The sequence below is a fragment of the Streptomyces sp. NPDC107498 genome (assembly GCF_055582805.1).
In genome coordinates this window covers 171,055-227,071 of record NZ_JBVJPE010000010.1, presented here as the reverse complement: position 1 = coordinate 227,071, position 56,017 = coordinate 171,055, and the positions used below count along the sequence as shown (strand labels likewise).

At 73.2% G+C, this 56,017-nt stretch carries 48 protein-coding genes, 2 pseudogenes and 1 riboswitch (1 of these 51 cut by a window edge); of the genes and pseudogenes, 22 read left to right on the top strand and 28 right to left on the bottom strand.

Going from position 1 to position 56,017, the window contains the following annotated elements; all coding sequences use genetic code 11:
• Positions 1 to 49: 49 nt before the first annotated feature.
• Both ACZ66Z_RS19850 and ACZ66Z_RS19845 read right to left on the bottom strand, forming a co-directional pair.
• On the bottom strand, positions 50 to 1,510 hold the full coding sequence (locus tag ACZ66Z_RS19850; protein WP_469935632.1) for an FAD-dependent oxidoreductase: 1,461 nt from the start codon (positions 1,508 to 1,510) through the stop codon (positions 50 to 52).
• Positions 1,507 to 3,069 carry an FGGY family carbohydrate kinase gene (locus ACZ66Z_RS19845; protein WP_469935630.1) on the bottom strand — a complete coding sequence of 521 codons (1,563 nt, stop codon included), beginning with the start codon at positions 3,067 to 3,069 and terminating at the stop codon, positions 1,507 to 1,509. The genes ACZ66Z_RS19850 and ACZ66Z_RS19845 overlap by 4 nt, the downstream gene beginning before the upstream one ends.
• 303 nt (positions 3,070 to 3,372) lie before the next feature.
• Between ACZ66Z_RS19845 and ACZ66Z_RS19840 the strand changes: the two genes are divergently transcribed.
• Together ACZ66Z_RS19840 and ACZ66Z_RS19835 are read left to right on the top strand one after the other, a co-directional pair.
• On the top strand, positions 3,373 to 4,347 hold the full coding sequence (locus tag ACZ66Z_RS19840; RefSeq protein WP_469935628.1) for a hypothetical protein: 975 nt from the start codon (positions 3,373 to 3,375) through the stop codon (positions 4,345 to 4,347).
• Between the two features lie 62 nt (positions 4,348 to 4,409).
• Complete coding sequence (locus ACZ66Z_RS19835) at positions 4,410 to 5,942, top strand: amino acid permease (RefSeq protein WP_469935626.1); 1,533 nt, start codon at positions 4,410 to 4,412, stop codon at positions 5,940 to 5,942.
• 93 nt (positions 5,943 to 6,035) lie between these two features.
• Here ACZ66Z_RS19835 and ACZ66Z_RS19830 read toward each other — a convergent pair whose 3' ends face one another.
• Positions 6,036 to 6,791 carry a GntR family transcriptional regulator gene (locus ACZ66Z_RS19830; RefSeq protein WP_469935624.1) on the bottom strand — a complete coding sequence of 252 codons (756 nt, stop codon included), beginning with the start codon at positions 6,789 to 6,791 and terminating at the stop codon, positions 6,036 to 6,038.
• Positions 6,792 to 6,974: 183 nt separating this feature from the next.
• Between ACZ66Z_RS19830 and ACZ66Z_RS19825 the strand changes: the two genes are divergently transcribed.
• The 3 genes from ACZ66Z_RS19825 (at position 6,975) to ACZ66Z_RS19815 (ending at position 11,706) form a co-directional block, all read left to right on the top strand.
• The gene (locus ACZ66Z_RS19825) at positions 6,975 to 8,315 is read left to right on the top strand and encodes a DUF2252 domain-containing protein (RefSeq protein WP_469935622.1); all 1,341 of its coding nucleotides are present in this window, start codon (positions 6,975 to 6,977) and stop codon (positions 8,313 to 8,315) included.
• A gap of 151 nt (positions 8,316 to 8,466) precedes the next feature.
• Entirely contained in the window at positions 8,467 to 10,092 is a 1,626-nt protein-coding gene (locus ACZ66Z_RS19820) for an alpha/beta fold hydrolase (RefSeq protein WP_469935620.1), read from the top strand.
• Positions 10,093 to 10,104: 12 nt separating this feature from the next.
• A complete protein-coding gene (locus ACZ66Z_RS19815) occupies positions 10,105 to 11,706 on the top strand; it encodes an alpha/beta fold hydrolase (protein WP_469935618.1) in 1,602 nt (533 codons plus the stop codon).
• Between the two features lie 67 nt (positions 11,707 to 11,773).
• On the opposite strand, the gene ACZ66Z_RS19810 is transcribed toward ACZ66Z_RS19815, so the two are convergent.
• From ACZ66Z_RS19810 to dhaK, 10 genes are all read right to left on the bottom strand, one after another.
• Complete coding sequence (locus ACZ66Z_RS19810; RefSeq protein ID WP_469935616.1) at positions 11,774 to 13,168, bottom strand: NAD(P)/FAD-dependent oxidoreductase; 1,395 nt, start codon at positions 13,166 to 13,168, stop codon at positions 11,774 to 11,776.
• A 111-nt stretch (positions 13,169 to 13,279) separates the two neighbouring features.
• Positions 13,280 to 13,819, bottom strand: coding sequence for a PadR family transcriptional regulator (locus ACZ66Z_RS19805; protein ID WP_469935614.1), 540 nt, complete (start codon positions 13,817 to 13,819; stop codon positions 13,280 to 13,282).
• Positions 13,820 to 13,865: 46 nt separating this feature from the next.
• Positions 13,866 to 15,881, bottom strand: a complete 2,016-nt coding sequence (locus ACZ66Z_RS19800) for an oxidoreductase (RefSeq protein WP_469935612.1) — start codon at positions 15,879 to 15,881, stop codon at positions 13,866 to 13,868.
• A gap of 129 nt (positions 15,882 to 16,010) precedes the next feature.
• Positions 16,011 to 16,883: an ATP-binding cassette domain-containing protein gene (locus tag ACZ66Z_RS19795; RefSeq protein WP_469935610.1), complete on the bottom strand. Its 873-nt coding sequence runs from the start codon at positions 16,881 to 16,883 to the stop codon at positions 16,011 to 16,013.
• Entirely contained in the window at positions 16,880 to 17,629 is a 750-nt protein-coding gene (cbiQ, locus tag ACZ66Z_RS19790; protein WP_469935608.1) for a cobalt ECF transporter T component CbiQ, read from the bottom strand. The genes ACZ66Z_RS19795 and cbiQ overlap by 4 nt, the downstream gene beginning before the upstream one ends.
• A gap of 5 nt (positions 17,630 to 17,634) precedes the next feature.
• Positions 17,635 to 18,366, bottom strand: a complete 732-nt coding sequence (locus tag ACZ66Z_RS19785) for an energy-coupling factor ABC transporter substrate-binding protein (protein WP_469935606.1) — start codon at positions 18,364 to 18,366, stop codon at positions 17,635 to 17,637.
• A complete protein-coding gene (locus ACZ66Z_RS19780; protein WP_469935604.1) occupies positions 18,363 to 19,061 on the bottom strand; it encodes an energy-coupling factor ABC transporter permease in 699 nt (232 codons plus the stop codon). The genes ACZ66Z_RS19785 and ACZ66Z_RS19780 overlap by 4 nt, the downstream gene beginning before the upstream one ends.
• A gap of 29 nt (positions 19,062 to 19,090) precedes the next feature.
• Positions 19,091 to 19,295, bottom strand: a riboswitch (cobalamin riboswitch).
• Positions 19,296 to 19,372: 77 nt separating this feature from the next.
• The gene (locus ACZ66Z_RS19775) at positions 19,373 to 19,789 is read right to left on the bottom strand and encodes a PTS-dependent dihydroxyacetone kinase phosphotransferase subunit DhaM (RefSeq protein WP_469935602.1); all 417 of its coding nucleotides are present in this window, start codon (positions 19,787 to 19,789) and stop codon (positions 19,373 to 19,375) included.
• Positions 19,786 to 20,406, bottom strand: a complete 621-nt coding sequence (dhaL, locus tag ACZ66Z_RS19770; RefSeq protein WP_469935600.1) for a dihydroxyacetone kinase subunit DhaL — start codon at positions 20,404 to 20,406, stop codon at positions 19,786 to 19,788. Before dhaL ends, ACZ66Z_RS19775 begins: the two co-directional genes overlap by 4 nt.
• A 26-nt stretch (positions 20,407 to 20,432) precedes the next feature.
• Complete coding sequence (dhaK, locus tag ACZ66Z_RS19765; protein WP_469935598.1) at positions 20,433 to 21,425, bottom strand: dihydroxyacetone kinase subunit DhaK; 993 nt, start codon at positions 21,423 to 21,425, stop codon at positions 20,433 to 20,435.
• A gap of 473 nt (positions 21,426 to 21,898) precedes the next feature.
• Between dhaK and ACZ66Z_RS19760 the strand changes: the two are divergent.
• The 3 genes and pseudogenes from ACZ66Z_RS19760 to ACZ66Z_RS19750 all read left to right on the top strand — a co-directional run.
• Positions 21,899 to 22,069 (top strand): annotated as a pseudogene (locus ACZ66Z_RS19760) (tyrosine-type recombinase/integrase); the annotation flags it as partial.
• Between the two features lie 292 nt (positions 22,070 to 22,361).
• On the top strand, positions 22,362 to 23,966 hold the full coding sequence (locus ACZ66Z_RS19755) for an MFS transporter (protein ID WP_469935596.1): 1,605 nt from the start codon (positions 22,362 to 22,364) through the stop codon (positions 23,964 to 23,966).
• Between the two features lie 86 nt (positions 23,967 to 24,052).
• Positions 24,053 to 24,652: an HdeD family acid-resistance protein gene (locus ACZ66Z_RS19750; protein ID WP_469935594.1), complete on the top strand. Its 600-nt coding sequence runs from the start codon at positions 24,053 to 24,055 to the stop codon at positions 24,650 to 24,652.
• A gap of 13 nt (positions 24,653 to 24,665) precedes the next feature.
• On the opposite strand, the gene ACZ66Z_RS19745 is transcribed toward ACZ66Z_RS19750, so the two are convergent.
• The 7 genes and pseudogenes from ACZ66Z_RS19745 to ACZ66Z_RS19715 all read right to left on the bottom strand — a co-directional run bounded on the left by ACZ66Z_RS19745 (position 24,666) and on the right by ACZ66Z_RS19715 (position 30,111).
• Complete coding sequence (locus tag ACZ66Z_RS19745; RefSeq protein WP_469935592.1) at positions 24,666 to 25,088, bottom strand: hypothetical protein; 423 nt, start codon at positions 25,086 to 25,088, stop codon at positions 24,666 to 24,668.
• A gap of 2 nt (positions 25,089 to 25,090) precedes the next feature.
• Positions 25,091 to 25,303: a hypothetical protein gene (locus ACZ66Z_RS19740; RefSeq protein ID WP_469935748.1), complete on the bottom strand. Its 213-nt coding sequence runs from the start codon at positions 25,301 to 25,303 to the stop codon at positions 25,091 to 25,093.
• Between the two features lie 156 nt (positions 25,304 to 25,459).
• Positions 25,460 to 25,585, bottom strand: a complete 126-nt coding sequence (locus ACZ66Z_RS19735) for a hypothetical protein (protein WP_469935746.1) — start codon at positions 25,583 to 25,585, stop codon at positions 25,460 to 25,462.
• Positions 25,586 to 25,894: 309 nt separating this feature from the next.
• Positions 25,895 to 28,115: pseudogene (locus tag ACZ66Z_RS19730) on the bottom strand (RHS repeat-associated core domain-containing protein); the annotation flags it as partial.
• A gap of 384 nt (positions 28,116 to 28,499) precedes the next feature.
• Positions 28,500 to 28,637: a hypothetical protein gene (locus ACZ66Z_RS19725; RefSeq protein WP_469935590.1), complete on the bottom strand. Its 138-nt coding sequence runs from the start codon at positions 28,635 to 28,637 to the stop codon at positions 28,500 to 28,502.
• A gap of 18 nt (positions 28,638 to 28,655) precedes the next feature.
• Positions 28,656 to 29,252: an NADPH-dependent F420 reductase gene (locus tag ACZ66Z_RS19720; protein ID WP_469935588.1), complete on the bottom strand. Its 597-nt coding sequence runs from the start codon at positions 29,250 to 29,252 to the stop codon at positions 28,656 to 28,658.
• A gap of 40 nt (positions 29,253 to 29,292) precedes the next feature.
• The gene (locus ACZ66Z_RS19715; RefSeq protein ID WP_469935586.1) at positions 29,293 to 30,111 is read right to left on the bottom strand and encodes an inositol monophosphatase family protein; all 819 of its coding nucleotides are present in this window, start codon (positions 30,109 to 30,111) and stop codon (positions 29,293 to 29,295) included.
• 137 nt (positions 30,112 to 30,248) lie between these two features.
• Between ACZ66Z_RS19715 and ACZ66Z_RS19710 the strand changes: the two genes are divergently transcribed.
• From ACZ66Z_RS19710 to ACZ66Z_RS19690, 5 genes are all read left to right on the top strand, one after another.
• Entirely contained in the window at positions 30,249 to 31,172 is a 924-nt protein-coding gene (locus ACZ66Z_RS19710; protein ID WP_469935584.1) for a LysR family transcriptional regulator, read from the top strand.
• A 209-nt stretch (positions 31,173 to 31,381) separates the two neighbouring features.
• Positions 31,382 to 32,281 carry a GNAT family N-acetyltransferase gene (locus tag ACZ66Z_RS19705; protein WP_469935582.1) on the top strand — a complete coding sequence of 300 codons (900 nt, stop codon included), beginning with the start codon at positions 31,382 to 31,384 and terminating at the stop codon, positions 32,279 to 32,281.
• A 209-nt stretch (positions 32,282 to 32,490) separates the two neighbouring features.
• Positions 32,491 to 33,642, top strand: coding sequence for a tetratricopeptide repeat protein (locus ACZ66Z_RS19700; protein ID WP_469935580.1), 1,152 nt, complete (start codon positions 32,491 to 32,493; stop codon positions 33,640 to 33,642).
• 71 nt (positions 33,643 to 33,713) lie between these two features.
• Complete coding sequence (locus ACZ66Z_RS19695) at positions 33,714 to 34,790, top strand: polyprenyl synthetase family protein (RefSeq protein WP_469935740.1); 1,077 nt, start codon at positions 33,714 to 33,716, stop codon at positions 34,788 to 34,790.
• Positions 34,791 to 35,168: 378 nt separating this feature from the next.
• Positions 35,169 to 35,765 carry a DUF2165 domain-containing protein gene (locus tag ACZ66Z_RS19690; RefSeq protein ID WP_469935578.1) on the top strand — a complete coding sequence of 199 codons (597 nt, stop codon included), beginning with the start codon at positions 35,169 to 35,171 and terminating at the stop codon, positions 35,763 to 35,765.
• 33 nt (positions 35,766 to 35,798) lie between these two features.
• Here the strand turns inward: ACZ66Z_RS19690 and ACZ66Z_RS19685 are convergent, their stop codons facing one another.
• Positions 35,799 to 36,449, bottom strand: coding sequence for a LysE family translocator (locus ACZ66Z_RS19685; protein WP_469935738.1), 651 nt, complete (start codon positions 36,447 to 36,449; stop codon positions 35,799 to 35,801).
• Positions 36,450 to 36,767: 318 nt separating this feature from the next.
• Between ACZ66Z_RS19685 and ACZ66Z_RS19680 the strand changes: the two genes are divergently transcribed.
• The gene (locus tag ACZ66Z_RS19680) at positions 36,768 to 38,204 is read left to right on the top strand and encodes an MFS transporter (protein WP_469935576.1); all 1,437 of its coding nucleotides are present in this window, start codon (positions 36,768 to 36,770) and stop codon (positions 38,202 to 38,204) included.
• A 19-nt stretch (positions 38,205 to 38,223) separates the two neighbouring features.
• Here ACZ66Z_RS19680 and ACZ66Z_RS19675 read toward each other — a convergent pair whose 3' ends face one another.
• Positions 38,224 to 40,071: a glycoside hydrolase family 15 protein gene (locus ACZ66Z_RS19675; RefSeq protein WP_469935574.1), complete on the bottom strand. Its 1,848-nt coding sequence runs from the start codon at positions 40,069 to 40,071 to the stop codon at positions 38,224 to 38,226.
• 325 nt (positions 40,072 to 40,396) lie between these two features.
• On the opposite strand from ACZ66Z_RS19675, the gene ACZ66Z_RS19670 reads away from it, so the two are divergent.
• The 5 genes from ACZ66Z_RS19670 to ACZ66Z_RS19650 all read left to right on the top strand — a co-directional run bounded on the left by ACZ66Z_RS19670 (position 40,397) and on the right by ACZ66Z_RS19650 (position 47,852).
• A complete protein-coding gene (locus tag ACZ66Z_RS19670) occupies positions 40,397 to 40,594 on the top strand; it encodes a CsbD family protein (protein ID WP_469935573.1) in 198 nt (65 codons plus the stop codon).
• A 373-nt stretch (positions 40,595 to 40,967) separates the two neighbouring features.
• Entirely contained in the window at positions 40,968 to 42,689 is a 1,722-nt protein-coding gene (gene ctaD / locus ACZ66Z_RS19665; protein ID WP_469935571.1) for an aa3-type cytochrome oxidase subunit I, read from the top strand.
• The gene (locus ACZ66Z_RS19660) at positions 42,686 to 43,072 is read left to right on the top strand and encodes a hypothetical protein (RefSeq protein ID WP_469935569.1); all 387 of its coding nucleotides are present in this window, start codon (positions 42,686 to 42,688) and stop codon (positions 43,070 to 43,072) included. The genes ctaD and ACZ66Z_RS19660 overlap by 4 nt, the downstream gene beginning before the upstream one ends.
• A 250-nt stretch (positions 43,073 to 43,322) precedes the next feature.
• Positions 43,323 to 45,422: a SpoIIE family protein phosphatase gene (locus ACZ66Z_RS19655; protein ID WP_469935567.1), complete on the top strand. Its 2,100-nt coding sequence runs from the start codon at positions 43,323 to 43,325 to the stop codon at positions 45,420 to 45,422.
• Between the two features lie 708 nt (positions 45,423 to 46,130).
• Positions 46,131 to 47,852 carry a PP2C family protein-serine/threonine phosphatase gene (locus ACZ66Z_RS19650; protein WP_469935565.1) on the top strand — a complete coding sequence of 574 codons (1,722 nt, stop codon included), beginning with the start codon at positions 46,131 to 46,133 and terminating at the stop codon, positions 47,850 to 47,852.
• A gap of 350 nt (positions 47,853 to 48,202) precedes the next feature.
• Here the strand turns inward: ACZ66Z_RS19650 and pspAB are convergent, their stop codons facing one another.
• From pspAB to ACZ66Z_RS19635, 3 genes are all read right to left on the bottom strand, one after another.
• Positions 48,203 to 48,907: a PspA-associated protein PspAB gene (gene pspAB / locus ACZ66Z_RS19645; protein ID WP_469935563.1), complete on the bottom strand. Its 705-nt coding sequence runs from the start codon at positions 48,905 to 48,907 to the stop codon at positions 48,203 to 48,205.
• Positions 48,908 to 48,912: 5 nt separating this feature from the next.
• Complete coding sequence (gene htpX, locus ACZ66Z_RS19640) at positions 48,913 to 49,830, bottom strand: zinc metalloprotease HtpX (protein WP_469935561.1); 918 nt, start codon at positions 49,828 to 49,830, stop codon at positions 48,913 to 48,915.
• Between the two features lie 211 nt (positions 49,831 to 50,041).
• Positions 50,042 to 50,887 (bottom strand): dienelactone hydrolase family protein, encoded by an 846-nt coding sequence (locus tag ACZ66Z_RS19635; protein ID WP_469935559.1) that lies wholly within the window; start codon positions 50,885 to 50,887, stop codon positions 50,042 to 50,044.
• 74 nt (positions 50,888 to 50,961) lie between these two features.
• On the opposite strand from ACZ66Z_RS19635, the gene ACZ66Z_RS19630 reads away from it, so the two are divergent.
• Together ACZ66Z_RS19630 and ACZ66Z_RS19625 are read left to right on the top strand one after the other, a co-directional pair.
• On the top strand, positions 50,962 to 51,942 hold the full coding sequence (locus tag ACZ66Z_RS19630; protein ID WP_469935557.1) for a GlxA family transcriptional regulator: 981 nt from the start codon (positions 50,962 to 50,964) through the stop codon (positions 51,940 to 51,942).
• A gap of 64 nt (positions 51,943 to 52,006) precedes the next feature.
• A complete protein-coding gene (locus tag ACZ66Z_RS19625) occupies positions 52,007 to 52,789 on the top strand; it encodes an SAM-dependent methyltransferase (RefSeq protein WP_469935555.1) in 783 nt (260 codons plus the stop codon).
• Between the two features lie 9 nt (positions 52,790 to 52,798).
• On the opposite strand, the gene ACZ66Z_RS19620 is transcribed toward ACZ66Z_RS19625, so the two are convergent.
• Positions 52,799 to 53,371, bottom strand: a complete 573-nt coding sequence (locus ACZ66Z_RS19620; protein WP_469935553.1) for an antibiotic biosynthesis monooxygenase — start codon at positions 53,369 to 53,371, stop codon at positions 52,799 to 52,801.
• A gap of 201 nt (positions 53,372 to 53,572) precedes the next feature.
• On the opposite strand from ACZ66Z_RS19620, the gene ACZ66Z_RS19615 reads away from it, so the two are divergent.
• Positions 53,573 to 54,058 carry a VOC family protein gene (locus tag ACZ66Z_RS19615; protein WP_469935551.1) on the top strand — a complete coding sequence of 162 codons (486 nt, stop codon included), beginning with the start codon at positions 53,573 to 53,575 and terminating at the stop codon, positions 54,056 to 54,058.
• A gap of 22 nt (positions 54,059 to 54,080) precedes the next feature.
• Here the strand turns inward: ACZ66Z_RS19615 and ACZ66Z_RS19610 are convergent, their stop codons facing one another.
• The gene (locus ACZ66Z_RS19610) at positions 54,081 to 55,550 is read right to left on the bottom strand and encodes a multicopper oxidase family protein (protein ID WP_469935549.1); all 1,470 of its coding nucleotides are present in this window, start codon (positions 55,548 to 55,550) and stop codon (positions 54,081 to 54,083) included.
• Positions 55,551 to 55,811: 261 nt separating this feature from the next.
• Positions 55,812 to 56,017, bottom strand: the 3' portion of a protein-coding gene (locus ACZ66Z_RS19605; protein WP_469935547.1) for a DUF952 domain-containing protein. 157 nt of this gene lie beyond the right edge of the window; only the last 206 of its 363 coding nucleotides appear in the window; its start codon lies beyond the right edge, outside the window; the stop codon is at positions 55,812 to 55,814.

Here is a 56,017-nt window from a genome sequence, read left to right as displayed (position 1 = left end):
ACCGCCCCGCCCGGGTCACGACGCCCCCTCCCCGTACCGCCCACCCGGCTCACCGCGCCCCTTCCCCGGACCGCGCCGCGCCGTCCTCTTCTCGTGCCCGCGCCCGCGCCCGCTCCTCGAACAGCGCCCGCACCTCCGCGCCGCAGTGGTGGCCCTGACAGCGGCCGCCCCGGGCCCGCGTCCTGCGGCGCAGCCCGTCCAGGCCGCCGGGCGGGATCGTCGAGGCGAGCGCGGCCCGGATCTCGCCCCGGGTGACCCGCTCGCAGTGGCAGACGATCGCCCCGAACTCCGGTTCGCGGGCGATGAGTCCGGCGTCCCGGTACGGGCGGGGGAAGGCCTCGCCGAGGTTCGGCATCCGGACCGGGGCGAGCGGACGGACCGGTCCCGGGTCGAGGCCGCAGTCCGCGAGGAGGCCGAGCACGTGCTCGGCGATGGCCAGGGACGCGGTGAGTCCGGTGGAACGGATCCCGCCCACCGTCACGTACCCCAGCCCGGGGTGGGCGGCGATCCGGTAGTCCTCCTGTCCGGTGGCGGCCCGCAGCCCCGCGTAGACGGCGGTGACCTCCTCGTCGAGGAGCGCGGGAAGGATCCGGCCGCCCTGTTCGCGCAGCCCGGCGAGCCCCTCCGCCGTCGTGCCCGTGGCGGTCTTGTCGTCCAGGTCCTCGGCGGTGGGCCCGAGCATGACGTTCCCGTACACCGTCGGCGAGACGAGCACGCCCTTGCCGAGCGGTCCGGGCACCGGCAGCAGGATGTGGCGGACCAGGTCGCGGGCGAACTTGTCGAAGACGAGCAGCTGGCCCCGGCGCGGGGTGACGGTGAAGTCCTCCCGGCCGACCAGCGCGTCGAACGCGTCGGCGTGGAGACCGCAGGCGTTCACGAGGAGGCGCGCCCGCAGCACCCCGCGCCGGGTGACGAGCCGGTGGTACGGATCGCCCGGACGCACCTTCTCCACCCGGCAGTTCAGATGCAGGTCCACCCCGGAGCGGACGGCCTGCGTGGCATACGCGAGGGTGGTCGTCCACGGGCAGATCACGGACTCGCCCGGCACCTCGAGGGCACCCAGCGCACCGCGGCCCAGGTGCGGCTCGCGGGCGGCGAGCTCGTCGGCCGCGAGCAGCCGCGTGGTGCGGTGGCCGTTGCGCTCCGCCTTCTCCGCGAGCCGGGGGAGCGCCGCCCGCTGCTGCTCGTCCCAGGCGACGAGCAGCGCTCCCAGCGGCTCCACCGGGATGCCCGCCTCCCGCGCGTACGCGCCGAGCAGGCGGTGTCCCTCGCGCACCAGGCGGGCCTCCAGGGTGCCGGGCACGGCGTCAAAACCGGTGTGCAGGATGGCGGTGTTGGCCTTCGAGGTGCCGTCGCCGACGTCGTTCGCCGCCTCCACGAGCGCGATCCGCAGCGGATGGCGGGCCAGGGTGCGGGCGATCGCGGAACCGACGACGCCCGCGCCGACGACCACGACGTCGTACTCCGCGGCCTCGCCGGCGGGCAGCGGCCCGCTCCGCGTCACGCTCATACGCCCCCGCCGCCGGAGCCGTCACTCGCGAGGCTCCCGCCGCCGGAGCCGACACCCGTGCCGCCCCCGCCGCCGAAGCCGTCACTCGCGACGGCCACCCCGCCGACGCCGACACCCGCGCCCGCCGACCGCTCCACCAGTGCCGACACCTCCGCGCGGAAGCGCGCCAGGCGTGCCGCCGCCTCGTCGGCCGGGATCCGGGGCTCGTACACGGCCGAGGGCTTCCACTCCGGCACGGCCTCGCGGAGCGTGAGCCCCGGCTGGTGCCCGAGCCGGGCGACCGCGCCGACCCCCAGCGCCGTGGCGTCGGGCAGCGAGGAGACCTCGACGGGGAGTTGCAGCAGATCGGCCTGGGTCTGCATGAGCAGCGCCGACCGGGTCAGACCGCCGTCGGCGCGCAGCGAGGTCAGCGGCGCGCCCCGGTCCGAGGCGGCGGCCGAGGCGAGCTCCACGACCTGGGCGGCGATGCCCTCGCACAGGGCGCGCACCAGATGGCCCGGCCCGGTGTCCAGGCCGAGGCCGGTGAGCGAGCCGCGCACGTCCCCCCGCCACCAGGGCGCGGCGAGCCCCGCGAACGCGGGGACGAAGGTGACGCCGCCGGCGTCCGGGACGCCGGCGCCGACCGCGTCCAGCTCCCCGGCACCGGCGATCACGCCCAGGTCGGTGAGCCAGCGCACGGCCGAGGCGACCGTGTACACCTGCCCGTCGAGGCAGTGGGTGACGCGCCCGCCGAGCCGCCAGGCCACGCAGCTCACCAGACCGGAGGCGGTGCGCCGGGGTTCGGGGCCGGTCTGCGCGAGGAGGAAGGCCCCGGTGCCGTAGGTGCACTTGGCGGCGGCGGGGTCGTCCGCGCTCTGCGTGAGCAGCGCCGCCTGCTGGTCCACCAGGAGGCCGGTGAGCGGCAGCGCGGGGCCGAAGGCGGTCGTGGTGCCGACCGGGGCGTCGCAGTCCACGACCCGGGGGAGCGCCTCGCCGCCGAGTCCGTACAGGTCGAGGGCGGTCTCCGACCAGGCGACCGCGTCGAGGTCGAGGAGACCGGTCCGGCCCGCGGTCGCGGCGTCCGTGACGAACGCGCCCGTGAGCCGGTGGACGAGCCAGGCGTCGCTGGTGGTGACCACTCCGGCGCCGGTGGCGTGGCGGCGGATCCAGGCCATCTTGGGCGCGGCGAAGTAGGGGTCGACCGGAAGCCCGGTGAGGCGGCGCAGCTCCTCGGCGCGGTCGTCGAGGCCGGCGCAGACCGAGGCGGCCCTGCGGTCCTGCCAGACGAGGGCGTCGGTGAGCGGTTCCCCGGTGGCGGGGTCCCAGGCGAGCACGGTCTCGCCCTGGTTGGCGAGGCCCACGGCGACGACCGGCACGCCCGCCTCGGCGAGCGCCGCCCGCCCGGCGGCGACCACGGAGTCGTACAGCTCACGCGGGTCGACCTCGACCAGACCGCCGGGGAGGTGGCGGGGCAGGACGGGCGCCGTCCCGGTGCCGACGACACCGCGCTCGGGGCAGAGGACGAGGGCCTTCGTGCCCGACGTGCCCTGGTCGACGGCGAGTACCGCTCCGCCCGTCATCCCGCTGCCCCCTCGCTCGAATCCGCTCGGTGATCGTCCGGTCACCGAAAAGGGTCAGCGTGCCGCCGCGCGAGGGCTCCGTCAAGGCTCGGCGGGCGACCACGTCAGGTCGCGCGTTCCTGCTGACGGAAAGTCAAATCAAGTCGTTGGCTCAATAATTACTGTCGAAAAAGAAAGTGGACCGGTCGCGTCCAGAGCCCTCTATAGTGATCGCCGATCAACGGCCGGGACGCCCGCCGGGGGACTGACCACCCCCTCCATCCACCGAGGACCCATGTCACCCACACCACGCCCCACCCCCTGATGGCCGGACACGGATTCCGGCCCGTCTACCACCCCGCGGGCCACGACCACGCCCTGCGCAACGCCGTCCAGGACTTACGCACCGGCCGCTGGGTGTCCATGGCGCGTCTCCTCGACGAGACCTCCGACTGGGAGGCCTGGACCCGGCGCACCCAGGTCCTCGCCGCCGTCGCCGCGGGCAGCGACGTCGTCCCCGCCTGGCGCGCCGAGCAGCCCGAGAGCCCCGCCGCGGCCGTGATGCACAGCCGGGTCGCCGTCGAGCGCGCCGTCCGCGCCCACCGGGCCGGCCACTCCCGCACCCGGGAGCTCTGGCAGGAGGCCCTGACCGCATGCCACCAGGCCTCCGACCGGTCGCCCGCCGACCCCGTGCCCTGGATCGGCCTGATCGCCCTCGCCGTCCTCGACGGCCGCCAGCGCATGGCCGAGCACCGGCTCACCCCGCCGGCGCCCATGCTGCCGCCCGGGCCCTGGGGCCTGCTCGCCGAGGTCGAGAAGCGCGACCCGCACAACCGCGAGGCCCACCACCGCATGCTGCAGTTCGTCTACGCCCGACGGTCCGGCCCCCTCTCCGAGGCCGTCAACTACGCTCACTGGTCGGCAAGTTCGGCGCCCGTGGGCTCCGCCCTGCACGCCCTCCCGCTCTACGTGCGCGTCGAGCGCTACCGGCGCGAGCGCGGCCACGAGCGGGCCCTCGACCTCCACTGGGTCGCCGAGGACGCCGTCCGCGACGCCCAGCGCGCCCTGGACACCTGGTTCCTCTTCTGCGCCACCGACGAGGCCTCGCTGCTCGACCTCAACCACCTGGCGCACGCCCTCTTCGGAGCCCTCCGCTTCGCCGACGCGGCCCGGGTCTTCGAGGCGCTCGGCCCGTACTACACGACCCTCCCGTGGGGCTACCGCACCGCCCACCCGGACGACCGCGCCCTCGCCGAGGAGGTCTTCCTGCGCGCCCGCGCCCGTTGTCTCGGCGGCTGACGCGCCCCGCGCCTCCTCCCGCTTCCTCCCCACCCCCGCTCCCCCCGTCCCCGGAGGTCCCCATGTCCCGCACCGACGCGCCCATCGACGCGATACGCAAGCCACCGCCGCCCCAGGACGAGGAGGCGAGACTCAGAGAGCTCGGCTACCAGCCCGTCCTCGCCCGCCGCATGGACGGCTTCGGCAACTTCGCGATCAGCTTCTCGGTCATCTCCGTCCTCTCCGGCTGCATGACCCTCTACGGCTTCGGTCTGGGCACCGGCGGCCCCTCCGTCATGCTGTGGGGCTGGGCCGGCGTCGGCCTCTTCGTCCTCTGCGTGGGCCTCGCCCTCGCCGAGGTCACCAGCGCCTATCCCACCTCCGGCGCCCTCTACTACATGGCCGACCGGCTCGGCGGGCGCCGCTGGGGCTGGTACACCGGCTGGCTGAACCTGCTCGGCCTGCTCGGCGCCATCGCCGGCATCGACTACGGCGCCGCCCTCTTCACCGGAGCCTTCCTCAACCTCCAGTGGGGCTTCGTGCCCACCGCGGGCTCCACCTTCCTGATCTTCCTCGCGATCCTGCTGCTCCACGCCGGACTCAACCTCTTCGGCGTCCGCCTCGTCAGCGTCCTCAACTCGGTCAGCGTCTGGTGGCACCTGATCGGCGTCGCGGTCATCGTCGGCGCGCTCGCCTTCGTCCCCGACCGGCACCAGTCCGTCGAGTTCGTCTTCACCGAGTTCGTCAACGACACCGGCTGGGCCAACCCGTTCTACGTCGCCGCGATCGGCCTGCTCCTCGCCCAGTACACCTTCTCGGGCTACGACGCCTCGGCCCACCTCTCCGAGGAGACGTCCAACGCCTCCGTCACCGCCGCCAAGGGCATCGTCCGGGCCATCTGGGTCTCCTGGCTCGCCGGTTTCGCGCTCCTCGCCGGACTCACCTTCGCGATCCAGGACTACGCGGCCACGCAGAACAGCGCCACCGGCGTCCCGCCCGCCCAGATCTTCCTGGACGCGCTCGGTTCCGGCGGCGCCGCCGCCCTGCTGCTCGTGGTGATCGTCGCCCAGCTCTTCTGCGGCAACGCCGAGGTGGCCGCCGCCAGCCGCATGGTCTTCGCCTTCAGCCGGGACAACGCCCTTCCCGGCTCGGCGCTCTGGCGCAAGGTCAGCGGCAGCACCCAGACGCCCGTCCCCGCCGTCTGGCTCGCGGTCGCCGTGGCCGCACTGCTCGCCGTCCCCTCGCTGTACTCGGCCACGGCCTACGGCGCCGTCACCGCGATCAACGTCATCGGCATCACCCCCGCGTACGCCATCCCCATCTACCTGCGGCTGCGCGCCGGAAAGCGCTTCGTCCCCGGCCCGTGGAGCCTCGGTCGATGGAGCAGGCCCATCGGCTGGATCGCCGTCGTCTGGGTGGCGTTCGTGACCGTCCTCTTCTGCCTGCCGCAGAAGTCCCCGGTGAACGTCGACACCATGAACTACGCCGCGATCGCGCTCGCCGTCGTCCTCGTCCTCGCCAGCGTCTGGTGGTACGTCGCCCGCCGCTCGTACGGCACGCCGACCGCGTACGGAACCGCCCGCGAGGAGGCCGAGATCGCCGAGGGCATCGTCTGACGACGGAGCCCGGCCCCCGGGGCGTGTCCGATCGGATCGGACACGCCCCTTCACGTGCCGTGGACCGGCCTGACGGGCAGGGCACTTCCCGGGTCAGGCGCTGAACTCGTAGGTCCAGGGGGCCGACCGGGCCGAGAAGTCGATGTCCGTGATCTCCAGGGCGTGTCCGTGCTGGTCGCTGACGACCCGGTGGACGAGCAGCCGGGCGGCGCCGCCGACCGTCGTCGTGGCCGGCCCGGGCGGGACGCCGACCGACTCGCGGTGGGTGATCCGCAGCCCCGCCTGGTGCATCCAGTGGTAGAGGAGGCGCAGGTCGGGCTGCTGGCGGCAGTCCCTGTCCCGGCGGTACCGGGAGAGCTGGGGGATTTCGGCGAGGGCCGGCCGGGAGAACCACGACACGGCCCGCTGGAGCGCCGACCCGTGGGGTCCGAGGACGGTGTGCCGGTGGACGAGGGTCGGTTCCCCGGGGGTGAGCAGGAGCCGTGAGGCCAGGGGGGTGGGCGGCGGCTCCCAGGTGAGCGAGGCCCGGACGAGTGCCTCGGCCGCCCGCGGTCCGCCGGGGAAGGTCGGCCGACGGGCCGCGACGACGGGGGCGGCCGGCCCGGGCCCGGTCCCGTCGACGGCGGCGAAGGTGCCGCGCCGGTCGGTGACCACGAGCCTTTCGTCCCTGAGGAGTTGCAGCGCGCTGCGGACGGTCTGCCGGTTGACGCGGTAGCGCTGGGACAGCGTTCGCTCCGACGGGAGCCGGCTGCCGGGGGATATGCGCCGCCGGGCGAGGTCCTCGCGCAGGGCGGCGGCGACCCGGAGGTAGAGCGGCGTCTCCGACGCCCCGGAATCGGGCTCGACCATGATCAACCCTCTCTTTGCTCAGCGTGACGGCATGGGCCGTTTGGGTGATCAATTCCTATCATTGGTCTAAACCATTTGGCCAGGCCGGTCCGGCAGAGTGGCCGAAACGAGCGAGGCGCCTTGTAATGAGGTTCCAGGCGACAGGCCGGTCGCCCGGCGGCGGGAGAAGGCGGGTGAGGCCGGATGACGACACCGTCGGAGCGCGCCGCGCGGGGCAGGGCGGCCCGCAAACACGTCCCGCGCGCCTCCCACGGCCGCTGGATACCCAGCTCACAGCGCCCGGATCCGCTGGACGTCCTGGAGCGCCAGGCCCTGGACCGGCTCCCCGACCTCGTCCCCCTCCGCTACGGCAGGATGGCGGTCTCCCCCTTCGCCTTCCTGCGCGGCGCCGCCGCCGTCATGGCCGCCGACCTCGGCGCCGCCCCCCACACCGGGCTCACCGTCCAGCTGTGCGGCGACGCCCACCTCCTCAACTTCGGGGTGTACGCCTCACCCGAACGGACGCTCCTCTTCGACGTGAACGACTTCGACGAGACCCTCCCCGGCCCCTTCGAGTGGGACGTGAAGAGGCTCGCCGCCAGCGTCGCCGTCGCCGCCCTCCAGAACGGCAGCGCCAAGCCCAAGGCCCACCGCGCCGCGCTCGTCGCCGTCGAGTCGTACCGCACCCACATGCGCCGCCTCGCCGGACTCGGGGAACTCGCCGTCTGGTACGAGCGGATCGCCGCCGACGACCTGCTGTCCCTCGTCCGCGCCGCCGAGCGTCCCCGCCTCGTCCGCCGGCTCGAACGGGCCCGCCGCCGCACCAGCCTCCAGGCCCTCGCCGGGCTCACCGAGACCGACGAGACCGGGAACCGGCACCTCGTGAACGACCCGCCGCTGCTCGAACGGGCCACGGACGTCGACCGGGTCACCCTCGGCAAGGTCTTCAGCGACTACCGCAGCTCCCTCGCCGAGGAGCGCCGCGTCCTCCTCGACCGCTACCGCTTCCTCGACGCGGCCCGCAAGGTCGTCGGAGTCGGCAGCGTCGGCACCCGCTGCTTCGTCCTCCTCCTCGAAGGGCGTGACGACACCGATCCGCTCATCCTCCAGGTCAAGGAGGCCGGCCGCTCCGTCCTGGAGCCGTACCTGGCGCCGACCGCCTACCCCCACCAGGGCCGCCGGGTCGTCTGCGGCCAGCGGCTGACCCAGGCCGCGAGCGACATCTTCCTCGGCTGGATGACCGGACCCGAGCAGCGCCACTTCTACTGGCGCCAGCTGCGCGACATGAAGGGCTCCGCCGAGGTGGAGACCATGTCCCCGGCCGCCCTGCGGGACTACGCCCGGCTCTGCGGCCGGGCCCTGGCCCGCGCCCACGCCCGCTCGGGCGACCGCATCGCCATCGCCGCCTACCTCGGGGGCTCGGACGCCTTCGACCGGGCCGTGGCCGACTTCGCGCTCGCCTACGCCCGGCAGAACGCCGACGACTACGCGGCCCTCGGCGCGGCCATCGCCGCGGGCATGGTGGCGGCGGCCCCGGGTGCCTGAACTGCTCCGAGTGGAGTCCACGAGTGGTGGGCCCCCCACCACGACCGCAGGCTGATGAGCGCAGTGCCCGCCCGGACCACGCCGTGGCGGGCCGAGCCACGCGGTGTCGCCCCGGTCGGGACGACCGTGGTCCACAGGGAGACCCGATCACATGACGGAACAGGACACCGTACGAGCGCGTGCCCGGCGCCCGTACGGCCGACGGCGCTCCCGGGGCGCGCGCACCGGTCTCGCGCTCGCGGCGGCCGGACTCACCCTTCTGGGCGCTGCGGGTCCGACCGCGGCGAACACCCCTGGGACGGGGCGCGGTTCGACACCGGACCACCCGGTGTCACCACCCGTCCAGGGGCCCCGTCCCGGAGGCCCCGCGCGGTTCGTGCCCGCCGCCTGCCCGCAGACGCCCGATCCGGTCCCCGGCCGGTGCGGTTTCCTGGAGGTGCCCGAGAACCGCTCCCACCACGGCCGGAGCCGGACCGTCCGGCTGGCCGTCGCGATCATCCCGGCCACCTCCACCCGGCCGGCCGCCGAGCCGGTCGTCTTCATGGAAGGGGGACCCGGCGGTGACGCCTTCGACAGCATCCCCTTCCTCATCGGCTCCGGGGTGAACCGGAACAACGACCTGATCGTCATGGCCCAGCGCGGCGCGCGGTACTCGCAGCCGAACCTCGCCTGCCCGGAGGTCGACCGCTTCGGCGTGAAGGCCGTGGGGCTGCGCTACGACGCGCCCTCGACCGGTCGGCGACTGGTGCGCGCGGTCAAGGAGTGCCGGGACCGGCTCACGGCAGACGGGATCCGGCTGAGCTCCTACAACACCACCGAGAACGCGGCGGACTTCGCCGACCTGCGCAAGGCGCTGGGCATCGACCGGTGGAACGTCTACGGATACTCGTACGGCACCGACCTCGCCCTCACCTACATGCGTCTGCACCCCCAGGGGATCCGCTCGGTGGCGATCGACTCGCTCGCGCCCCCCAAGGCGGTGAACCTGCCCTGGACCTGGGACAGCGCCGCCGAGGGGATCGGCGAGATCTTCGCGGCGTGCGAGGCCCAGCCGCGCTGCAAGAGCCGCTACCCGCACCTCCGGCGCACGCTCGACCAGCAGGTCCGCCGCCTGGAGGCGCACCCCCTCACGCTGACGGCGCAGCCGCCGGGGGGCGGGAACCCCGTGAAGGTCGACCTCGACGGGGGCGCGCTGGTCAACATCCTGGTCGCCAACACCGTCAAGGCCGTCGACGTCCCCGCCGCACTCGACGAACTCGCCCGCGGCAACCCCGAGCGCTTCGCACGGGCCCGTGCCGTCGACGTGGGGACCGCCATCGGCGCGTTCGCCCACGGCCTGACGCAGTCGGTGGCCTGCGCCGAATGGGCCCCCGGCTACTCGGAGCACGACGTGCTGGAGGCAGGGCGCCGGAACTTCCCCGGCTGGCCGGACTCGGTCCTGGCGCAGCCGCCGCAGCTGCCCTTCGAGTACGACGTGTGCCGGGCGTGGAACGTCCCCGACCGCACCGCGATCCAGCGGGTGGCCACCTTCAGCAGGATCCCGACGCTCCTCCTCTCCGGAACCTTCGACCTGAAGACCGGCGCGAGCTGGGCGCACGTCGCGGCCGCCACGCTGCCCGGCTCGACCTCCGTACGGATCCCCGGCGTCGGCCACTGGGTGGTGCCCCGGTCACCCTGCGCGGCGAGCGTCCTCGCCTCCTTCCTCGCCCGTCCGACCGCGCCCGACACCGGCTGCGTGGCAGGACTCCGGCCCCGACCGTTCACCGTCACCCCCTGACACGGAGACCCCATGACGTCCCTTCGACCACCCCACCGCCGGCGCACCGCGCTACGGCTCCCGGCCGTGCTCGCCGGGGCGACCGCAGGCGTCCTCGCCGCCGGCCTCGTCACGGCACCCGCCCACGCCGAGTCCGGCCCGGCCGCGCCGCTCGGCACCGTCGCCCGGACGGCGGGTCACGCCCGCTTCGTCCCGGGGCCCTGCCCGAGGACGGCGGACCCGATCCCCGCCCTGAAGGACGCCCACTGCGGAACGCTCACCGTCCCCGAGAAGCGCCACGGGCACGACAAGGGCCGGGGGCGCAGGATCACCCTCGCCGTGGCGATCGTCCCGGCGGCCACGAAAAGGCACGCCGGCGACCCGATCGTGTGGCTCGCGGGCGGCCCCGGCGACGACGCGGTCTCCGAGATCCCGATGGCGCTCGACGGCGGCCTGAACCGCGACCGGGACCTGATCTTCATGTCCCAGCGGGGCACCTACTCGGCCGACCCGGAGCTCACCTGCCTCACCATCGACCGGTTCAACGCGCGCGCCCTCGGCCTCGTCTCCGACGCCCCGTCCACCGGACGCCTGCACGTCCGCGAGACGCGGGAGTGCCGTGACCGGGTGGTGGCGCGCAGGGCCGACCCCAGCGCCTACGACGACACGGAGAGCGCCGCCGACTACGCGGACCTGCGCAAGGCGCTCGGTGTCCCGCGGTGGAACGTGTTCGGCATCTCGTACGGCACCGATCTGGCGCTCCAGTACATGCGGCTGCACCCGGAGGGCATCCGATCGGTCGGCATCGACGGCATCCTGCCGCCGTCCCTGGCCGGCGGGGCCGTGACCTGGAAGGCCGCGCGAGAGGGCTTCGACGGCATCTTCGAGGCGTGCGCGGAGCAGCCCGCCTGCAACACCCGCTATCCGCACCTGAAGACCACCTTCGAGCGCCTCGTCGTCGCCCTCGAAGCCCGGCCGGTCTCCACCACCGTCCCGGTGCCCGGTCAGCCGGCGCCGGTGAAGGTCGTGATCGACGGCGGAACCCTGGTGAACTGGCTGACCTCCGCCTCCCACCTGGCGGAGGGCGTGCCCCGCTCCATCGACGAACTGGCCCACGGGAACCCGCGGCGGATCGCCGCGCAGCTGGCGGGCGGCAAGTACAGCCCGGCGGCCCTGGGGCGGATCTCCCACGGGCTCGTCTACGGCGTCTTCTGCAGGGAGTGGACCCCGTACGAGAGCCAGGAGGACATCATCCGGGGAGGGCGGCGCGCGTTCCCGTCGTTCCCCCGCTCGCTCCTCGCCAACGCCCCGCAGCTCGCCTGGCTCCACGACGACTGCCGTGCCTGGGACGTCCCCCCTGCGGACCCCTCGGTCAGGAGCAGGACGTACAGCGACATCCCGACCCTCGTCCTGTCCGGCGGCTTCGACGCCCAGACCGCGCCGAGCAACGGAGCCTACGTCGGCCGCACGCTGAGCCGGTCCACCGTCGTCACGGTGCCCTACGTCGCCCACGTGGTCTTCGCCGACTCGACGTGCGCGCAGACGATGACCGTCTCCTTCTTCGACCGCCCGACCGCACCGGACACCAGCTGTCTCGCGGGCCTCCGGCCGCCCGCGTTCGAGATCGGCACGTGAGTCGAGCCGGGACGAGCCGGGCCGAGGGGCGGCGGTGCCGGGTCCGCCACCGCCGCCCCCCGTTCCGCTAGCCGCCCGTACGGCGCAGCGGCGGTTCGGCCGGTGTTCCGTGGACCGGGCCGAAGAGCACCGCCCGTGCCACGGCGGGGGCGAACAGGACCGTCGTCGGGGCGGTGAGGCCGATCGCCCTGCGGAAGGCCGCACCGACGACCGGGTCGCCCGCCGCACGCTCCTGCACCCGGCTCAGGTACCAGCCGACCGCCTTGTCCAGCGGGCCGGGCCGCGCCGCGTCACCGGTGGCGCCGGGCATCTTCTTGTCGGCGCCCGTCGAGATGTCCCAGGCCTGCTTCGAGGCGTCGAGCAGGGCCCGCTGCACCTGGAGGGTGGTCGGGGTGCGCTTGGGGTCGGACAGCGCCCGCCGCAGCGCGAGCGCCGTGAGCGCGGCGACGGCCATGCCCTGCCCGTAGATCGGGTTGAAGGCGCACAAGGCGTCGCCGGTGGCGAGAAAACCGGCCGGACGGCGGCCCGGACGGTCGTACCAGCGCCGGATGTTGGCGGTCCTGCGGAAGCCGTGGACCGGGGACTCGGGCTCCGCCCGGGCCAGCCAGTCGCTGACCACCGGGTGCGGCAGCCGCTTGGCGTACTCCTCGAACGCGCCCTCCTCGGTGGGCGGTTCGTCGCCGCGCAGCCCGGAGAGGGTGACCAGGTGCCGTCCGTCGCCGAGGGGCAGCACGACACCGGCGTACACCTGGGCGGGGTTGGGCACGATGTAGTAGCCGAGCGCGTCGGACTCCGGGCCCCCGGCCGGGGCGCGGTAGACGCGGGTGGCGTAGGCGAGGCCCGTGTCGAGGGTCTCCTCGTGCGGGGCCTCCGCGCCGATCGCCGCGAGCCAGTCCGGGGCCTTCGTGGACCGCCCGGAGGCGTCCACCACCAGATCGGCCGCCAGGACGCGGGGCTCCTTGTCGGCCCCCGCGCCGCGCTCGCGCAGCCGGACGCCCCGGACGCGCGAGGAGTCGCCGGTCAGCCCCACCGTCTCGGTGCCCTCGACCAGTTCGATCCGGGGGTCGGCGAGGACCCGCTGCCGCACCAGCCACTCCAGCTGGGGGCGCGGACCGGTGTAGAAGTGCGCGGTCGCGCTGCTGCGGCGGAACCACCTGCCGTTCTGCCACTGGACCATGTCCTCCGGGATGCCCACCTTGGGCGCGCCGAGCTCCCGCAGCTCCTCGACGAACCCCGGGAGCAGTTCGTCGTACGCGTCCTGCCCGCCCGCGATGAGCACGTGCAGGTGTCGGCCCTGCGGGACGCCCGGCCGGGCTTCGGGTCCCTCCGGGTAGCGGTCGCGCTCGACGACCGTCACCTTCTCGGCGTGCTCGGCGAGCACCCGGGCGGCAAGCAGTCCAGCGAGACTTCCCCCGATGACCACCGCGTGTCGTGTCGCGCGGTGTCCCAAGTCGTCGGCCATACCCGCCCCTTCGCGTCGTGGAAGTACAACCGACCAGTATCCACGTCGGGACGGGCGCCGTCGCGCGCCCACACGGAGGTGGCGGGGAGGCGCCGCCCCGCCGGGCGCGGCCTACTCCTCCGGTCCCAGCTCCGCCAGCGCGTTCGTCAGCCATTCCACCCAGAACCGCTCCAGGTCCACCCCGCCCCGCAGGACGACGTGGCGCAGCCGGTCCGGTTCGGTGCGGCGGCGCTCCGCCGGGAAGTCCCGCGCCTCGATCGCGAGGTACTCGTCCAACTGCTCCTGGTGCAGGGCGAGGTGGCGCTCCAGCTCGGCCCGGAGGCCCGCCGCCCCGACCATCGCCGCGGCCCGCATCCGCAGCAGCAGGGCGGACCGGAACGGCTTCGGGTCCTCGGACCGCGCGACCCAGTCGCTCAGTTCCGCCCGCCCGGCGGGCAGCACCTCGTACTCCTTCCTCTGCCCCCGCGCGGGCACCGGAGCGGGCAGGGCGCGGATGTGCCCCGCCTGCTCCAGTTTCCCGAGCTCGCGGTAGATCTGCTGGTGCGTGGCCGACCAGAAGTAGCCGATCGACTTGTCGAAGCGGCGCGTCAGTTCGAGGCCGGAGGACGGCTTTTCGAGCAGCGCGGTGAGAATCGCGTGCGGGAGGGACATGCTCGCATCCTAGGTTCGGCCGGCCGCGGTGATCACGGAGCGGCCGTCACAGGGCGGCGGCGAGCCGGGTGCCCTGGTCGATGGCCCGCTTCGCGTCCAGCTCGGCGGCGACGTCCGCGCCGCCGATGAGGTGCGCCGGGCGGCCCGCGGCGACCAGCTCCTCGTACAGGTCGCGGCGCGGCTCCTGCCCCGCGCAGAGCACGACCGTGTCGACGGGCAGGACCTGTGCCTCGCCGTCGATCGTGACGTGCAGGCCGGCGTCGTCGATCCGCTCGTAGGAGACGCCCGCCACCATGGTGACCCCGCGGTGCTTGAGCTCGGTGCGGTGGATCCAGCCGGTCGTCTTGCCGAGGCCGGCGCCGACCTTGGTGGTCTTGCGCTGGAGCAGGTGCACCTGGCGCGGCGGCGCGTTCCGCTCGGGCGCGCGCAGTCCGCCCCGGTTCTCGTAGGAGGTGTCGACGCCCCACTGCCGGAAGTACGTCTCGGGGTCCCGGCTCGCGCCCTCGCCGCCGTCCGTGAGGAACTCGGCGACGTCGAAGCCGATGCCGCCGGCGCCGATGATCGCGACCCGCTCGCCGACCGGGGCGCCGTCCCGCAGCACGTCGAGGTAGCTGAGGACGCTCGGGTGGTCCTCACCCGCGATGCCGGGCGTGCGGGGGGTGACGCCGGTGGCGACGACGACCTCGTCGTACCCCTCCAGGTCGGCCGCCGACACGTACGTGTTCAGGCGGACGTCGATGCCGTGCTCGGCGAGCTGGACGCGGAAGTACCGCAGCGTCTCGTCGAACTCCTCCTTGCCCGGCACCCGCTTGGCGACGTTCAGCTGGCCGCCGATCTCGGCGGCCCCGTCGAAGAGGGTGACGGAGTGGCCGCGCCCGGCCGCCGCCACCGCGCAGGAGAGCCCGGCCGGGCCCGCGCCGACGACCGCGACGCGCTTGGCGAGGCGGGTGGGGGAGAGGACCAGCTCGGTCTCGTGGCAGGCGCGCGGGTTGACCAGGCAGGAGGTGATCTTCAGGTTGAAGGTGTGGTCCAGGCAGGCCTGGTTGCAGCCGATGCAGGTGTTGATGGTGTCGGCGCGGCCGGCCGTCGCCTTGGCGACGAAGGCGGGGTCGGCGAGGAACGGCCGGGCCATCGAGACCAGGTCGGCGCGGCCGTCGGCGAGGATCTCCTCTGCGACCTCGGGGGTGTTGATGCGGTTGGAGGTGACGAGCGGCACGGAGACCGCGCCCATCAGCTTCTTCGTCACCCAGGTGTAGGCGCCGCGCGGCACGGAGGTGGCGATGGTGGGGATGCGCGCCTCGTGCCAGCCGATGCCGGTGTTGATGATGGTCGCGCCCGCGGCCTCGATCTCCTCGGCGAGCCGGACGACCTCCTCCAGGGTGGAGCCGCCGGGGACGAGGTCCAGCATGGAGAGGCGGTAGACGAGGATGAAGTCCTCGCCGACGCGCTCGCGGATCCGGCGGACGATCTCCAGCGGGAAGCGGACCCGGTTCTCGTACGAGCCGCCCCAGCGGTCGGTGCGCCGGTTGGTGGCGGCGGCGATGAACTCGTTGACGAGGTAGCCCTCGGAGCCCATCACCTCGACGCCGTCGTACCCGGCCTCCTTGGCCAGCTCGGCGCAGCGCGCGTAGTCCTCGACGGTCTGCTCGACCTCGGCGTCGGTCAGCTCGTTCGGCACGAAGGGGCTGATGGGCGCCTTGATCGGGCTGGGGCCGACGAGCCCGGCGTGGTAGGCGTAGCGGCCGAAGTGCAGGATCTGCATCGCGATCCGGCCGCCCTCGGCGTGCACGGCGTCGGTGATCAGCCGGTGCTCGGCGACCTCCTCGGCGGTGGTCAGCTTGGCCCCGCCGTCCCAGGGGCGGCCGGCCTCGTTGGGCGCGATGCCGCCGGTGACGATGAGCCCCACGCCGCCCCGGGCGCGCTCGGCGTAGAAGGCGGCCATGCGCTCGAAGCCGTGCTCGGTCTCCTCCAGGCCGACGTGCATCGACCCCATGATCACCCGGTTGGGCAGGGTGGTGAACCCGAGGTCGAGCGGGCTCAGCAGGTGCGGGTACGGGGTCATGGGGGGCGCCTCCTCGCGCAGGGGTCGTCGACCCCAGTTCTAGGCGACCCCGCACGCCTTCTGCAACTAGTTGCAGAAGAATCCGGGAGTGATGTCCACTACTCGGTGGCGAAGACCCGGGCGGGCGCCTCAGGAGGAACGGCGGGGCCCGGCCACCCCGGCCGCGAGCCACGCGTCCAGGTCCTCCGGCGTCCGGGGCTCCCCCGCGTCCGCGCCCAGCAGGCCGTGGGCCCGCAGGACACGGGCCACCGACGTGCCCCAGGGCCGGCGCAGCCGGGCCGCGGCCAGCAGGTCGTCGTCCGCGAGGAGCGCGGCGACCGGACCGGTGCGCAGACCGGCGGGGGAGAGCACCGCCGCCTCGTCGGCCCAGCGCAGGGCCAGATCCACGTCGTGCGTCGCCATCACCACCGTCGTCCCCGCCTCCCGCAGCCGCGCGAGGGCGTCGAGCAGCCGCTCCTGCCCGTGCGGGTCGAGCCCGGCCGTCGGCTCGTCCATGATCAGCACCCGGGGCCGCATCGCCACGGCGCCCGCGATCGCGGCCCGCTTCCGCTGCCCGTACGACAGCAGATGCGTCGGCCGGTCCTCCAGGGCCACGATGTCCAGTGCCTCCAGGGCCTCCCGCACCCGGAGCCGCACCTCCTCCTCCGGCAGCCCCAGGTTCGTCGGACCGAACGACACGTCCTGGCCGACCGAGGCCGCGAACAGCTGGTCGTCCGGATCCTGCACGACCAGCTGCACGGTGGTCCGCAGCCGGGTCAGCCCCTTCCGGTCGTACGCCACCTCGGCCCCGTCCAGGAGCAGCGCCCCGCTCCCGCACCGCAGCCCCCCGCTGAGGAGCCGCAGCAGCGTCGTCTTGCCGCTGCCGTTGCGGCCGAGGAGCGCGATCGCGCGCCCCTCCGCCACCGCGAAGTCCACCCCCGAAAGGACCGCTGGCCCGTCCTCGTAGGCGAAACCCGCCTTCACCAGCTCCACGACGGGGTTCGTCGGCCTCGGAGACGTCACGGAAGGGACCTTTCCAGTACGAGGGTGAGGGCGACGAGCCCCGTGAGGAGCACGCCCGTCGCCGCGAGGAACCGCCGGGAGACCGCGCAGGCCGGCACCAGGGCCCGCAGCGTCCCGTCGTAACCGCGCCCGGCGAGCCCGGACTGCAGGCGCTGCGCCCGGTCGAAGGCCCGCACGAACGTCGTCGCGCCGAGCCCGGCGAGCGAACGCCAGGTCGCGGCCCGGGTGGTGTGCCCGAGCCGGGCCGCCTGGGCCTGCCGGATCTTCGTCAGCGAGTCGAGCAGCAGGAAGATGATCCGGTACATCACGAGCGCCACGTCCACCACGGGCGCCGGGACGCCCGCCCGGACGAGCCGGGGCAGCACGTCGGACACCGGCGTGGTGAAGGCGAAGAGCAGCACCCCCAGCGAGGCCGAGGCGGTCCGCAGCAGCAGCTCGCCCGCGTGCGCGGGACCGTCGGGCGCGAGCGCCACGAGCCCGCGCGCGCCGCCCACCTCGAAGAGCAGCGGAACCGCCCCCGTCACACAGAAGCCGAGCGGGATGCGGAACGCCCGCCACAGCTGACGGCCCGGCACGCCGGCCGGACCGAGCAGCACCGCGAGCGTGGCCGCCGCCACGAGCGGGGCGCCCGGCCACGGCGGCAGACACACCGCGCACAGCGTCAGACCGAAGCCGAGGACGGCCTTCTCCACGGGATGGCGGCGGCGCCAGCGACTGCTGTGCGCCGCCGCGTCGATCGGCAGCATCGGCGCTACGCGCCCGCGTCCTCGGCACCCGACGGACCCGCACCCGAAGCACGGGCGGCGGGGGCCGCCCCGGGGCCCGGGGTTCCGCGGCCTGCTTCCGGCCCCGGGGTACCGGAGCCCGCGGTTCCGGTCCTTGCTCCCGCACCCGCGGTTCCGTGGTCTGCGGTTCCGACGCCCGCTCCCGGGCTCGCGGTACCCGCGACCGTCTCCGGGTCCGCGGTACCGGAGCCCGCGGCGGCGCTCGTGGTGCCGGACGGCGTCCCGGCGCTCGTGGCGCCCGGGGTCGTCCCGCCGCTGCCGGCGGGGCCGTCGGCCCCGCCCGCCCGGGCGTCGGCGCGGGCCAGGCTCCCGGCTCCGACGGCGCTCCCGGTCCCGACGGTGCTCCCGGCCCGGTCGGCGGCCTCGACCGGGCCGGCGGCCTCGGCCTCGGACGCGGCGCGGGCCGCGCCCTGGCGGCGACCGCGCCGCAGGCCGAAGTAGTACGCCAGGACACCGGCGCCGATCGCCGCCTGGAGGGCGAAGAGCGCCGACTCGATCTCGCCGGACGGCGGCTCGTACAGCGGGCTGAACCACGGCTCGTAGTCCGGCTGGAGCTCGGTGATCGCGGTCTCCGCCTCCCCGTCCGCCCCGGCGAACGGCTGCTCCTTGTGGTCGCCGAGGCCCAGCGCGAGCGGCAGGACCGCGAGCGCGGCGACGACGAGCAGCAGCAGGGTGTTGATCCTCGCGTTCCGGCTCATCGCGCGACCGCCTCCTCGCGCCGTTCGGTCCGTGCCGGGCCGAGGACGCCGAGCCGGGTCAGCTCGCCCTTGCTGGACTGCGTGAGCAGCCGCATCACGAGCACCGTGAGCAGGCCCTCGCTCACCGCCAGCGGAATCTGGGTCACGGCGAAGATCCCGCCGAACTTGGCCAGCGCGCCGGGCACACCGCTGCCGGGGTCGGGGAACGCCAGGGCCAGCTGCACGCTGGTGACGCAGTACGTGGACAGGTCGGCGACGAACGCGCCGAAGAAGACGGCCACCATCAGGGGCGTGCCGAACCGCCGGAGCAGCTGGTACGTCCCGTACCCCGCCCACGGCCCGACGATCGCCATGGAGAAGGCGTTCGCGCCGAGCGTCGTCAGCCCGCCGTGCGCGAGCAGCAGGGCCTGGAAGAGCAGGGTGATCGTTCCGAGGACCGCCACGATCGGCGGCCGGAACAGGATCGCGCCCAGGCCCGTACCGGTCGGGTGCGAACAACTGCCGGTGACCGAAGGCAACTTGAGTGCCGACAGGACGAAGGTGAAGGCGCCGGAGGCGCCGAGCAGCAGGGTGGATTCGGGGTTCGAGCGCACCTCGCGGGTCAGCGCGCGCACTCCGTGGACGACGAACGGAGCGGCCGCGACGCCCCAGGCGGCGGCGTGCACAGGGGGCAGATACCCCTCGGCTATATGCATGATCGGGAGACCCTCTCCAGCACCTCGTGGATGGACAGCGCACCCTGGCCGGTCTCCTGGCTGACGGTCATACGGCCCGACTCCGCCTTCCCACACCGTCGCGGTCTCCCACGACGGTCCAGTGGCTTCCCCGAGGTGTTCCCCCGGGGGTGGAGCCGGACCTCCCGATCACAGTGGCGAGGGCCGCACCGGTACCGCACCGGTTTCCCGTACACCAAGGCCCTGCGACATTAGTGTGTTGACCTGCTGGATCACAACACGGCCACCACGCGGCGCGTCCTCCCGGTCACCCGGCGCACTCGGCCCCGCGCTCACTGCTTGCGGTAGGCGTACGCCTCCGAGGCCGCCGCCGCCACCGCGTCGAGATCCCCGCCGGCGCTCGCCGTCACCAGCGCGGCGACCGCGCCCTCGACGAACGGCGCGTCCACCAGACGGGAGCCCCCGGGCAGTTCGTCGCCCTCGGCGAGCAGCGCCTTCACGGTGAGGACCGCGCTGCCCAGGTCGACGAGGAGCGCGACCCCGGCGCCCCGGTCGACGGCCTCGGCCGCCGTGCGGATCAGCTCGGAACTCGTCCCGAGGCCACCGTCCGGGGTCCCGCCCGCGGGCAGGACCGGCGCGAGGTCGCCGCCGCCCGCGAGGCCACGGGCCAGCTCGGCGACGGCCGTCGCGACCGCCGCGCTGTGCGAGACGAGCACGATGCCGACGGGCGCCGGGCCCTCCGGGCTCATCGTGCCCCCTCCGCCCGCGCGGTGGCAGCGAGGGCGGCGAAGAGCAGCGCCGACGACGTCGCCCCCGGATCCTGGTGCCCGACCGACCGCTCCCCGAGGTAACTGGCCCTGCCCTTGCGCGCCCGGAGGGGCACGGTCGAGAGGGCGCCCTCCTCGGCGGCGGCGCGGGCCGCCTCGTACGAGTTCCGCAGCCCTTCCACGCCCGGGACGAGCGCGTCCAGCATCGTCTTGTCGCCCACCTGGGCACCGCCCAGCTGCGACACGGCGGCCACACCGGCGCCGAGCGCCTCCGCCAACCGCTCCCGGGTGACCTCTCCGTCCTCGCCCAGGGACTTCCCGGCACGCCGCAGCAGCGTCCCGTACAGCGGTCCCGAAGCGCCGCCGACGGTGGAGATGAGCTGCCGTCCGGCGGCGGTGAGCACCGCACCCGGGCTCGCGGGCGGCTCCTTCGCCAGCGTCTCCGTCACGGCGGCGAACCCCCGCCTGAGATTGGCGCCGTGATCGGCGTCGCCGATGGCCGAGTCCAGCTCGGTGAGCCGGTCCGCCTCCCGGTCGACGTCCCCGGCCACCGCGGCCAGCCAGCGCACCAGGAACCCGGCGCCGAAGGTCTCCGTCATCCCGTTCCCCCTTCCCGTCCCGCGTCTCACCGGCCCCAGCGCAGCGCGGGCGTCCGCACCGGCGCGTCCCACAGGCGCAGCAGCTCCTCGTCGACCTCGCACAGGGTCACCGAGCACCCCGCCATGTCGAGCGAGGTCACGTAGTTCCCGACCAGGGTCCGGGCCACCGGCACCTTCCGCTCGGCGAGCACCCGCTGGACCTCGGCGTTGAACCCGTACAGCTCCAGGAGCGGCGTCCCGCCCATCCCGTTCACCAGGACGATGACCGGCCCGGACGGACTCAGGTCCTCCACGACGGCGTCGACGGCGAAGTCCGCGATCTCCCGCGAGGTCATCATGGGCCGCCGCTCCCGGCCGGGCTCGCCGTGGATGCCGATCCCCAACTCCAGCTCCCCCTCCGGGAGGTCGAAGGTCGGGCTGCCCTTGGCGGGGGTCGTGCAGGCGCTCAGGGCCACCCCGAAGGACCGGCACCGCTCGTTCACCCGGCGGGCGATCGCCTCCACCCGCTCCAGCGGGGCGCCCTCCTCGGCGGCGGCGCCCGCGATCTTCTCCACGAACAGCGTGCCGCCGGTGCCGCGCCGGCCCGCCGTGTACAGACTGTCCGTCACCGCCACGTCGTCGTCGACGAGGACCTTGGCGACCTGGATCCCCTCGTCCTCGGCGAGCTCCGCGGCCATCTCGAAGTTCAGCACGTCACCGGTGTAGTTCTTGACGACGAACAGCACCCCGGCGCCGCTGTCGACCGCGGCGGCGGCCCGCACCATCTGATCGGGCACGGGCGAGGTGAACACCTCGCCGGGACACGCGGCCGCCAGCATGCCGGGACCCACGAAACCCCCGTGCAGCGGCTCGTGCCCGGACCCCCCGCCGGACACCAGCGCCACCTGCCCCGCCACGGGCGCGTCCCGCCGCACCACCACGCGCCGCTCCACGTCCACGGTCAGCTCGGGATGCGCCGCGGCCATCCCCCGCAGAGCGTCGGCGACGACGGTCTCGGGAACGTTGATCAGCATCCTCACGGATACCTCCTGGTGAGACTGGCAGGCACGCTGCTGGATAGGGTCTTTGCAGGTCAGGGCGGGTAGGGCGAGTGATGGATCGTGGCGGTTCACGGTCTGGAGGGACGGTCCTGAGCGGTACTGGCGCCGCGTCGACGCCGACTTTCCTGACGATAAATCAGCCGAGGGTCAGGGGGACGTGTTCTGCATGTGCGCAGCACGGAGAGATTATCGACGCCCGATCGCGCACGCGCACGGGTGCGGACGTGGCCGGCGGCGTGTCGGGGTTCAACGGCACGGTCGGAAGGAGGCGGCGCCCGCCGGGCCGGCCGACGGTCGAGGAGTACGCGAAGCAGTGGCGGCCGCGGCAGCGCAGGATGACGGACCACTCCACGGGGGAGCACGTCGAGGGTTCGATCAACGTGCACATCGTCCCGCGCCTGGGAGCGCGGAAGCCGAACTCGGTCACACCGATGGTGGTCGAGCGGTTCCTGATGGAACGGCGCCGGGTGAGGAAGCTCTTCGCGGACCTCCCGCCGGAGGAAGGTGTCGGGATGTACGGCTTCCGGCACTGCTTCGCCTCGAACGCCCTCGGCAACGGCATCCCGATCACCGACGTGGTGGAGTGGACGGGGCACGAGTCCATCGAGGAGACGTACCGCACCTGACGGCACCTGATGCCGGGCAGCATCACCGAACAGGGCGTTCGCACTGCTGTGCCGCTTCCGTCGCCTGCGGATCCGTTGGGAGATCCGCGACGACATCCACGGGGCCTTCCCGTCCCTCGCGTATGCGCTCATCTGCGCCTTTCCGCGCGGCCGGGCCGCGCCGGCCGGCCGACCGGTCGTGCCTGCCGAGTTCTCCGGCACCGCCGCGATGCGCGACGTTCGCCCCCGTGCGGAAATGGAGGCGAGGTGTCGACCGGTCCGGCAGACGAGCGCTAGGGAGCCCGAGGCGATGGGAAGGTGGAAGGCGCTGGCCGTGCTGGGCACGGCCCAGTTTCTGATGGTCCTGGACACCGCCGTGATGAACGTGTCCATCAGCCGGTTGGTGGAGGACTTCCACACCACCGTCACTGCGATCCAGACCGTGATCGCCCTGTACGCGCTGGTGATGGCGGCGTTCATGATCACCGGGGGCAAGCTCGGCGACCTGCTCGGCCGCCGCCGCGCCTTCGGCCTCGGGCTCGTGGTCTACGGGGTCGGCTCGGCGATCACCGCGGCTGCGCCCGTGCTGTGGGTGCTGACGCTGGGCTGGTCGGTCATCGAGGGCCTGGGCGCCGCGATCGTCCTGCCCGCCCTGGCGGCGCTGGTCGCGGGGTCCTACCGAGGACGGGACCGGGCGCTGGCCTACGGGGTCATCGGCGGCCTCTCGGGCGTCGGCATCGCCGTCGGGCCGCTGCTGGGCGGATGGGTGACCACCTACCTCACCTGGCGGCTGGTCTTCGTGGGCGAGGTGGTCGTGGTCGTCGTGATTCTCGCGCTGCTGCGCTGGATCGAGGCCCCGCCGGAGGCCGCCCGGCGGGTGCGGCTCGACGTCGTCGGCGCGGTGCTGTGCGCGGCGGGTCTGGCGGGGATCGTGCTCGGCATCCTGCAGAGCAGTTCCTGGGGCTGGCTGCGGCCGAAGAACTCGCCGTTCACCGTGTTCGGGTTCTCCGCCACGCCGTTCGTCATCGCGGCGGGAGCCGTGGTGCTCGGCCTGTTCGTCAGCTGGGAGCGGCGGCGGGAGGCGCGCGGCGCGGACCCGCTGATCCGCCTGGAGCTGTTCCGGGTGCCGACGTTGCGGGCCGGGCTGTCCACGCTGCTGATCCAGAGCACCATCCTGCTGGGCCTGTTCTTCGTCATCCCGCTCTACCTCCAGGTGGTCCAGGGGTTCAGCGCCTTCCAGACCGGCCTGCGGCTGCTTCCGGCCTCGGTGACCATGCTGGTCGCCGCCATGAGCGGTTCCGCGCTGGCCCGCGTCGCTTCGCCCCGGACGGTGGTTCGCTGCGGCCTGCTGGTCATGCTCGGGGCCGTCGTCTGGCTGCTCGCCACCGTCAAGCCGGTGATCGACGACCTCTCCTTTGCTCTCGCCATGGCCCTGCTCGGGCTCGGCATGGGCCTGCTGGCCTCGCAACTGGGCAACGTCGTCCAGTCCAGCGTGGGGGAGGAGGCGCGCAGCGAGGCGGGCGGCCTGCAGAACACGGCCCAACAGTTCGGCTCGGCCCTCGGCACGGCCCTGATCGGCGCCATTCTGATCGCCGGCCTCGCCGGAGCCCTGACCAAGCAGATCGAGGCGGACCCGCGGATCTCCCAGGCGGTGCGTCAGCAGGTCGGCGTGGCGCTCGAGGCCGGGGTGCAGTTCGTGCCGACCGACCAGGTGTCCGCCGCGCTGAAGCAGGAGCAGGTACCCCCCGAACAGGCCCAGCACCTCGTCGACGCGTACGCCGCCGCGCAGCTCAACGGGCTGAAGGCCGCGATCCTCGCGGCGGGCGGCATCACCCTGTGCGGCTTCGGCTTCACCCGCCGTCTGCCCGCGCGGCGGCTCGCCGCGGAAGAGGACGTCCCGAGCGGCGAGAGGTGAGCTCCGGGCTTACGTTGAAGAGACGGAAGTCGGCGCGCAGGCGGGGTGATCGGGCCCGAACGCGCCGACGTGGAGGTGGGTTGCCCATGTCCGACCGCGCCGATTCCCCTTCCGGAACCTCCCGGGATCCGGGGGAGTTCCTCGGCGATCTCGCCATGTCCTGGGTGTGGTGGCTCGTCAGCGGGTTGCTCACCGTGATCGCGGGGATCATTCTGCTGAGCTGGCCCCATGCGACGGTTCGGGTCGTCGCCGTCGTCATGGGGCTGCAACTGCTGCTGTCGGGGGTCGTCCGCCTGGTCCGCGCCTTCGGGCGTCAGGATCCGGGGGACACCAGCCGCCCGCTGCAGGTGCTGGTGGCGCTGCTGGCGGTGCTGGCCGGTGTCCTGGTGCTGCGTCACCAGCTGGAGACGGTGGGCGTGATCACGATCCTGGTCGGCCTCTACTGGCTCGTCGGGGGCATCGTGACCATCTATCTGGCCGTCGACCGCCCGATCCGCCACCGCGGCTGGATCTTCGGCCTCGGGGCGCTCGGCGTCGCCGCGGGCGTGGTCCTGCTGAGCTCGCCGGTGGTCAGCGCCCTGACGCTCACCCGGCTCCTCGGTGTCTGGCTGATTCTCCTCGGCCTGCTCGACGTCGTGGTCTCGATCGTCGCGCGGATCGCCGTGGGACATCGCGCGCCCGGCTGACACCGCGCGCCGGTCAGTGCCGGTCGCCGTCGGCGTCGCCCCCGTCGGCCTGGCGGCCGCGGGCCGGTTCCTCGCGCACGGTGTGCCAGCGCTCCCGCATCTGGTCGACGACGTCGGCCCACTCCTGGCGGATCCCGTCGTCCTGCGGCGGCTGGTCCCCGGCGATCCTGACGAGCTCGACGTGCACCTCCCGCCCGATCGCGCAACAGCCCACGAGGGTGAGCATCCCCCCGAACAGCGCGGTGGTCAGCGCGAAGACGGCTCCGACCGTGCCGTGGCGCGTCGCGTAGGAGTCGAAGAGTCGCGGCAGGTACACCGCCGCCCCGAACCAGTACACGGCCGTGCATCCGGCCGCCGGCACGCCGAACGGGACCAGATCGGACCACGCGACGCGCTTCGCGCTCAGCACCCGGCCGCTCCAGACCAGGAACGCCACCGTCAGTGGCAGCTGCGCGAACGCCGACGCCAGGCCGAACCTGCCCCGGTCGAGCAGGGCGTGCAGCCGGCCACGATCGTGCAGCCGACGAGCGCGAGCAGCCGGCGCAGGCCGTTCAGCGTGTTGCGCACACTCAGCGGCGGCAGCTCCCAGGTCTGCTCGAAGAGCCGCTGGGCCGCGCGGGCGAAGCTCAGCGCGGAAACCCCCGCAACCACCTGGCCTTCCTCGGCCTCGCCGCAGCCATCTGCTGCTGCAAGCGACTCGTCCGCCTCAGCACATGGGACACGGTGCCATGCGGGCGACGCTTCGCCCGGCCGGTACGGAACCGGCCGGGCGGAGCGCCACGCGTCCTGCGTGTCCGGCGGGCGGCGCTACCTCTTGCGGGCCTTGCTCACCAGGAACGCCACCCCGACGATGACGACCAGGACGACGGCGATGATCCAGAAGGGCGGAGTGCCCTCCCCGGCGCCCTTGGCCAGGAACTGCCCGTACGACATGGTGTCCTCCCGCTGCTGTGTACCTGTTTCGATGCCTAATTCAGGGCGCTGCTTGCGGCCTTCTCGCCCAGTTCGCCCGCCCTGTATCCGATGCCGAAGCAGGTGGCGCCGACAGCCAGACCGCCCACGCCTGCGGTGGCTGCGCTGACGGCGGCGGCGACCGCGCCGCACCCGGCCTCGGCGGCGGCACCCGCCGCCGAGGCCGACCCCCGTGGCCAGGGCGTCCTTGTAGTTGCCCTCGTACACGTCCTTGGCCATGCTGCCGATGTCGTACATGTCGAAGCCCTTGCCGACCGCGTCGAAGAAAGCCAGCCCGGTCGGGTCGATGCGGTTGACGGGGTCGCCTTCGGCGTGGAGGTACGGGTTCTTCTCCTGGCCGGAGGGGTCGGTGCTGGTGAAGCGGCCGATGTTTGGGGTCGTAGTAGCGGGCGGCGAAGTGGCAGAGGCCCGTCGGGTCGTGATAGCCGCCGGCGAACTGGTAGGGCTGCGGGACCTGTTCGGAGGTCCCGGCGCGCTGGACTCCGCGGGGGCCGTAGGAGTACGAGTTGACCTTCGTGCCGGTCTCGTCGGCGAGCGCCACGACCGAACCGAGTGCGTCGGTGAGGTAGTAGTAGGTCTTGCCGCCGGTGGTCATGGAGTTCAGGGTGCCCCCGGGTTCACATTGAATCCCGTGTCGACGCCCTGGGAGGTGAGGTTGCCGGCCAGGTCGTAGCAGTACTGCCAGGACGAGTCGAGGGTGGTGCCCTTCTCCTCCTTGGCGTTTGTTGACCCGGTTCCAGGTGTAGTCGGTGACGCCCGCCGGGTCCTCGTAGGTGTCCACGTTGCCGGCCGGGGTATAGGTCAGGCGGGTCTGCGAGCCGTTCTGCAGGGTGCGGACGGTCTCGCGGGACAGCGGGTCGAAGGCGTAGGCGGTGACGCCGGTGCCGTCCGAGCGCTGGGTGAGGTTTCCGTCTCCGTCGTAGGAGTAGGTGACGGCGGCGTACCCGGAGGTGTCGACCTTGGTGACGCGGTCGCGGTGGTCGTAGGTGGAGAGGGTCGTGACGCCGCGGCCGTCCTTGGCGGAGGCGGGCCGCCCCAGGTCGTCACAGGCGTACGTCGTCACACCGAGGGGGGCGGGCGGGGTGACCTTGGTCAGATTGCCCTTCGCGTCGTACGTGAAGGACGTGGAGACCGACTTGGTCGACGACATCTTCGTCGTGACCTTGCAGCGCTGGCCTTCGAACCCACCGCAGGTGGCGGTGGCGGGGTTGTCGTCGAAGGACTGTGTCCCGCCGCCCGTGCCGGTCACGGCGACCGACTTGGTGTTGCCGGCGGTGTCGTAGGTGTAGTCCGTCTTCTCCCCGTCGACGGTCGTCATCGAGCCGGGCAGATCCGCGCCCGAGAGCGTCTGGTAACCGGCCACGGCGGCAGTGGCTCCGGTGGGCAGCTTCGCCGAGGTGAGATTGTCGCGTGTGTCCCAGCCGTAGGTGGTGACATTGCCACCGACACCCATCGCGTCCGTCGCGGTCTGCACGTTGTTGTTCCCGTCGAAGGTCTTCGAACGGGAGTGGCCGAGCGCGTCGGTCACCTTCGTGACCCTGCCCTCCGCGTCGTGCTCGTACTTCGTGGCGTTCTGCTCGGGGTCGGTGACGGTCGTCGTGCCCGCGTCGGAGGGGTAAGCGCCGGTGTAGGCGTAGGTGTACGTGGGGCCGGTGTGTCCGGAGCTGCCGGTCCGGGTGGCCCGCAGCATGGAGATCACCCGGTTCTGGGCGTCGTGGCTGAAGACCGTCACCCGCCCTTCCGGGGTCGTGACCTTGGTGATCCTTCCATCGGCGTCGAAGGCGTAAGAGGTGGCCGCCGGCGTCGAGATCGAAGACGGCGGTCCGGCCGGTGTGGTCCTTGGCCTGCCACTGGTCGGGATACGTCTTGAGCAGGTCGATCCAGCGGCCCGAACGGGTCTCGGTCAGCCTGAAGCCCTTGTGCTCGCCGGTCTCGTCGTGCTGGTCGACCGTGATCGTGCCCTTGTTGCGGTCGGTGACCTTCGTCAGGGCCCCTGCAGCGAGTCGTGGGTACGTGCCAGGCGCAGTTTCTGTCCCACTCCGGCGACCTCGAAGTCGGTCGCGGCCAGCATGAGGTTGCCGTTGGACAGGTTGATCCGCGCGACGAGGGAGTCGGTGATGCGGAAGTCCGAGATCTGGTGCCAGGGCACCGAGCCCTGTCCCTCGGGCACCCATACCAGGGTTCCGGCCTCGCCTGCCGTGGGGCCGGCCGTGACCCGCCCCCCGTTCGACGGGGCGCCGCCGGTGCGGGCGCGTTCTTTCTGTGCCGCCCGCCAGGCCGCCTCTTCCTTCGACGGCGCCGCCTCGGGCTTGCCGGGCAGGGGCTTGGTCGATCCCACCTTGACCGGCGGGATCTCCAGAGGCGCCGCCTTCTTGCCCCAGACCGAGCCGGGGCCCGGACCGGCCGCGGGTGAGGCGGCGAGCGCCGGCAGCGCCGACGCGCCCAGCGCGAGAACCGCGATCGCCGCGGTCAGTGAGTGTCTTGCCGTCATACGGGCACGCCGAGAAGGCGCGCCGGAAGCACGCGAAGCCATGCACTTCCCCCCACGGGAAGAGATGTCACAGCAGCCCCATCGGCCACTGGAGCCGCACACGCTGCCACAGCCGCTTTCCGACCGGCCGGTGCCTGCCCGCCATCCAGTCGCACGCACGGGCGAGAAGCGGACAAGTATGCGACTGACCTTTCCGCCTCAAACCATGTCTCAGGGCAACACTTGCCATGTCGCAAGGCGCTTTTCCTGAGAGGCGAGCTGACCGGAAAATGTTTTCCGCGAAAGCGGCCGATCGCTTCCCGTTCCCCCGATCGGCCGGCCTCGACGTCCCCTTCCCAGATCGAAAGCCACGGCCGTGCCATCGCCACGACCACTCCCGACGGCTTACCCGTCGGCGGAGCCGATGGTTCGGCTGTACAGCTCCTCGGCGACACGGTGCGCCGCGTGACTGTCGGGTCGGGCGCAGAGGCCCAGGACGGAACCGGTGCCGTGGGCCGTGCCGGTGTTGCCGTCCCTCGCCATGCTCGCGGGCGTGCGGGGTCAGCGGGCGATGGAGAGCGCGAACGGTGCGAATCCGTTGGAGCGGATCACGTGCGGCACGAACAGGACCGCGGCCTCCGTGGCGCGGGCGGTCCTGATCCCACCGAGGTCGGTGATCCACTCCTTCTGCCAGCCGAGGTCGGTGAGCAGTTCGTGGACGGTCCGCTTGGCCTGGGGGTCGTCGCCGGAGAGGAACGCGGTGGGCGGGTGGGTGAGGAGGGAGGGCGCGGTCATCACCGGGAAGAGCATGGTGTTGAGCGTCTTGACGACGCGGGTCTCGGGGAGCGCCTCCTGGAGCTGTTCGGCGAGGCTGGAGCCGGGGTGGAGCAGGTCGCCGGGCAGGCCGTCGGGGCCGTCGGTGGTGGCGTTGGACACGTCGACGAGGATCTTGCCCCGGAGCTCCTCGCGCAGCGCGGTGAGACGTTCCAGTGAGCCGGCGCCCGGGGTGGCGTTGATGACGACCCGGGCCGTGCGGGCGGCGTGCGCGGCGGCTCCCTGCGTGCGGTCCGCCACGGTGACCCGGTGTCCTGCTCGGGTGAGGGCGGTGGCCAGGTTGCCGCCGACGCGGCCGTTCCCGAGTACGGCGATCTCGTTCATGATGATTCGCTCCTCTTGGTCTTTCGGTTCTCGTCAGGGGTCAGCGGGAGAGCGTCGACACGGCTTCCGCGTGGACGCCGGGTGCGGCGGCCAGGAAGCTGTTGCTCTGCGGGGTCCAGGGACGGCCCTCGGCGTCGGAGATCCGCCCCCCGGCCTCGGTGACGAGGAGCGCCCCGGGGAGCAGGTCGGCGCGGGCTCCGGCGAACTGCCAGAAGACGTCGGTCCTGCCCGCTGCCACGTTCACCAGGTGCAGGGTCGCGGGCACGGAGGTGCGGACGACGAGCGCGTCGAAGAGCATCGCGGTGATCGAAGCGCCGACGCGGCGTACGACCCCCTCGTCCTCGTCCGGTCGGGCCTGGCTGGTGGCGACGATGCTCAGGTCGAGGTTCGCGGTCCGCGAGACGTGCAGGGGCCGGCCGTCGAGACGGGCGCCCGCTCCGGTGAGCGCGGTGTAGGTCTCGCCGGTCAACGGCAGGTGCACCACGGTGAGCACCGGCTGGTTCTCGCGTACGAGGGTGGCGGTGACCGCCCACTCCGGCAGGGCGTGAAGGTGGTTGACGTTGCCCTCGGCCGGATCCACGACCCACCATTCGCCGGGCGGCAGCGCTCCGCCGTCGAGTTCGTCCTCCACCCAGCCGGCGTTCGGACGCAGCTGGGTGAGGGAGGGGCGCAGGACGTCGAGAACCGTGTCGTCGTTGGCGGCGAGCGCGCGCATCAGCTCCTCGCGGGTCCCGTGGCCGACCACCGCGCCGAAGCGCTCGCGCAGCGCCGAACCGGCCGTACGGACAGCGATCTCGGTCTGGGCCAGCAGGTCGGCGTCGGAGGCGGTGACGGCCGCGGTCTGCAGGGTTTCGGACATGGCGGTGCTCCTGACGGAAAGGGGGTGGTGGGACGGAATCGGGCCCGGCCCGCGTTGCTTCGTCCGCTTGCACCTCAACGGTATGGAGCCCGGGAGTTAACTTCAACTGCATGTGAAGCACGCCTAGGATTACTCGCATGCAATTGGATTTGAACCTGCTGACCGCGCTCGACGCGCTGCTGGAGGAGGGGAGCGTGGCCGGGGCGGCCGCGCGCCTGCACGTCACCGCCCCCGCGATGAGCCGGAGCCTGGGCCGCATCCGCCGCACGACCGGGGACCAGATCCTGGTGCGCACCGGCCGCACGATGACCCCGACGCCGTACGCGACCGCCGTCCGGGCACAGGTGCACGAGCTGCTGCACCAGGTCCAGGGGGTACTGGCGCCGAGCCGCGAACTCGATCTGGCGGCGTTGGAGCGCACGTTCACGCTCCGCTGGCACGAGTCCCTGGTCGCCCTGGGCGGACCCGCGCTGCTCACGTCCGTGCGCGCCCAGGCGCCCGGCGTGCGATTGCGCTTCGTCGCGGAATCGAGCGACGACGCGCACGAGTTGCGGCGCGGCGAGGTCGACTTGGAGGCGAACGCCAACCGCCCGAGCGCGCCGGACGTCCGGAGCGAGAACGTGGGCGAGACCGGCCTGGTCGTCGTCGTGAGGCAGGGACACCCCCTCACCCGCGGCACGGCCCTCACCGCGCAGCGGTACGCCGCAGCCGACCACGTCACCGTCTCGCGACGCGGAAACCTCGACAACGCCCTCGACGACGCCCTCGCCCGGCTGGACCTGAGCCGCCGCGTGGTGGCGACCGCGCCCACGGAAGCGGCCGCGTTCGCGTTCGCGCGCGGCTCCGACCTGGTGATCAGCGTCCCCGAAGCCACCACGCGCTCCGCGGCTGCCGACCTCGGTCTGGTCGTCCTCCCCCTGCCCCTCGAACTGCCGTCGGCGCCGGTGTACCTGTCATGGCATCAGCGCTACGACACCGACAGCGCTCACGCCTGGCTGCGCGAACTGGCGCGAGAGGCACTGGCCTCGGTCGCCGCACCGAGCCGCCGTCCAGGACCGTGATGACGGCTTCTCGGGATCCTGGGGGCGCGGAAATCCGTGGACGGCCCACAGAAGATCACGTACCGTGTGGCTTCACGCCCTGAGACGGACGGAAGGAGGCGAGTGCCGTGCAGTTCACACCTTTCCAGCGCTCCCTCTTCCGTTGTCCCGGCGTGCTTCGTCAGTTCTGACCGGGAGCGCTCCAAGCAGCCTGTATCCCGGAGGAATCCATGACCGATCCGGTCATCCGCACGCTCTCCGCGAGCGACGCCCGTCTCTTCGACGCACTCCCCGACCCCCTGGGCGCCCGTGAAGGCCACCGGCGCACCCGGTTCCGCCCCGACTGGAAGCGCGTCGCCCTGCGCGACGGCGAGGTCGTCGCACGCGGCGCGTGGTGGGGCGGCCCCGACGACTCGGAGCCCGTCAACATCAACTGGTTCGACGTGGCCGAGGGCGAGGAGGAGGCGGGGGCCGAACTCCTGCGCTCCGCTCCCTGGCAGGTCGAACTCGAGATCAACCTGCCCGGCGGCTGGCGGGAGAAGACCGACCTGCGCGCCGCCGCCGAGGCGCGCTTCGCCGCCGCACGGGCCGCGGGGTACGAACTCCTGGCGGAACGCTTCCTGTACCGCTGGACCCCGGAGCGAGGTCTGCCCGAACGGCCCGGACGCCTGCGCTTCGGCGCCGAACCCGACGACGCCGTGTTCTTCGACGCGTTGCGCCGCATCCACTCCGCCACCCTCGACGCCCACGCGCTCAGGGCCGTCGAGGAGGGCGGCCTCGACCAGGCCGCCCAGGAGGAACTCGACTTCTTCCACTGGTGCCCCTCCCCACGGGAGTGGTGGCAGACCGCACACACGCCGGAGGGCGACCTGGCCGGCATCCACATCCCGGCCCACAACCCCTCCGGCCCGACCATCGGCTTCATCGGAGTCGTCCCGGAACAGCGCGGTCACGGCTACGCCCACGACCTCCTCGTGGAATGCACCCACCTCCTCGTCGAGCAGGGCGCGGAGTTCATCGGCGGAGCGACGGACCAGGCCAACTTCCCCATGGCCGCCAACTTCGCCAAGGCGGGTTTCCCCGTCATCCGTGAGCGCATCAACTTCCACCCGGTGGGCCGAGCGGCCTAGCGGGCCTCACCTCGCGCCGACCGGACCCGCCGGTCCGGGAGTCCCGGCGTACGTCTCGTTGAGGAGTCGTCGACGGCCGCGTAGCACCTGAGGACGATCTCGCGTCCGCAGGGAGGCGGACTTCTCGACCGAGAGGGAACCCCGTTCCGCGTCCACCGTCTTGCTCCTCGTGTCGACTTGATCGTCGAGTCGACACGAGGAGGGGTGTGATGGCAGGTCAGGCACGTGGGACGAGGCGGGCGAAGGCATCGGCGCCGGAGTACCAGGGCGCTCTCGAATCGTTGTCGGTGAACGCCTCGCTGCCCGAGGTGCTGGCCCGGGGCATGGAGGAGCTGCGGACGGCGGAACGGGCCGGGGACCGGCGGGAGGAGGCGCGCTGCGGGCTGGCAGTGGCGGAGGCCTGCCGCAGGCTCGGGCGCGTCGAGGAGGCCGACCGGGCGTGGAAGGCGAGCTACCGGGCGGCGCGCGCGGCCGGTCACGAGGGGGCCATGGCGTGGGCTCTGTGGAGCGGCGGCACGCTGGCCCGGCAACGCGGTGCGTTCAGGCTGGCGTACCGGTTGCTGGGGCTGGCCGCCGAGACGGGCGAGCGGGGCGGTGACGTCGTCGTGCGCGGCTACTCGCTGGCGGGGCTCGCCGAGACCGGGCGCATCCAGGGCGATTACGCGGCGGTGAGGAGGCTGCACGAGCAGCTGCTTGCCGAGGCCCGCCGCCGGGGCGAGGCCCGGCACACGGTGTGGGCACTGGAGGGCATCGCGCAGATGCACCGCAATACCGGCGAGTACGACGAGGCCCTGGCCCTGTTCGAGGAGGCGGCCGAGACGGCGCACCGAGCCGAGGACCGGCGCGGGTGGGCATGGGCGCTGCGCGGCATCGCGGACGTGGTGTCCGTGCGCGACGCCGACGTGGAGCGCGCCCTGTCGCTGCTGTCCCGGGCGGAGGAGGCCTGCCGGGAGATGCGGCTGTCCAGCGCGCTCGCCTACAACCACAAGATGCGCGGCAACGTGCTGTACCGGGCGGGCCGCTACGAGCAGGCCCGCGAGATGTACGCGCTGGCCCTTGAGGAGTTCCACGAGATGGACGAACCGCGCGGGACGGCGCTGTCGCGACTGGGGCTGGTGAAGGCCTCCGCCCACCTGGGCCGCGACGCCGCGCACACTGCCGCGGACCTGGCCGAACTGCGCTCGACGCTGGACCGCATCGGGCTGCGGCATGCCCGGGACATGGTGGACAAGGCAGTGGCCGAACTGGGGGTAGGGCCGCTGCCGGACCACGGCGGTGACGAGCGGGGCGCCGCGAGGCCCGTGCTGCCGGCGGTCGGGACCGAAGCGCTTCGGGCCGCCGATGTGGAGGGCCTGCGGTGAGCGGCGCCCCGACGCCGTTCTCGCCGGGCGCCGCAGCGGTGGCCACGGCACGTCCCTCTCGTGATCACGACATTGACCGCGAGAACGATCACGACGTCGATCACGACGTCGATCACGACGCGGCGCCGGCCCGCGTCCTGGAGCGTTGTCGTGAACTCGTCCGGCCTGCGCTGGTGGAGGCGGTGGGCAGCCTCCATCCGTGGACCGGTGAGATGGCGGCGTACGCGCTGGGCTGGTCCGACACGGCCGGCACTCCGGATTCCGGCGGGTCCGAGGGCAAGGGAGTGCGCCAGGCGCTCGCCGTGCTCGGGGCGGAGGCGGTCGGGGCCGAGGGTGCGGAGGCCGTTCCCGGCGCCGTGGCCGTCGAACTCGTGCACACCTTCTCGCTCCTCCACGACGACATCATGGACGGCGACGCCCTGCGCCGGCAGCGGCCCGCGGTGTGGAAGGCGTACGGGACCGGCCCCGCCGTCCTCGCCGGCGACGCGCTTCTCGCCCGGGCCGTGACCACCCTGGCCGAGGCCCCGGGCCGGCACGCGGCCGCCGCGGTCCGCTGCCTCTGCCGGACCCTGAACGCACTGGTGGCCGGCCAGGCGCAGGACCTGCGCTTCGAACACCGTCCGTGGCACGGCCCCGGCGCCGTCGGACCGGAGCAGTACCGGTCGATGGCCGAACACAAGACGGGCGCCCTGCTGGGCTGCGCCGTCGCGCTCGGTGCGGTCCTCGGCGGCGCCCCCGACCGGACCGTGACCGCGCTCGAACGGGCGGGCCGCCATCTCGGCCTCGCCTTCCAGGCGGTGGACGACATCCTCGGCATCTGGGGCGACCCGGCCGTGACCGGCAAACCCGTCCACGCCGACCTGCGCAGGGGGAAGAAGACCTACCCGATGCTCGCCGCACTGGCCGGCGGAGGCAGTGCCGCGCACGAACTGGCGGCGCTGCTCGACCCTCCCCGGCCGTTCGACCACGAGGCCGCCGCACACGTCGCGGCACTCGTGGAGGAGTCGGGCGGGCGGACCGCGACCCGCGACGAAGCGCGCCGGCACCTGGACGCCGCCCGCCGCGCGCTGCGCGACGCGTCCCTCACGCACACCGCCGCACAGCAACTGGACGGGCTGTTCACGTACGTGCTCGACCGGACCAGATGATCATCGTTCCACCCGGGCGATCACTCCGTCGGTGACGGCTCGACGACGGGGACCCGCGGCAGGGAGGTCGGTCCTCCGTCGGTCCGGGGCCGGCGGCGCGGCGCCCGGTCTTCGGCGCCGCGCCCCGGAAGGCCGCGCGGTCGGCCGACCGCGCGGAGAGGGAGGCCGCGCAGCGCGTGCTCGAACTGCTCACCGCCCGTCGCGCCCGTTCGCAAGGCTGAGGCCCGACGGGGAAGGTCTGGCGTCGGGGCGGCCGTGGGGGCGACGGTCGCCGCATCCCGGCGCGTGGCAGGGGGGCTTGAAGGTCGCGCACGTGGGGGAGGGGATCGTACGACCCGCGGTCCAAGCCGCCGCGGGGCGACGAGGGAGGACACACCCATGGCACAGGCCCACCGGCCGACTGACAGCGACTCCGGCGCCCGTTCCCCGGCGACCGTCCCGGTCACCCGGCGCGACCGGCTCCTCCGGCTGGGCGCGCCGTCCGTCGCGGCGACCGCGCTGACGGCGACCGTCGCGCTCTACACGACCCTGGTCGCCTTCGGGAACATCACGGACTTCGGGACCAACCAGCAGTTCGTCCAGCACGTCCTGAGCATGGACACCACCTTCAAGGACCCTGACCTGATGTGGCGTGCGGTCGAATCCCCCGCCCTCCAGAACGCCGCTTACGCCGCCGTCATCGTCTGGGAGACACTGACCGCGACGGTCCTCCTCGCCGCCACCTGGCTCTGGATCACGGGACTGCGCCGCGACGCGTACGACCGCGCCCGCGCGGTGAGCACGGTGGGGCTGGTGATGGTGCTGCTGCTCTTCGGGATGGGCTTCCTCGCGATCGGCGGCGAGTGGTTCGCCATGTGGCAGTCGTCCGACTGGAACGGTCTGGACGCCGCTGCCCGCAATGTCGCGCTGGCCGCCTTCACGCTCCTCGTGGTGCATCTGCCCGGCGTTCGCCGGTCAGGCGCCGAACGGACCTGACGCGCCGCGGCGGACGCTCCCGGCGCCCGGCTGTCAGCGCAGGGCGACCGCCGCGCCCGTTCGTTCGGTGGCGATCCTGACGGCGAAACCCGCCAGCGCGGTGCCCATCACATAGCGGTGCAGGCGCTGCCAGAGCGGGTGCCGGGCGAAGAACCCGGCGACGGAACCGGCCGTCACGATGAAGAAGGCGTTGCCCGCGACCCCCACCGCGATCTGGGTCAGCCCCAACAACAGGCCCTGCAGGGCGACGTGGCCGCGCTCCGGGTCGACGAACTGCGGCAGCAGCGAGATGTAGAGGATGGCCACCTTGGGGTTGAGCAGGCAGGTGAGGAGGCCCATCAGGAAGAGCTTGAGCGGCTTGTCGTGCGCCAACTCCTGTCCTGCGACAGCGGATCGGTCACCCGGCCGGACGGCCTTCCAGGCCAGCCAGAGCAGGTAGCCCGCCCCGACCAGCTTGACCGCCAGGTAGATCTCCGGCACCAGCGCGAAGACGGTGGCGATGCCGGCGGACACGGCGAGGAGGTAGACCAGGAAGCCGAGGGCGACCCCGGCCAGTGAGATCAGCCCCGCCCGGCGGCCCTGGGCGATCGAGCGGGAGACCAGGTAGATCATGTTCGGCCCCGGCGTCAGCACCATGCCGAGCTCCACCAGGGCGATTCCCGCTGTTGCTCCCAGCCCGATCACGGCATGACCCCCGTACACGTACACGCGTTCTCCTGAGCGCAACCTAGCAGCTCACAGCCATGCGCCCGGCCGGGTGCGCTGGGGTACGGGTCGAAGCACCACGGTCCTTGGCAGTTCCGCGGACGCCGTCAGGGGGGCGCTGACGAGCGGAACCGGACCCGTGCCGTCCGTTGTGCCGAACGAGCGGCTCGGCTGGAGGTCTGAAGTTTCTGCGGCTCGGAGAGCTGCTGCTGCGTGCCTTCGACTCCATGGCAGTGGGTCGTGCGACGGTCGTGACGGCGATTGCGTTTCGACCCCGGCGGATGGGCAGGTGGCGGCATGGCGGACACGGCGGCGGCGGGAGCCGGGGGAGGTGCGGCGGGGGCACGGCGTGTGCTGGCTCCGCTGGCGTTGGCGCAGTTCATCTGCAGCTTCGCCGGATCCAACATGAACGTGATGATCAACGACATCAGCGAGGACCTGGACACCACGGTGCAGGGCGTCCAGGTCGCGATCACGATCTTCCTGCTGGTGATGGCGGCGCTGATGATCCCGGGCGGGAAGCTGACCGACAAGTGGGGGCGCAAGCGCTGCCTGCTGGCCGGGCTCGTGGTCTACGGGGTCGGGGCCGTGCTCAGCGCGGTCGCGCCCGGGCTGGGCGTGCTGATCCTGGGGAACTCGATCCTGGAGGGCGTGGGCACGGCGCTGCTGATCCCGCCGGTCTACATCCTCACCACGCTGCTGTTCACCGACACGGCCTCCCGGGCGCGTGCGTTCGGCGCGATCATGGCGATGGGCGGGATCGGCGCGGCCGCAGGACCGCTGATCGGCGGGCTGATCACGAGTGCGATCAGCTGGCGGGCCGCGTTCGTGTTCCAGGCGCTGGTGATCGTGGCGATCGTGGTGCTCAGCCGCCGGCTCGACGATCCGCTCCCGCCCGACCCCGCCCGGCCCTTCGACACGGTCGGAGCGGTGCTGTCGGCCGCCGGCCTCGTGCTGCTGGTGACGGGCATCCTGGCCGTCGACAACAACGGCTGGCTGGCGCTCGGCCTGCTGCTGGGCGGCGCGGCGGTGCTGGCCGGCTTCTTCGCCTGGGTGCGCGGCCGCGAACGCGCCGGCCGGGAACCGCTGCTGTCGACGGCGCTGTTCCGCAACCGCACCTCCAACCTCGGTCTGGTCACCCAGAACGCGCAGTGGCTGATGCTGATGGGCGTCTCGTTCACCGTCGCCGCCTACCTGCAGGTGGTCCGCGGCTACGACGCGATCGAGACCGGCGTCATCTTCACCGCCGCCACCCTCGGCATCCTCGCCTCCTCGCTGGCCGCCGAGAAGCTGGCCCGGCGCCGTGCGCAGCGCACCCTCGTCATGGCGGGCTTCGTCGTGACGATCGCCGGTATCGCCGTGCTCCTCGCCCTGGTCGCCTGGAAGCCCGGTGCCTGGGCGTTCGCCCCCGGTCTGCTGCTGATCGGTCTGGGTCTGGGGGTGATGCTCACCCCGTCGGTGAACGTGGTCCAGTCGTGCTTCCCCGAGACGCAGCAGGGCGAGATCTCCGGCCTGTCGCGCAGCGTCTCCAACCTCGGCTCCTCACTCGGCACCGCCGTCGCGGGAACGATCCTGGTGTCGGGCCTCAGCAAGGGCGCGTACGCGGCGGCGATGGCGGCGCTCGCGGTCATCGGCCTGGGCGGGCTGATCGCCGCGGCCCTGCTGCCGCGCACCGGCCGGACCCCCGCCGCCGGAGCGGGAACGGAGGCTCCGCCGGACGCGCCGCGGCGGTGACCCCGCACGGCACGCACCGTCAGCCGGCCCTGCTCTCGGCGCGATCGAGTTCCTCGTCCAGGGCGAGGGCCGCGTCGATCAGGGCCAGGTGGGTGAACGCCTGCGGGAAGTTGCCGAGCTGTTCGCCGGAGGGGCCGATCTCCTCGGCGAACAGGCCGACGTGGTTGGCGTAGGTGAGCATCTTGGAGAAGGCGTAGCGGGCCTGGGTGAGGCGTCCGGCACGGGCGAGCGCCTCCACGTACAGGAAGCTGCACAGGTTGAAGGTGCCCTCCGAGCCGCGCAGGCCGTCGGGGGAGGCGGTGGGGTCGTAGCGGTAGACAAGGCTGTCGCTGACGAGTTCGGTGTCCATGGCGTCGAGGGTGGTGAGCCAGTCGGGGTCGGTGGGGGTGAGGAAGCCGACCTTGGGCATCAGCAGCAGGGACGCGTCGAGGACGTCGGTGTCGTAGTGCTGGACGAAGGCGCGCCGTTCGTCGTTCCAGCCGTTGTCGACGATCTGCCGCAGGACCGCGTCGCGTGCGTTCAGCCAGCGGGTCAGGTCGCCCGGGCGGGAGCGGGCGGCGGCGAGCTTGGCGGCGCGGTCGAAGGCGACCCAGGTCATCAGGCGGCTGTAGGTGAAGTTCTGGCGGCCTCCGCGGGTCTCCCAGATGCCCTCGTCGGGGCGGTCCCAGTGGTCGGTGAGCCAGTCGATGACACGAGCGAAGGCGTGCCAGCCGCGGATGCCGCCGATGTCCTCCGCCTGGGCGAGGGCGTAGGCGGCCTCGCCGTAGATGTCGAGCTGGATCTGGTCGGCGGCGGCGTTGCCGGCCCGTACCGGGGCGGAACGGCGGTAGCCCTCCAGGTGGTCCAGCACCTCCTCGGTCAGGTGCGGTTCGCCGTCGACGCGGTACATGATCTGCAGCGGTTCGCCGGAGGCGGTGCCCCCGGCGTCCAGGCGGTCGCGCAGCCAGCGGCGGAAGGCGTTCGCCTCCGTGGTGAAGCCGAGGTCGATCAGGGAGCGCACCGACAGGGAGGCGTCGCGGACCCAGGTGTAGCGGTAGTCCCAGTTGCGCTCGCCGCCGATCTGCTCGGGGAGGCCCAGGGTGGCGGCGGCGATCGGGGCGCCGGTGGGGGCGTAGGTGAGGAGCTTGAGGGTGATGGCGGAGCGGGTGACCATCTCGTGCCAGCGGCCGCGGTAGCGGGAGGCGCGCAGCCAGTTCAGCCAGAACGCGCTGCACGCCTCGAAGTCGGCGAGGATCGCGTCGGCGGACGGCGCCGCACCGCCGGGCCGGCCGCTGAGGCTGCCCGGAGCGCCGGTCTCGGCGGTGAGGACGACGGCGGCGCGTTCCCCGGCCCGGAGGGTGAAGCGGGCGGAGACGTCGGTGCCGTCCGGGTGAAGGGCGATCGGCGCGGTGACCTGGAGGTGCAGGTCCGTGCCGGGGCCCCGGAACAGCACGGATCCGTCGTCGAGGCGCGTGAGGTCGTGCGGTGCGCGGCCGTAGTCGAAGCGGGGCCGGCACGTCAGCTCGAACGGCATGCTGCCGCGCACCACCCGGGCGACCCGGATCAGCCGGTGCCGGGCGGACGGCGTCGTCGACGTGTCGGGGGGCATGAAGTCGACGACCTCGCCGACGCCGTCGGGCGTCATGAAGCGGGTGATGAGGATGGCCGTGTCGGGGAGGTAGAGCTGGCGGACGGTGGCCTCGCCGTCGACATCGGCGGCGAGGCGGCAGGATCCGCCGCGGTCGCTGTCGAGCAGCGAGGCGAACACGCTGGGGGAGTCGAACCGGGGGGTGCACCACCAGTCGAGGGTGCCGTCGGCGGCGATCAGCGCCGCCGTCTGCAGATCGCCGATGATGCCGTGGTCCGCGATCGGGGGGTAGTCGTTCACAGCGCCTCCTCGGTCCTCCGCACCGGCCGGAGGCCCACGGGGCCCTCGCGTCGGCGCGGTGCCGCCCGGTCACGTTCCGGTGCGACCGACGGCGTCGGCTCCACGGCCGGGTGCCGACCGGTCTGTCCATCATCGCGACGCCGGGCGCCCCCAGCCACTTCTGGCCGGAGCGGACGGGCCGACCGCGCGGTTCGTGGGAGGGCCGACGGCTCCGAAAGCCCGCGCACGGCCCCGGGGGCGCCCCTCGCCACCCGCGTCGCGGGAACGCCCCGGCCCTCCTAGCGTGGACACCGAACCCGATCCGGCGACGAAGGAGATCGAGGGCATGAGTCACCACGCGGCCATGGACAGGGTGAGGGGCAGGATAAAGGAGACCGTCGGCAGGCTCACCGGCAACGAACGTCTGGAGACCGAGGGCCGGACCGACCAGGCGAAGGCGAAGGTGCGCGAGGCCGCAGTGAACGTCCGCGAACGTGCTGCCGGCATCATGGACTCCCTCAAGCACCGCGACCACCGTCGCTAGGCGTAGGGACCTGCAGGGTTGTTGACACGGCCCATGGGTCGGGGAGATCCCACGGACGCGCAGGGGGCGGTGCCGGAGCCGTCGTCGCCGAAAGACACGAAGGCGCCTGCCCGGAGGCCCGCCCGTGCAGGAGCGGCCCGGTCCGGGACGCCGGCCGGCGGCGCGGGCGCAGGGGTACGGGGCGTGTGTCGGCCGACGTCTCGTGTCCGCCGAACGGGGGCTTCGGCCGCGGAGGGAGGGCAGATCCGCAGGCCGGTGCCGGTGTGATGAAGGGACTGATCCCGAACGCCCGTGTTGGGGCGGTCGCCGGGAACGGAGGGGGCCTATGGTCGCACCGCCCGCCCGCACCTTTTGAACCCCTCACGGAGTCCACATGGTCACTTCCACGGAACCACCCACCCTCGTACCCGTGAAGAAGAGGGGCCGGGGGCAGGTCGTCGTGGACTGGCTGACGACGACGGACCACAAGAAGATCGGCCACCTCTACCTGATCACGTCGTTCGTCTTCTTCCTGCTCGGTGGAATGCTCGCTCTGGTGATCCGTGCGGAACTGGCGCGGCCGGGTCTGCAGATCGTCTCTCCCGAGCAGTACAACCAGGCGTTCACCCTTCACGGCACGGTGATGCTGCTGCTTTTCGCCACGCCCACCTTCGCCGGCTTCGCCAACGCGATCATGCCGTTGCAGATCGGCTCGCCCGATGTCGCCTTCCCGCGGCTCAACATGCTGTCGTACTGGTTCTTCCTCTTCGGCGGCCTGATCGCCTTCTGCGGCATCTTCACCCCGCAGGGCACCGCGGACTTCGGATGGACCGCCTACACGCCGCTCAGCGGCGGGGAACGCACCCCCTACGTCGGCGGCGACATGTGGATCATGGGGCTCGCGCTCGCCGGCTTCGGGACGATCCTGGGCGCGGTCAACTTCATCACCACGATCATCTGCATGCGCGCTCCGGGCATGACGATGTTCCGGATGCCGATCTTCACGTGGAACGTGCTGCTGACCTCGGTGCTGGTGCTGTTCGCGTTCCCCGTGCTGGCGGCGGCGCTGTTCGCGCTCGAGGCGGACCGGCAGTTCGGGGCCCACGTCTACGATCCGGCCAACGGCGGAGCGCTGCTGTGGCAGCACCTGTTCTGGTTCTTCGGCCACCCCGAGGTCTACATCATCGCGCTGCCCTTCTTCGGCATCGTCACCGAGATCCTGCCGGTCTTCTCCCGCAAGCCGATCTTCGGCTACGTCGGCCTCATCGGCGCCACGATCGCCATCGCCGGCCTGTCCGTGACGGTGTGGGCGCACCACATGTTCGCCACCGGTGCGGTACTGCTGCCCTTCTTCTCCTTCATGACGTTCCTGATCGCGGTGCCGACGGGCGTGAAGTTCTTCAACTGGATCGGCACGATGTGGCACGGCTCGCTCTCGTTCGAGACCCCGATGCTGTGGTCCGTCGGATTCCTCGTCACCTTCCTGTTCGGCGGGCTCACCGGGATCATCCTCGCCTCGCCGCCCATGGACTTCCACGTCACCGACAGCTACTTCGTCGTCGCCCACTTCCACTACGTGGTCTTCGGGACGGTCGTCTTCGCGATGTTCGCCGGCTTCTACTTCTGGTGGCCCAAGATGACCGGCACCATGCTCGACGAAAGGCTCGGCAAGATCCATTTCTGGACGCTCTTCGTCGGCTTCCACACCACGTTCCTCGTCCAGCACTGGCTCGGGGCCGAGGGAATGCCCAGGCGGTACGCCGACTACCTCCAGGCCGACGGCTTCACCACCCTCAACACCATCTCCTCCATCGGGGCCTTCCTGCTGGGCATGTCGACCCTGCCGTTCTTCTACAACGTCTGGAAGACCGCCAGGACCGCCCCCCGGGTCACCGTGGACGACCCCTGGGGCTTCGGTCGTTCCCTGGAATGGGCCACCTCCTGCCCGCCGCCCCGCCACAACTTCCTCACCATTCCGCGCATCCGCTCCGAATCCCCGGCCTTCGACCTCAACTTCCCGGAGCTGGCGGCACTCGACTACGGCCGGGGGCACAAACGGGACGTCATCGACGACCCCGGTGCCGCGCAGGGTCCCGAAGGCGGCCGGGAGGGATGACCGCACCCGGCCGCCGTGAGCCACAAGGCGCCGTCGGCCCGCACACCGCCGCGGCGGAGGCGGCCACGGGCATCATGCGGCTGGAGGGCTACCTGCTCGCCCAGCGCGCCAGAACCGAGGCCGCCGAGGCCGGCGCCGCGTTCGCCCGCCGGTTCGCCTGGCTGGGGCCTCACGAGCAGGCGGAGGTCGCCCGCGCCTTCGCCCAGGAGCACCTGTCCGTGCGGCGCCGGATGCTCCGGGCCACCGTCGCCCGCGCGCACGAACTCCGCGAGGAGTACGGCCGGCGCTACGCCCTCCTGCGCCGCCGCCTGGTCGCCGCCGTTCTCGGCCTGGCCACCGCCGCCTCGGTCGTGCTGGCCGTCGTGGCGCGCGGCACCGTGTGATCGGGCGCGTCCGCCGCCCGGCCGCCACAGCGACATCGACACGATGCTCCGGACCACCGGAACGCCGCCGGCCACGAGGACGAGGACGCGGCCCGTCGTCTGCGCGGCGGTGTTCCGGGCGTCGAGGACGAACGGCGGGACGATCAGCCACACGCCGCCTCGTGCGGAGCCCTTCGGGTCGTGGGTCACCCGGTGACGAGGGCACCATGGAGAGGCCGGTCCTCGCACACCGCACGGAGGGAGGCGGGTGATGGAGCCGAACGGAGCCGACGGGGCGGATGGACACGCCCACGAGCCGGAGTCCCTTCCGCCGGGCGGTCTCCTCGACCTGCTGAGCGTGTCCGCGGTCGTGCTGGACAGCAGAGGGCGCATCGTCTTCTGGAGCCCGCAGGCCAACGACGTCTTCGGTTACACCGCCGAAGAGGCGCTGGGCCGGTACGCGGCCCGGTTGCTGGTCCACGAGGAGCACAGCGAAGTGGTGGGCCGGCTGTTCGCCGAGGTGATGAGCACCGGGGCGAGCTGGGCGGGAGCGTTCCCCATCCGGCACAAGGACGGCGGCACGCGACTGGTGGAGTTCCGCAACATGCGGCTGACGGACGACCTCGGTGATGTGTACGCCCTGGGCATCGCCGCCGATCAGGTCACCCTGGAGGGCATCGAGGCCCGGCTGGCGCTCTCGGACCGGCTGGTGTCCCAGGCCCCCATCGGCGTCGCCTTCCTGGACACCGACCTGCGGTACTCGATGGTCAACCCGGCGCTGGAGCGCATCAACGGCGTCCCCGCGGCCGACCACATCGGCCGCCGCCCGCGGGACGTCCATCCGTCCGCCGGCATCGACACGATCGAGTCCGCGCTGCGGCAGGTCCTGCTGACCGGCGCACCGCTGATCGACCAGTACGTCGTCGGCCGCACCCGGGCCGATCCGCATCACGATCACGCCTGGTCGGTGTCGTACTACCGGCTGGAAGGGGGCAACGGACGGGTGCTCGGCGTGGCGAACTCGGTGGTCGACGTCAGCGAGCGCCACCAGGCCACCCTCGAGGCCGACCGGGCCCGGCGCCGGCTGTCGCTGATCGCGGAGGCCTCCGCCCGCGTCGGCACCACCCTGGAGGTGGAACGGACCGCTCAGGAGCTGGCCGAGGTCGCCGTACCGGAGCTGGCCGACCTCGCGGCGGTCGACGTCCTCGACGCCGTCCTCGCCTTCCGGCGCGTCACCGGCCCCCGTGACGGACCGGAGCTGTTCAAGGCGCTCGCCGTCGCCTCCGCCTACCCCACCGACGCCATCTCCGCGGCGGACACGGTCGGGGACCTCGCCGCCTACGGCGCCGACCGGCTCATCACCCAGTGCGTCCACACCGGGCAGCCCGTCGTCGTCGCCCACGCGGGACCGGACGATCTGCTGCGCATCGCCCGCGACCGGGACTCCGCCCGCGCCTTCGCCCGGGCCGGCGTGCACTCCTACCTCGCGGTGCCGCTGATCGCCCACCACGAAGTCCTCGGGGCCTTCGACCTGATGCGCACCCGCAACCCCCTCCCCTTCGACGACGACGACGTGATCCTCGCCGGTGAACTGGCCGCCCGAGCCGCGATCGCGATCGACAACGCGCGCTGGTACCAGAGCGTGCGCAACTCCGCCGAGACCCTGCAACGCAGCCTGCTGCCCGGCCGTCCCCCGCGCCTCGCCGGGCTGGACGTGGCCTCGCACTACCAGCCGGCCCAGGCGTCCAGCGAGGTGGGAGGCGACTGGTACGACATCATCCCCCTGGCCGGCGACCGCACGGCCCTGGTGGTCGGCGACGTGATGGGCAGCGGCATCGACGCGGCCGCGGCGATGGGACGGCTGCGGACCGCCACCTGCGCGTACGCCGACCTCGACCTCGCCCCCGACGAGGTCCTGCGCCACCTCGACAAGATCACCAGCGGGCTCGAGCACTACATCGCCACCTGCCTCTACGCCGTCTACGATCCGCACCGAGGACGGTGCGACATCGCCAACGCCGGCCACCTCCCGCCCGCCCTCGTCCGTGCGGGGCGGCCCCCCGAACTCCTCGACCTCCCCAGCGGCGCGCCCCTGGGCGTCGGCGGGGTGCCGTTCCTCACGACCTCCTTCGACCTGGGGCCCGGCGACCGGCTCGTGCTGTACACCGACGGTCTCGTCGAGACCCGGCACCACCCGATCGACGAGCGCCTGGACACCCTGCTCGAAAGCCTCGACGCCCCGCACCGCCCCCTGCGGGACCTCTGCCCGTGGCTCGTCCGGGCCCTGCGGCACGCGGACGACCACGACGACGTCGCCCTCCTCATCGCCCAGCCCCGGCCGCTGACCTCCGCCGACCTCGACGTGACGTGACAGGACCTGGTCTGTGCCAGGGAATCGCCACAGGAGCATCACACGGGCTGCGCACGGTCTTTCGAAAGCTTCGTCAGCGTTGCAGGCTGCTCGAATCCGTTTGCCCACGTGACCGGGCCGCGGGCCCACCGGGGCCGGCGGCAGGCACGTCGACCCCGAAAGACGGAGAGGGACCACCGCTCGTCGTGCCGCCGGCATCTCAACGGTGCCCTGGTGTGCCCCGGATGAGGCGCCTACGCCCCGGACATCGCCCCGACCGCCATCGGCGGTCGCATCGTCCCCGCCCCGGTGGCCACGACGAGGGGGAAGCCGCCCTCGCCGGGCGCCCCCTCCTCGGACGCGCGGCACGACGGACGGCCTCTCGACGAGAACCCCGTCGGCGCCGTCCTGGAAGGAGCCGACGGGGAACGGCGCGTCGGCGGAGCTCGTGGGCGCGTCGGCATGCGCGGAGGGACGGGCCGCACGGCGCCGCCGGTCTCCGAGCCGCGTGTCGGCGCCCCGCTCCACCGTACGGAGCCGACGGCCCCGGAGCCGCAGCACGCCCCGCCCGCCTCGTCGGCCCCGGCCGCCGGAGGCGTCCGTCGTCGGCCGCCGCCCGGTTCCGCGCATGCTCCCGGGACGAGCGGGCAAAGGCCCGGGGAGCGAGTCGGTGGTGGCAGGGCCGGGACCGCCGGCTCCGCGGCGTGCCACCGGCCCCCGGGAGGCGTCATGGGTTTTCCGCTGCCCGACACCGTCGAAGAGCTCAAGGACCTCATCGGAGGCGAGGTCTCCGCCCTGCGCTCCGCCGTCCGACGCAACGCGGACCGGCCCGCCGCCCCCGCCCCCGGGGAGGAGGTCACCGCCCCCGTCCAGACGCTCGCCCCCGGCCCCACCCTGCCGACGCGCAACGACACCGGTACGAACTGCCTCTGCAGCACCCACGACCGCGGCGCCACCGGCACCTGCTCCGTCCTCGGCGCGATCCCCGCCTCCGCCGTCCTCCTCGAACCGGTCCGCGACGAGACCGGGGCGGTACGCGACTTCCGCATCGTCGCCGGCAACCGCATCCGCTCCGCCGAATGGCTGGAGGCCCCCGACCACCAGGTCGGGCAGCGGTTCCTGGAAGCCCGGCCCGGAGCGGTCACGAGCGGCCTCCTCGCGGCGCTCACCGACGTCGTCGCCGGTGGCGGCCCCCTGGAGGGCCGGGTCGTCGACTACACCGAGCAGCGCCTGGGCCGTCTCCACCGCGCCCCGCTCCTCTACTCGGCGGCGCTCTGCGGCGAACAGATCCTCGCGACCTGGCGGCCCGTGCAGAGCCAGACCGAACTCATGACGATCGACGCCCAGTACCTCGCCTCCCTCGGCTGGGGCAACTGGGACCTGCTGTCGGGGAAGGTGACCTGGTCGGAGGGGCTGAGCCGGATCTTCCACGCCGATGTCCAGATGCCCTGGCCGCTGGAGCAGCTCTGCGACGCGCTGCTCCCCGACGACCTCACCGCGTTCGCCGAGTTCCTCACCTCCGTCCTGGCCGGGGAGGAACCCGCCTGGACCCGCATTCGCTTCCTGGTCCTCGGGGAGGTGCGGACGCTCGATCTGCTCGGGCGGCCGGTCGTCGGCACCGACGGGCGGCCGTGGGCGGTGAACCTCGTCGCCCGTGACCTCACCCCGCAGATCCGCAGCCGCCGCAGGCTCGCCGAGACGGAACGCGAGTCCGACCGGCTCCGGCGCCAGACGCGGGCGGAGCGACGGGTGGCCGACGCGCTGCGCGAGGCCCTGCTGCCGACCCATTCCGAGGCGCTGGCGGCGGTCGGTCTGACCGTGGCGGCCTCGTACGGGCCGGCCGAACCGGACGCGGCCGTCGGAGGAGACTGGTACAAGTGCCGCCTCCTGCCCGACGGGCGGGTCCTGGTCGCCATCGGCGACGCCGCGGGGCACGGCCTGGACGCGGTGGCCCGCATGTCCCAGCAGCGCCACGCCCTGGCCGGTCTCGCCCAGACCGGAGCGTCCGCCGGCGAGATCATGACCTGGCTCAACGAACTGGTCTGCAGCGACCCCTCGGAACAGACCGCCACCGCCGTCGCCGGTCACATCGACGACGCCCGCAACCTCCACTGGGCCGACGCCGGCCATCCCGCGCCCCTCCTCCTCCGCGACGGGCACGCCGCCCCCCTCCACACGGGCAAACGCGGCCCGCTGCTCGGAGCGCTGCCCGGCTACGCGTACGAGACCACCACGACCCCCCTGCGCCCGGGCGACCTCCTGCTCCTCTACACCGACGGCATGGTCGAGCGCAGGGGAGAAGACGTCACCAAGGGCATCGACCGCCTCGCCGCCCTCGTCGACCGCGCGTCGGACGCGGCACCCGAGGACCTGATCGCCGCCGTCCTCGCCGACCCGGACCAGTCCGGCCACGAGGACGACGCCTGCATGCTCGCCATCCGCCTCGACTGACCCTTCCGGGGCGGCCGGGAGCCGTCTCCCGCACGGGGGTCGGTCCGACCGGTCGGGTCTTCCGGTGGGTCGCTCCGGGGCGCTCCGGGCGGAGCCGCAGCCTGAGGTGATGAGTGCGTCACCGCACCATCCATGAGCATCGACGGCCGGCTCTCCGTGCAGGGGAGGGGCTTCGGCATCCTCGACCCGGGCCCTCCGCCCTCGTTCGACAACGCGATCGCCGGCGGCACCGGTGAGTTCGACCGGGCCCGCGGCTCGATGCACGCCGACACGATCGGCATGGGCGTGAGGCGCTTCACGATCCACCTCCGGCACCGACCGACCGCGCCCCGACCCCGCCCCGGCCCCGGTCAGGTCCCGCCGAGCCCCGGCGCCCCCCAGACCGGGAACCACCGCTCCATGTCGGGCTCCAACGGGAGGTCGCCCGCCAGCAGCCCCCCGACCTCCAGTTCGAGGGCGTTGTCGCGGGCCTCGGCGTGGTCCGCGCGCGGGGCGAAGGGATAGAACGTGCCGCGCTTGTAGAGGTACACGAGGGCGAGGTCGCGGGTCCGGTACGGGCCGGGCACCGGGGACTCCGCCCCTCCGTCCTTCGCCCCTCCGTCCTCCGCCCCTCCGTCCTCCGCCCCCGGAGGACGGAACGCGGTCAGCGAGCAGAGCAGGTTCGGGCCGAAACCGGCCTCCTCCAGGAGCGCGTTGACCGCGTGCAGGTCGTTGACCAGCGTGATCAGGTCCTCGGCGGGACGCCGGACGGTGAGCCAGGTGTACCCGTACGCGTCCGAGGCGTACGTCACGGGGTACGCGCCCGGCCCGGCGTCCTCCGCCCCGCCCCGGTCGGCCCCGGCCGCCACCTCGATGTCGAGGAGGTCCCGTACGTCCCCCTTCAGGCGCGCGAACGCGCCGCCCTCCACCGCCGCGAAGCACACCGATCCGGTGCCGGTCGGCACGAAGCCCGTGCCCGCCCGGAGGGTGAGCGCGGCGGCCGGCAGTCCGAAGAGGCGGTCCAGGTCCGGCCGCACCGGCCGGTCGCGCCCGAGGATGGCGTCGAGGAATCCCATCGCCGTCACGCCTCGCCGAGCCGCGCCGAGATCCGCGCGAGCTGTTCGAGCCGCTGTTCCAGGGAGGGGTGGGTGGCGAGCAGCCGGCCCAGGCTCTCCCGGGAGGAGAAGGCGGGCGCGAACCAGAAGGCGTTGTACGGCTCCGCCTTGCGCAGGTCCTCCGTCGGGATCCGGGCCATCTCACCGCTCACCTTGGTGAGGGCGGAGGCCAGCGCCGAGGGGCGGCCGGTGAGGAGCGCGGCGGCACGGTCGGCGGCCAGCTCCCGGTAGCGGGACAGCACCCGGGTCAGCAGGAAGCTGACGACGTAGACGGCGGCGCTGACCACGGGGACGAGGATCAGGGCGATGCCCGCGGTGCTGTCCCGGCTGCGACCGAGGCCGCTGTAGAGCGCGACCCGCGTCATCATCCCGGCGAGGACGCCGAGGAAGGAGGCGACGGTCATGACGGCGACGTCCCGGTGCGCCACGTGCGACATCTCGTGTGCGAGGACCCCCTCCAGCTCCTCCGGCTCCAGGCGCCGCAGCAGGCCGGTCGTGACGCAGACGAGCGCGGTCCTCTCGCCGCGCCCGGTGGCGAACGCGTTCGGCACGTCGCTCTCGGCGATCGCCACCTTCGGCTTCGGCATGTCGGCCAGTGCGCAGATGCGGTCCACGGTGCCGTGCAGCTCGGGCGCCTGCTCGCGGGTCACCTCGCGGGCCCCCATTCCCAGCGCGGCGATCCGGTCGCTGAACCAGAACTGCCCGACGAACAGCGCGCCCGTGATCAGCAGGATGACGGGCCAGGACCCGCGCAGCAGCACCAGCAGGACGCCGACGAAGACCACGTACAACAGGCCGATCAGGAACATCGTCGTCGCCATGCGGGTCGTGAGCCCCCGGTCGGGGGCGTAGCGCGAGCGGGACGAGGACCGGGTTCTGGGCATCCGCGCACCCTCTTCCACCGGGGGCGGGACCGGCCGGACCCGGGGCGGGGCAGGCCTTCCGCCCCCTCCTGCCAGTGTGCTCCCGCGCGCGCCGGAACGGGGCGGGCGGAAGACCGGGCCGCGGGCCTCCACGACGTGTCGCTGCTCGAACCGCCCTGAAGGCCATGGGAAGGACATGCCGCTCGACCCGCCCCGAAGGACGGCCCGTCCCTCATCGGCGCGTCACGGTGCCGGGGTGCAGGCGGTCGCTCAGGAAGGCCAGGATCTCGTCCCGGGCCCGGACGGTGGGGTGCCCGGCCTCGTCGACGAGGTGGGCGGTGACGACGCTGTGCGGCGTACCGACCTGCTCGGCGAAGAACGGCGGGGGAGCGGGGTTCGCCGCGCAGTCCGGGAGGACCCGGCCGTCGAAGGCGTCCCCGAGCAGCGCACGGTACGCGGCGAAGCGGCGGCCCGTGCACCAGCGGTCGCCCTCGAAGCGGTAGGACAGGACGGTCAGCCCGTCGCGGGCCACCCGCTCCTGGACCGCGCGCGCGTCCGCCTCGTCGAGTTCGATCCCGCCGGGGTCGTCGAGGGGCAGGGAGGGGTGGTTGACCACGGGCGCGATCACGGCCGGCTCCAGGGCCATGGTGAGGGCGAAGTTGCCGGTGAAGCAGAGGCCGATCGCGCCGACGCCCGGGCCGCCGCACTCGGCGTGCGCCCGGCGCGCCAGACCGCGCAGCCACGCCGTGACCGGGCTCGTGCCGCCTCCGGCGAACGCCCGGAACTCCGCGCTGACGCACGCCCGCCGGACCACCTCCATGCCCCCTTCGAGCGTGGGGAAGGCGCCGTCGGTCCCGAAGAGGGAGGGCACGTGGACGGTGAAGCCGGCGTCCCGCACCCAGCGGGCGAGGCGCAGCACGTCGGGACTGATGCCGGGCATCTCGGGCAGGACGACGACGGCGGGCCCGGAACCGGCCGTGTGGACCGTCTTCACCACGCCGTCCACGTCGACGGGGCGGTGGTCGAAGTCGTCGATCGGATCGTCGGCGGGAGCCGGAGCGTCGGCGGGAGGAGTCATGGACACAGCGTGGCCCGCCGACCGGGCTCCGGGTGAGGGGCGAGATCGCCGAGTCCACCGGTAATCTCGCCACCATGAGCGCACTGCGTGTCGGTGTCCTGGCCTATCCGGGCTGCTTCGCCTCCGAAGTCTTCGGCGTACCGGACCTGTTGACGATGGCCGGGCACGTCGCGGGGCCCGCCGGGCCCGGCTACCGGGTCTCGATCGTCTCGCCGCGCCGCCGGGTCACCGCCTCCGGCGGCGCCCGCCTCGACGTCGGCCCGCTGCGCGAGGTCGACGTCCTCGTCGTGCCGGGCTTCGAGCTGCTCCTCGGCGCGGACCTCGACGGGCGGCTCGCCGCCCTCGCCCCCGAGGTCGCGGCGGTCCGCGCGCACTTCGCCGCCGGAACCGCCGTCGTGTCCCTCTGCGTCGGCGCGTTCCTGCTGGCCGACGCCGGACTGCTGGACGGGCGCCGCGCCACGACCTCCTGGCTCCACGCGGACGCCCTGGCCCGCCGTCGCCCGGCCGCCGACGTCCGGCCCGAGGAGCTCGTCGTCACCGACACGGGAGTGACGACCACGGCCGCCTTCAGCGCCATGTACGACTTCGCGCTGGACCTGATCCGCCGGCACGGCGGGCCCCGGGTGGCCCGCGCCACCGCGCGCCTCGCCCTCGTCGACGACGCCCGCACCTCCCAGACCCCGTACGTGGACGCCCGGCTCCTTCCGCAGCCCGGCCACGGGTTCTCCGAGCGGGTCATGCGCCACCTCGACCAGCACCTCGCCGTCCGCTACGACCTCGGCGCCCTCGCCGCCGCCTTCGGCGTCAGCACCCGGACCCTGCTGCGCCGCTTCGCCGCCGAGACCGGCCGCACCCCCCTCGCCCACCTCCAGGCCTCCCGCGTCCGTCGCGCCCGCCACCTCCTGGAGACCACCGACCGCACCGTCGCCGCCGTCGCCGCCTCCGTCGGCTACCGCGACCCCGGCACCTTCACCGCCCTCTTCACCCGCCACACGGGCCATCCGCCGAGCGCCCACCGCGCGGCCTTCCGCCCCCACCGAAAACCGGCCACGTGAACAACAGTGGTCAAAGGGGCGTCCGCGCAAGGGAGTTGCCGGGGCGCTGCGATACGTTGACGGCGTGACCGACATCGAAACGCGCATCGACACCTCCCGGCCGCACACCGCCCGGATATGGAACTACTGGACCGGTGGCAAGGACAACTACCCGGTCGACCGGGAGGCCGGCGACCGGATCCGCGAGCTGCACCCCGGCATCGGGGAGTACGCGAAGGCGGACCGGCTCTTCCTGGGGCGGGCGGTGCGGCACCTGGCCGAGCGGGAGGGCGTCCGGCAGTTCCTGGACATCGGCACGGGGCTGCCGAGCGCCGACAACACGCACGAGGTCGCCCAGCGCGTCGCCCCCGACGCGCGGGTCGTGTACGTCGACAACGACCCGCTCGTGCTCGCGCACGCCCGCGCCCTGCTGGTCGGCACGCCCGAGGGCCGCACCGACTACCTGGACGCCGACCTGCGGGACGTCGACACGATCCTGGCCGCCGCGGCGAAGACCCTCGACCTCTCGCAGCCGGTCGCCCTGATGCTGCTCGGGGTCGTCATCTTCGTCGAGGACGACGAGGAGTCGTACGGAATCGTCCGCCGGCTCATGGACGCGCTCGCCCCCGGCAGCCACCTCGTCCTGTCCCACACGGTCGCCCACCCCGACATGCCGGACGTGGACGCGGCGGTGGCGTTCTGGAACGAGCACGGCACCCCGAGGCTCACCCAGCGCACCCCCGGGGCGATCGCGCGCTACTTCGACGGCCTGGAGCTGCTGGAGCCCGGAGTGGTGTCCTGCTCCGCCTGGCGGCCCGAGGCACCGACGCCGGACGTCGCGATGTACGCGGGCGTCGGCCGCAAGTAGGGGTCGGGGCTACGGGGTCAGCCAGCCGCGCAGGAGCCTGCTCACGGCGGGCATCGCCACGTAGGTCATCAGCACGTTGAAGACGCAGGCGACGACCGCGCTGCTCAGCAGGAGGGGGAGCGCGGTGAGGCGGGGGACGAGGAAGAGGCCGCCGAACACGGAGATGGGGTAGATCGCCAGGGTCGCGCTGATCGCCATCTTCCACCGGGGCGGCGCGGGCCGGGTCGATCCCGGCTCGGCGAACCAGGTCTCCATGCCGGTGAGTTCGCGCCGCGCGATCTCGGTGTGGTGGTGGCCCGTGCAGTCGGCGAACCAGGCGGCCCGCTCGGGGGACTCCTGCCAGGCCCGACAGGCCTCCGCGTCCCGGAAGCGGTGGACGAGGAACCAGGGCGCGTCGCCGCCGGAGGAGCGGAAGAGTCCGTGTCCGAGGTGGCCGGGGAAGGTGGCCGCCGTGTCGAGGATGCCCTTCGCCCACCGTTCGAAGGCCGCTTCGTGACCGGGCTCCACCCGGCGGGCTATCAACAGGGTCACTTCGCCGGTGTCGGCGGGGACGGCGGTGTGTTCCAGGCCGGTCACGGTCATGGATGCTCCTCGTGATCACGCCGCGCCCGCGCCCACTCTACGCGGGGTCCGCGGGAGCGGTGCGGAGGGGCGGTCGCCCCTTCAGGGCATTCGGCGCCCGGGCCGCCGCGCGGCGTCGGAGCGGGCCCCCGGGTTCGGGATATCAGTGGTCGCAGGCGGCGGTCGGCGGTGACCGCCACTGTCCGGAAAGGCGGGAGCCCCGTGACCGTCGAGGCCGTCCCCGAGGGATATCCGCGCGTCACTCCGTACCTCTGCGTCGACGGGGCCGCGGAGGCGATCGACTTCTACGTCGCCGTGCTCGGAGCGACCGAGCGGATGAGGATGCCGGCGCCCGACGGCACGATCGGCCATGCCGAGCTGGAGCTCGGGAACGCGCTCATCATGCTCGCGGACGAGTTCCCGAGCATGGGCTTCCGCTCGCCGGGGACGGTGGGCGGCACGCCCGTCACCCTGCACGTGTACGTCGAGGACGTCGACGCGGTCTTCGCCGAGGCCCTCGCCCGGGGCGCCACGGAGCTGTCACCGGTGAGGAACGAGTTCTACGGCGACCGGACCGGACAGTTCGAGGACCCCTTCGGACACCGCTGGAACCTCTCCACGCACGTCGAGGACGTCTCTCCGGAGGAGATGGAGAAGCGGGCCGGGGAGGCCGTGAGGGCCATGGAGTTCTCCCGGGACGCCGACTGAGGGACCCGCTCCGGGCGCCGGATCACCGGACCCGGAAAGTGGCCATCATGCCCATGGCCGAGTGGTCGAGCATGTGGCAGTGGTACACGTAGTTCCCGCGGAAACCGTCGAACGTCATGTGCAGCTTCACCGTCTCGCCCGGCATGACCCGCACCGTGTCCTTCAGGCCCGCCTCGGTCGGGCCCGCGGGCCGTCCGCCGCGTTCGAGGACCCGGAACTGGACCAGGTGCACGTGGAAGTTGTGCGCGGCGCGCTTGTTGGCGTTGGTGACGTTCCAGATCTCGGAGGACCCGAACGCCACGGTGGCGTCGACGCGGTCGGGGTCGAACATCCGCCCGTCGAGGAACCCCCGGGGGGCGGGGCGCCCGTCCTCGTCCATGCTGAGCTCGATGTGGCGGGTGACGGCGGCCTCGGGCAGCGCGGCGGCGGGCGGCAGCGTCCGCAGGACCCCGGGGACGCGGCTGGGGTCGTCGGCGGTGCGCACGACGTCGAAGCGGAGCACCTTGCCGACCTGCTCGGGCCGGCCCGGTCCGGTGTTGGCGAGGACCAGCCGGGTGCCGACGGGATGGCGGGAGAAGTCGACGACCACGTCGGCGCGTTCGCCGGGCGAGAGCGTGAGGACGGGCACGGCGACGGGGCGTTCGAGCAGGCCGCCGTCCGAGGCGATCTGGGTGAGCGGGGTGCCGTCGGACAGGCTCAGCGAGAAGAGCCGCAGGTTGGATCCGTTGAGCAGCCGGAAGCGGTACTTGCGGGCCGCGACCTGGAAGTACGGGGTGGGCTTGCCGTTGGCGAGGACGGTGGTGCGGTTCCGGTCGTCCATCGTGTACGCCAGCTGCCCGCGCTCGTCGAAGCGGGCGTCGCGGATCGTGATGGGCACGTCGTACCGGCCCCTGGGCAGCGGAAGGCCCTGTTCGAGGTCGTCCGTGAGCAGATAGGTGCCGGTCAGGCCGCGGTAGACGTGCTCGGCCTCCATGTGGTGGGCGTGGTCGTGGAACCAGAGCGAGGCGTGGGGCTGCCGGTTGGTGTACGTGTACGTCCGCGCGGTGCCGGGGGCGAAGACGTCCATGGGGTTGCCGTCGGAGGGGGGCGGGACGCTCCCGCCGTGCAGGTGGACGGAGATCGGCACGTGGAGGCCGTTGTGGTGGCGGACGAGGACGCGCCGCCCGGAGCGGGCGTGGATGACCGGGCCGGGGAAGTGCCCGTCGTAGGTCAGGACGTCGGTGGCGATGCCGGGGAGGATCTGGGCCGTGGCCTGGCGGGCGGTCAGCTCGTAGACGTCCGCGTCGCCCGTCGAGGAGAGGGGGCGCAGCACGGGCGGGACCGGCATGGCCGTGGTGAAGGCGGGCGGCACGGGGTCGGGCGCACGGCCCGGGCCGGCCGGCGGCAGGGAGTCCGCCGCGTACGCCTCGCCCCCGGCGGGGGCGCCGGGGGCGAGGAGCGGCAGGCCTGCGGCGGCGAGGGCCCCGCCGAGCACGCTGCGACGGGTGATCATCGGCTTCCTCCCGGGACGTGGGCGGCGCGTGACGCCGGACGAGTGGCTTCCGGCGACCCGGCCGACACCCTGTGGTCCAGGTCTAACCGAGAGGGGGGAGAACCGCACACGGCGACCGCGCCCACGCGGCCCGCCGCACGCCGTCACGGGTCGGCCCGGGCGGCGTGGCGTCCGGCGCGGGGGCCGTCCGGCCCCGCGCCGGACCGGGTACTCCGTGTGGGGAGGGCGCGGGGCGTGCCGGGGAGGTCGGGGAGGCCCGGGTCAGCCGGTCCTCGTCAGGCCCGTCGCCCGGCCGTCCGCGTCCCGGACGACCTCCAGGACCTCGTCGACGGCGGCGCGGTCGATCGGCCCGAACACGTGCGGGAAGAGGGTCCCCTCGGGGACGCCGGGCGGCGGGGCCGGCGCGGCGGCCTCCCACTCCGTCCCGGCGGTGAGCCGGCTCTCGTCCAGGAGGAGGACCAGGAGCG

Coding starts and splice junctions, on each gene's coding strand:
- ACZ66Z_RS19825 (WP_469935622.1), top strand. CDS start 6,975: ATGACGACACCGTCGGAGCGCGCCGCGCGGGGCAGGGCGGCCCGCAAA.
- ACZ66Z_RS19680 (WP_469935576.1), top strand. CDS start 36,768: ATGGCGGACACGGCGGCGGCGGGAGCCGGGGGAGGTGCGGCGGGGGCA.
- ACZ66Z_RS19655 (WP_469935567.1), top strand. CDS start 43,323: ATGGAGCCGAACGGAGCCGACGGGGCGGATGGACACGCCCACGAGCCG.
- ACZ66Z_RS19715 (WP_469935586.1), bottom strand. CDS start 30,111: ATGTCCGAAACCCTGCAGACCGCGGCCGTCACCGCCTCCGACGCCGAC.
- ACZ66Z_RS19780 (WP_469935604.1), bottom strand. CDS start 19,061: ATGCATATAGCCGAGGGGTATCTGCCCCCTGTGCACGCCGCCGCCTGG.
- ACZ66Z_RS19785 (WP_469935606.1), bottom strand. CDS start 18,366: ATGAGCCGGAACGCGAGGATCAACACCCTGCTGCTGCTCGTCGTCGCC.
- ACZ66Z_RS19725 (WP_469935590.1), bottom strand. CDS start 28,637: ATGGCGAGGGACGGCAACACCGGCACGGCCCACGGCACCGGTTCCGTC.
- ACZ66Z_RS19750 (WP_469935594.1), top strand. CDS start 24,053: ATGTCCGACCGCGCCGATTCCCCTTCCGGAACCTCCCGGGATCCGGGG.
- ACZ66Z_RS19670 (WP_469935573.1), top strand. CDS start 40,397: ATGAGTCACCACGCGGCCATGGACAGGGTGAGGGGCAGGATAAAGGAG.
- htpX (WP_469935561.1), bottom strand. CDS start 49,830: ATGCCCAGAACCCGGTCCTCGTCCCGCTCGCGCTACGCCCCCGACCGG.
- ACZ66Z_RS19830 (WP_469935624.1), bottom strand. CDS start 6,791: ATGGTCGAGCCCGATTCCGGGGCGTCGGAGACGCCGCTCTACCTCCGG.
- ctaD (WP_469935571.1), top strand. CDS start 40,968: ATGGTCACTTCCACGGAACCACCCACCCTCGTACCCGTGAAGAAGAGG.
- ACZ66Z_RS19620 (WP_469935553.1), bottom strand. CDS start 53,371: ATGACCGTGACCGGCCTGGAACACACCGCCGTCCCCGCCGACACCGGC.
- ACZ66Z_RS19845 (WP_469935630.1), bottom strand. CDS start 3,069: ATGACGGGCGGAGCGGTACTCGCCGTCGACCAGGGCACGTCGGGCACG.
- ACZ66Z_RS19690 (WP_469935578.1), top strand. CDS start 35,169: ATGGCACAGGCCCACCGGCCGACTGACAGCGACTCCGGCGCCCGTTCC.
- ACZ66Z_RS19610 (WP_469935549.1), bottom strand. CDS start 55,550: ATGATCACCCGTCGCAGCGTGCTCGGCGGGGCCCTCGCCGCCGCAGGC.
- cbiQ (WP_469935608.1), bottom strand. CDS start 17,629: ATGCTGCCGATCGACGCGGCGGCGCACAGCAGTCGCTGGCGCCGCCGC.
- ACZ66Z_RS19635 (WP_469935559.1), bottom strand. CDS start 50,887: ATGACTCCTCCCGCCGACGCTCCGGCTCCCGCCGACGATCCGATCGAC.
- ACZ66Z_RS19805 (WP_469935614.1), bottom strand. CDS start 13,819: ATGTCCCTCCCGCACGCGATTCTCACCGCGCTGCTCGAAAAGCCGTCC.
- pspAB (WP_469935563.1), bottom strand. CDS start 48,907: ATGGGATTCCTCGACGCCATCCTCGGGCGCGACCGGCCGGTGCGGCCG.
- ACZ66Z_RS19630 (WP_469935557.1), top strand. CDS start 50,962: ATGAGCGCACTGCGTGTCGGTGTCCTGGCCTATCCGGGCTGCTTCGCC.
- ACZ66Z_RS19650 (WP_469935565.1), top strand. CDS start 46,131: ATGGGTTTTCCGCTGCCCGACACCGTCGAAGAGCTCAAGGACCTCATC.
- ACZ66Z_RS19710 (WP_469935584.1), top strand. CDS start 30,249: ATGCAATTGGATTTGAACCTGCTGACCGCGCTCGACGCGCTGCTGGAG.
- ACZ66Z_RS19850 (WP_469935632.1), bottom strand. CDS start 1,510: ATGAGCGTGACGCGGAGCGGGCCGCTGCCCGCCGGCGAGGCCGCGGAG.
- ACZ66Z_RS19775 (WP_469935602.1), bottom strand. CDS start 19,789: ATGAGCCCGGAGGGCCCGGCGCCCGTCGGCATCGTGCTCGTCTCGCAC.
- ACZ66Z_RS19705 (WP_469935582.1), top strand. CDS start 31,382: ATGACCGATCCGGTCATCCGCACGCTCTCCGCGAGCGACGCCCGTCTC.
- ACZ66Z_RS19815 (WP_469935618.1), top strand. CDS start 10,105: ATGACGTCCCTTCGACCACCCCACCGCCGGCGCACCGCGCTACGGCTC.
- ACZ66Z_RS19700 (WP_469935580.1), top strand. CDS start 32,491: ATGGCAGGTCAGGCACGTGGGACGAGGCGGGCGAAGGCATCGGCGCCG.
- ACZ66Z_RS19755 (WP_469935596.1), top strand. CDS start 22,362: ATGGGAAGGTGGAAGGCGCTGGCCGTGCTGGGCACGGCCCAGTTTCTG.
- ACZ66Z_RS19660 (WP_469935569.1), top strand. CDS start 42,686: ATGACCGCACCCGGCCGCCGTGAGCCACAAGGCGCCGTCGGCCCGCAC.
- ACZ66Z_RS19840 (WP_469935628.1), top strand. CDS start 3,373: ATGGCCGGACACGGATTCCGGCCCGTCTACCACCCCGCGGGCCACGAC.
- ACZ66Z_RS19810 (WP_469935616.1), bottom strand. CDS start 13,168: ATGGCCGACGACTTGGGACACCGCGCGACACGACACGCGGTGGTCATC.
- ACZ66Z_RS19820 (WP_469935620.1), top strand. CDS start 8,467: ATGACGGAACAGGACACCGTACGAGCGCGTGCCCGGCGCCCGTACGGC.
- ACZ66Z_RS19720 (WP_469935588.1), bottom strand. CDS start 29,252: ATGAACGAGATCGCCGTACTCGGGAACGGCCGCGTCGGCGGCAACCTG.
- ACZ66Z_RS19735 (WP_469935746.1), bottom strand. CDS start 25,585: ATGTCGTACGGGCAGTTCCTGGCCAAGGGCGCCGGGGAGGGCACTCCG.
- ACZ66Z_RS19800 (WP_469935612.1), bottom strand. CDS start 15,881: ATGACCCCGTACCCGCACCTGCTGAGCCCGCTCGACCTCGGGTTCACC.
- dhaL (WP_469935600.1), bottom strand. CDS start 20,406: ATGACGGAGACCTTCGGCGCCGGGTTCCTGGTGCGCTGGCTGGCCGCG.
- ACZ66Z_RS19835 (WP_469935626.1), top strand. CDS start 4,410: ATGTCCCGCACCGACGCGCCCATCGACGCGATACGCAAGCCACCGCCG.